This window comes from Nocardia aobensis NBRC 100429, from assembly GCF_000308375.1.
GTDB classification, from domain to species: domain Bacteria; phylum Actinomycetota; class Actinomycetes; order Mycobacteriales; family Mycobacteriaceae; genus Nocardia; species Nocardia aobensis.
In genome coordinates this window covers 57,672-114,330 of sequence record NZ_BAFQ01000066.1, presented here as the reverse complement: position 1 = coordinate 114,330, position 56,659 = coordinate 57,672, and the positions used below count along the sequence as shown (strand labels likewise).

52 protein-coding genes and 5 pseudogenes (1 of these 57 running past the window's edge) are annotated in these 56,659 nt (G+C 69.0%); 22 read left to right on the top strand and 35 right to left on the bottom strand.

The window, feature by feature from the left end:
- Positions 1–214: pseudogene (locus RJ03_RS09460) on the top strand (hypothetical protein); the annotation flags it as partial.
- Here the strand turns inward: RJ03_RS09460 and RJ03_RS09455 are convergent.
- On the bottom strand, positions 198–905 hold the full coding sequence (locus RJ03_RS09455) for a hypothetical protein (protein ID WP_036500254.1): 708 nt from the start codon (positions 903–905) through the stop codon (positions 198–200). The pseudogene RJ03_RS09460 and the gene RJ03_RS09455 overlap by 17 nt on opposite strands.
- A gap of 150 nt (positions 906–1,055) precedes the next feature.
- Complete coding sequence (locus RJ03_RS09450; protein WP_083870699.1) at positions 1,056–2,048, bottom strand: methylenetetrahydrofolate reductase; 993 nt, start codon at positions 2,046–2,048, stop codon at positions 1,056–1,058.
- 478 nt (positions 2,049–2,526) lie between these two features.
- Here RJ03_RS09450 and RJ03_RS09445 point away from each other — a divergent pair, with 478 nt between their 5' ends.
- The 6 genes and pseudogenes from RJ03_RS09445 (at position 2,527) to RJ03_RS09425 (ending at position 8,663) form a co-directional block, all read left to right on the top strand.
- On the top strand, positions 2,527–3,651 hold the full coding sequence (locus RJ03_RS09445; RefSeq protein WP_036500323.1) for a polyprenyl synthetase family protein: 1,125 nt from the start codon (positions 2,527–2,529) through the stop codon (positions 3,649–3,651).
- Positions 3,648–5,225 (top strand): phytoene desaturase family protein, encoded by a 1,578-nt coding sequence (gene crtI, locus RJ03_RS09440; protein WP_036500250.1) that lies wholly within the window; start codon positions 3,648–3,650, stop codon positions 5,223–5,225. Before RJ03_RS09445 ends, crtI begins: the two co-directional genes overlap by 4 nt.
- An 82-nt stretch (positions 5,226–5,307) precedes the next feature.
- A complete protein-coding gene (locus RJ03_RS09435; RefSeq protein ID WP_083870701.1) occupies positions 5,308–6,924 on the top strand; it encodes an alpha-(1->6)-mannopyranosyltransferase A in 1,617 nt (538 codons plus the stop codon).
- Positions 6,921–7,193 (top strand): annotated as a pseudogene (locus RJ03_RS37050) (squalene/phytoene synthase family protein); the annotation flags it as partial. The gene RJ03_RS09435 and the pseudogene RJ03_RS37050, both read left to right, overlap by 4 nt.
- 348 nt (positions 7,194–7,541) lie before the next feature.
- A pseudogene (locus tag RJ03_RS35875) lies at positions 7,542–8,270 on the top strand (phytoene/squalene synthase family protein); the annotation flags it as partial.
- Positions 8,271–8,390: 120 nt separating this feature from the next.
- Complete coding sequence (locus RJ03_RS09425; protein WP_036500248.1) at positions 8,391–8,663, top strand: hypothetical protein; 273 nt, start codon at positions 8,391–8,393, stop codon at positions 8,661–8,663.
- Between the two features lie 22 nt (positions 8,664–8,685).
- Here RJ03_RS09425 and RJ03_RS09420 read toward each other — a convergent pair whose 3' ends face one another.
- Positions 8,686–9,054, bottom strand: a complete 369-nt coding sequence (locus RJ03_RS09420; RefSeq protein ID WP_036500318.1) for an Rv2175c family DNA-binding protein — start codon at positions 9,052–9,054, stop codon at positions 8,686–8,688.
- A gap of 135 nt (positions 9,055–9,189) precedes the next feature.
- Between RJ03_RS09420 and pknB the strand changes: the two genes are divergently transcribed.
- A complete protein-coding gene (pknB, locus tag RJ03_RS09415; RefSeq protein ID WP_086007214.1) occupies positions 9,190–11,166 on the top strand; it encodes a Stk1 family PASTA domain-containing Ser/Thr kinase in 1,977 nt (658 codons plus the stop codon).
- 8 nt (positions 11,167–11,174) lie between these two features.
- Here pknB and RJ03_RS09410 read toward each other — a convergent pair whose 3' ends face one another.
- The 3 genes from RJ03_RS09410 to RJ03_RS09400 form a co-directional block, all read right to left on the bottom strand.
- Positions 11,175–11,489: a hypothetical protein gene (locus tag RJ03_RS09410; protein WP_143860046.1), complete on the bottom strand. Its 315-nt coding sequence runs from the start codon at positions 11,487–11,489 to the stop codon at positions 11,175–11,177.
- A 143-nt stretch (positions 11,490–11,632) separates the two neighbouring features.
- Positions 11,633–12,025, bottom strand: coding sequence for a hypothetical protein (locus RJ03_RS09405; protein ID WP_036500246.1), 393 nt, complete (start codon positions 12,023–12,025; stop codon positions 11,633–11,635).
- A 13-nt stretch (positions 12,026–12,038) separates the two neighbouring features.
- On the bottom strand, positions 12,039–13,424 hold the full coding sequence (locus RJ03_RS09400) for a class II 3-deoxy-7-phosphoheptulonate synthase (protein ID WP_036500245.1): 1,386 nt from the start codon (positions 13,422–13,424) through the stop codon (positions 12,039–12,041).
- A gap of 170 nt (positions 13,425–13,594) precedes the next feature.
- On the opposite strand from RJ03_RS09400, the gene RJ03_RS09395 reads away from it, so the two are divergent.
- On the top strand, positions 13,595–14,110 hold the full coding sequence (locus RJ03_RS09395; protein WP_036500243.1) for a polyadenylate-specific 3'-exoribonuclease AS: 516 nt from the start codon (positions 13,595–13,597) through the stop codon (positions 14,108–14,110).
- A 62-nt stretch (positions 14,111–14,172) separates the two neighbouring features.
- Here the strand turns inward: RJ03_RS09395 and RJ03_RS09390 are convergent, their stop codons facing one another.
- The 10 genes from RJ03_RS09390 to RJ03_RS09345 form a co-directional block, all read right to left on the bottom strand.
- Entirely contained in the window at positions 14,173–14,898 is a 726-nt protein-coding gene (locus tag RJ03_RS09390; RefSeq protein WP_030514742.1) for a lysophospholipid acyltransferase family protein, read from the bottom strand.
- 289 nt (positions 14,899–15,187) lie between these two features.
- Positions 15,188–16,249 carry an ROK family protein gene (locus RJ03_RS09385; protein WP_051024492.1) on the bottom strand — a complete coding sequence of 354 codons (1,062 nt, stop codon included), beginning with the start codon at positions 16,247–16,249 and terminating at the stop codon, positions 15,188–15,190.
- A complete protein-coding gene (locus RJ03_RS38295) occupies positions 16,246–16,899 on the bottom strand; it encodes a hypothetical protein (RefSeq protein WP_245552226.1) in 654 nt (217 codons plus the stop codon). Before RJ03_RS38295 ends, RJ03_RS09385 begins: the two co-directional genes overlap by 4 nt.
- Positions 16,896–18,146 (bottom strand): ArsA family ATPase, encoded by a 1,251-nt coding sequence (locus RJ03_RS09375; RefSeq protein WP_036500239.1) that lies wholly within the window; start codon positions 18,144–18,146, stop codon positions 16,896–16,898. The genes RJ03_RS38295 and RJ03_RS09375 overlap by 4 nt, the downstream gene beginning before the upstream one ends.
- A 47-nt stretch (positions 18,147–18,193) precedes the next feature.
- Positions 18,194–18,631: an SRPBCC family protein gene (locus RJ03_RS09370; RefSeq protein ID WP_036500238.1), complete on the bottom strand. Its 438-nt coding sequence runs from the start codon at positions 18,629–18,631 to the stop codon at positions 18,194–18,196.
- Positions 18,632–18,654: 23 nt separating this feature from the next.
- Positions 18,655–19,038, bottom strand: coding sequence for a hypothetical protein (locus tag RJ03_RS09365; protein WP_036500236.1), 384 nt, complete (start codon positions 19,036–19,038; stop codon positions 18,655–18,657).
- A gap of 124 nt (positions 19,039–19,162) precedes the next feature.
- Positions 19,163–20,335: a glycosyltransferase family 4 protein gene (locus RJ03_RS09360; protein WP_036500234.1), complete on the bottom strand. Its 1,173-nt coding sequence runs from the start codon at positions 20,333–20,335 to the stop codon at positions 19,163–19,165.
- Between the two features lie 95 nt (positions 20,336–20,430).
- On the bottom strand, positions 20,431–21,432 hold the full coding sequence (locus tag RJ03_RS09355) for a hypothetical protein (protein ID WP_036500232.1): 1,002 nt from the start codon (positions 21,430–21,432) through the stop codon (positions 20,431–20,433).
- Between the two features lie 53 nt (positions 21,433–21,485).
- A complete protein-coding gene (locus RJ03_RS09350; RefSeq protein WP_036500230.1) occupies positions 21,486–22,583 on the bottom strand; it encodes an NlpC/P60 family protein in 1,098 nt (365 codons plus the stop codon).
- Positions 22,584–22,757: 174 nt separating this feature from the next.
- Positions 22,758–23,348, bottom strand: coding sequence for a C40 family peptidase (locus RJ03_RS09345; protein WP_051024490.1), 591 nt, complete (start codon positions 23,346–23,348; stop codon positions 22,758–22,760).
- A 580-nt stretch (positions 23,349–23,928) separates the two neighbouring features.
- On the opposite strand from RJ03_RS09345, the pseudogene RJ03_RS09340 reads away from it, so the two are divergent.
- A pseudogene (locus RJ03_RS09340) lies at positions 23,929–25,735 on the top strand (DEDD exonuclease domain-containing protein).
- 48 nt (positions 25,736–25,783) lie between these two features.
- Here RJ03_RS09340 and RJ03_RS09335 read toward each other — a convergent pair.
- The 5 genes from RJ03_RS09335 to ctaE all read right to left on the bottom strand — a co-directional run bounded on the left by RJ03_RS09335 (position 25,784) and on the right by ctaE (position 30,569).
- Positions 25,784–26,059 carry an Lrp/AsnC family transcriptional regulator gene (locus RJ03_RS09335; protein WP_036500227.1) on the bottom strand — a complete coding sequence of 92 codons (276 nt, stop codon included), beginning with the start codon at positions 26,057–26,059 and terminating at the stop codon, positions 25,784–25,786.
- Between the two features lie 144 nt (positions 26,060–26,203).
- The gene (gene qcrB / locus RJ03_RS09330; protein WP_036500225.1) at positions 26,204–27,832 is read right to left on the bottom strand and encodes a cytochrome bc1 complex cytochrome b subunit; all 1,629 of its coding nucleotides are present in this window, start codon (positions 27,830–27,832) and stop codon (positions 26,204–26,206) included.
- Entirely contained in the window at positions 27,829–28,977 is a 1,149-nt protein-coding gene (gene qcrA, locus RJ03_RS09325) for a cytochrome bc1 complex Rieske iron-sulfur subunit (RefSeq protein WP_051024499.1), read from the bottom strand. Before qcrA ends, qcrB begins: the two co-directional genes overlap by 4 nt.
- A gap of 20 nt (positions 28,978–28,997) precedes the next feature.
- A complete protein-coding gene (gene qcrC, locus RJ03_RS09320; protein ID WP_083870697.1) occupies positions 28,998–29,876 on the bottom strand; it encodes a cytochrome bc1 complex diheme cytochrome c subunit in 879 nt (292 codons plus the stop codon).
- 81 nt (positions 29,877–29,957) lie between these two features.
- Positions 29,958–30,569, bottom strand: a complete 612-nt coding sequence (ctaE, locus tag RJ03_RS09315; RefSeq protein WP_062999114.1) for an aa3-type cytochrome oxidase subunit III — start codon at positions 30,567–30,569, stop codon at positions 29,958–29,960.
- A gap of 209 nt (positions 30,570–30,778) precedes the next feature.
- Between ctaE and RJ03_RS09310 the strand changes: the two genes are divergently transcribed.
- A complete protein-coding gene (locus RJ03_RS09310) occupies positions 30,779–31,246 on the top strand; it encodes a hypothetical protein (protein ID WP_036500212.1) in 468 nt (155 codons plus the stop codon).
- Positions 31,247–31,337: 91 nt separating this feature from the next.
- Positions 31,338–32,390, top strand: a complete 1,053-nt coding sequence (trpD, locus tag RJ03_RS09305; RefSeq protein ID WP_036500211.1) for an anthranilate phosphoribosyltransferase — start codon at positions 31,338–31,340, stop codon at positions 32,388–32,390.
- A 100-nt stretch (positions 32,391–32,490) separates the two neighbouring features.
- Here the strand turns inward: trpD and RJ03_RS09300 are convergent, their stop codons facing one another.
- Genes RJ03_RS09300 through RJ03_RS09280 form a run of 5 tightly spaced genes read right to left on the bottom strand, consistent with a single transcriptional unit; the run spans position 32,491 to position 37,578 of the window.
- On the bottom strand, positions 32,491–32,943 hold the full coding sequence (locus tag RJ03_RS09300) for a MaoC family dehydratase (RefSeq protein WP_036500209.1): 453 nt from the start codon (positions 32,941–32,943) through the stop codon (positions 32,491–32,493).
- Between the two features lie 40 nt (positions 32,944–32,983).
- Positions 32,984–34,468: a long-chain-fatty-acid--CoA ligase gene (locus RJ03_RS09295; protein ID WP_036500208.1), complete on the bottom strand. Its 1,485-nt coding sequence runs from the start codon at positions 34,466–34,468 to the stop codon at positions 32,984–32,986.
- Positions 34,465–35,622 (bottom strand): acyl-CoA dehydrogenase family protein, encoded by a 1,158-nt coding sequence (locus RJ03_RS09290; RefSeq protein ID WP_036500206.1) that lies wholly within the window; start codon positions 35,620–35,622, stop codon positions 34,465–34,467. The genes RJ03_RS09295 and RJ03_RS09290 overlap by 4 nt, the downstream gene beginning before the upstream one ends.
- Positions 35,623–35,642: 20 nt before the next feature.
- Positions 35,643–36,401, bottom strand: coding sequence for a 3-oxoacyl-ACP reductase FabG (fabG, locus tag RJ03_RS09285; RefSeq protein WP_036500203.1), 759 nt, complete (start codon positions 36,399–36,401; stop codon positions 35,643–35,645).
- 25 nt (positions 36,402–36,426) lie between these two features.
- Positions 36,427–37,578 carry an acyl-CoA dehydrogenase family protein gene (locus tag RJ03_RS09280; protein WP_036500200.1) on the bottom strand — a complete coding sequence of 384 codons (1,152 nt, stop codon included), beginning with the start codon at positions 37,576–37,578 and terminating at the stop codon, positions 36,427–36,429.
- Between the two features lie 141 nt (positions 37,579–37,719).
- Between RJ03_RS09280 and RJ03_RS09275 the strand changes: the two genes are divergently transcribed.
- On the top strand, positions 37,720–38,385 hold the full coding sequence (locus RJ03_RS09275; RefSeq protein WP_036500199.1) for a TetR/AcrR family transcriptional regulator: 666 nt from the start codon (positions 37,720–37,722) through the stop codon (positions 38,383–38,385).
- Between the two features lie 78 nt (positions 38,386–38,463).
- Here the strand turns inward: RJ03_RS09275 and RJ03_RS09270 are convergent, their stop codons facing one another.
- Genes RJ03_RS09270 through cysD form a run of 5 tightly spaced genes read right to left on the bottom strand, consistent with a single transcriptional unit; the run spans position 38,464 to position 44,476 of the window.
- The gene (locus RJ03_RS09270; protein WP_036500301.1) at positions 38,464–39,600 is read right to left on the bottom strand and encodes a sulfotransferase family protein; all 1,137 of its coding nucleotides are present in this window, start codon (positions 39,598–39,600) and stop codon (positions 38,464–38,466) included.
- A 13-nt stretch (positions 39,601–39,613) separates the two neighbouring features.
- Complete coding sequence (locus RJ03_RS09265; protein WP_036500197.1) at positions 39,614–40,405, bottom strand: SDR family oxidoreductase; 792 nt, start codon at positions 40,403–40,405, stop codon at positions 39,614–39,616.
- Positions 40,402–41,643 (bottom strand): hypothetical protein, encoded by a 1,242-nt coding sequence (locus RJ03_RS09260; protein WP_036500196.1) that lies wholly within the window; start codon positions 41,641–41,643, stop codon positions 40,402–40,404. The genes RJ03_RS09265 and RJ03_RS09260 overlap by 4 nt, the downstream gene beginning before the upstream one ends.
- 35 nt (positions 41,644–41,678) lie before the next feature.
- A complete protein-coding gene (cysC, locus tag RJ03_RS09255) occupies positions 41,679–43,571 on the bottom strand; it encodes an adenylyl-sulfate kinase (RefSeq protein ID WP_051024488.1) in 1,893 nt (630 codons plus the stop codon).
- A complete protein-coding gene (gene cysD / locus RJ03_RS09250) occupies positions 43,571–44,476 on the bottom strand; it encodes a sulfate adenylyltransferase subunit CysD (RefSeq protein WP_036500296.1) in 906 nt (301 codons plus the stop codon). The genes cysC and cysD overlap by 1 nt, the downstream gene beginning before the upstream one ends.
- Positions 44,477–45,018: 542 nt before the next feature.
- Here cysD and RJ03_RS09245 point away from each other — a divergent pair.
- From RJ03_RS09245 to RJ03_RS09235, 3 genes are all read left to right on the top strand, one after another.
- Complete coding sequence (locus RJ03_RS09245; RefSeq protein ID WP_036500194.1) at positions 45,019–45,903, top strand: IclR family transcriptional regulator; 885 nt, start codon at positions 45,019–45,021, stop codon at positions 45,901–45,903.
- Positions 45,904–46,510: 607 nt separating this feature from the next.
- The gene (locus tag RJ03_RS37045) at positions 46,511–46,987 is read left to right on the top strand and encodes a PASTA domain-containing protein (RefSeq protein WP_157163386.1); all 477 of its coding nucleotides are present in this window, start codon (positions 46,511–46,513) and stop codon (positions 46,985–46,987) included.
- Between the two features lie 28 nt (positions 46,988–47,015).
- A complete protein-coding gene (locus RJ03_RS09235) occupies positions 47,016–47,798 on the top strand; it encodes a phosphotransferase (protein WP_036500188.1) in 783 nt (260 codons plus the stop codon).
- Here RJ03_RS09235 and RJ03_RS09230 read toward each other — a convergent pair.
- Positions 47,780–48,547 carry an SDR family oxidoreductase gene (locus RJ03_RS09230; protein WP_036500187.1) on the bottom strand — a complete coding sequence of 256 codons (768 nt, stop codon included), beginning with the start codon at positions 48,545–48,547 and terminating at the stop codon, positions 47,780–47,782. The two genes, RJ03_RS09235 and RJ03_RS09230, sit on opposite strands and share 19 nt — an antisense overlap.
- A 374-nt stretch (positions 48,548–48,921) precedes the next feature.
- Here RJ03_RS09230 and RJ03_RS09225 point away from each other — a divergent pair, with 374 nt between their 5' ends.
- Together RJ03_RS09225 and RJ03_RS09220 are read left to right on the top strand one after the other, a co-directional pair.
- A complete protein-coding gene (locus tag RJ03_RS09225; RefSeq protein ID WP_051024487.1) occupies positions 48,922–49,833 on the top strand; it encodes a CPBP family intramembrane glutamic endopeptidase in 912 nt (303 codons plus the stop codon).
- A 28-nt stretch (positions 49,834–49,861) separates the two neighbouring features.
- Positions 49,862–51,145 carry an FAD-binding oxidoreductase gene (locus RJ03_RS09220; protein ID WP_036500186.1) on the top strand — a complete coding sequence of 428 codons (1,284 nt, stop codon included), beginning with the start codon at positions 49,862–49,864 and terminating at the stop codon, positions 51,143–51,145.
- A 132-nt stretch (positions 51,146–51,277) separates the two neighbouring features.
- Here the strand turns inward: RJ03_RS09220 and RJ03_RS09215 are convergent, their stop codons facing one another.
- Both RJ03_RS09215 and ctaC read right to left on the bottom strand, forming a co-directional pair.
- Positions 51,278–51,694 carry a cytochrome c oxidase subunit 4 gene (locus tag RJ03_RS09215; protein WP_036500184.1) on the bottom strand — a complete coding sequence of 139 codons (417 nt, stop codon included), beginning with the start codon at positions 51,692–51,694 and terminating at the stop codon, positions 51,278–51,280.
- Positions 51,695–51,712: 18 nt separating this feature from the next.
- Positions 51,713–52,711 carry an aa3-type cytochrome oxidase subunit II gene (ctaC, locus tag RJ03_RS09210; RefSeq protein WP_083870695.1) on the bottom strand — a complete coding sequence of 333 codons (999 nt, stop codon included), beginning with the start codon at positions 52,709–52,711 and terminating at the stop codon, positions 51,713–51,715.
- A 456-nt stretch (positions 52,712–53,167) separates the two neighbouring features.
- On the opposite strand from ctaC, the gene asnB reads away from it, so the two are divergent.
- The 3 genes from asnB to RJ03_RS09195 all read left to right on the top strand — a co-directional run bounded on the left by asnB (position 53,168) and on the right by RJ03_RS09195 (position 55,977).
- The gene (gene asnB, locus RJ03_RS09205; protein WP_036500183.1) at positions 53,168–55,093 is read left to right on the top strand and encodes an asparagine synthase (glutamine-hydrolyzing); all 1,926 of its coding nucleotides are present in this window, start codon (positions 53,168–53,170) and stop codon (positions 55,091–55,093) included.
- Positions 55,094–55,324: 231 nt separating this feature from the next.
- Complete coding sequence (locus tag RJ03_RS09200; RefSeq protein ID WP_036500181.1) at positions 55,325–55,654, top strand: hypothetical protein; 330 nt, start codon at positions 55,325–55,327, stop codon at positions 55,652–55,654.
- A 53-nt stretch (positions 55,655–55,707) separates the two neighbouring features.
- On the top strand, positions 55,708–55,977 hold the full coding sequence (locus tag RJ03_RS09195) for a DUF2277 family protein (RefSeq protein WP_036500179.1): 270 nt from the start codon (positions 55,708–55,710) through the stop codon (positions 55,975–55,977).
- A gap of 128 nt (positions 55,978–56,105) precedes the next feature.
- Here RJ03_RS09195 and RJ03_RS39025 read toward each other — a convergent pair.
- A pseudogene (locus RJ03_RS39025) lies at positions 56,106–56,303 on the bottom strand (hypothetical protein); the annotation flags it as partial.
- 120 nt (positions 56,304–56,423) lie between these two features.
- Here RJ03_RS39025 and RJ03_RS09185 point away from each other — a divergent pair.
- On the top strand, positions 56,424–56,659 hold the start of the coding sequence (locus RJ03_RS09185) for a purple acid phosphatase family protein (protein WP_083870694.1). 1,534 nt of this gene lie beyond the right edge of the window; only the first 236 of its 1,770 coding nucleotides appear in the window; its start codon is at positions 56,424–56,426; its stop codon lies beyond the right edge, outside the window.

The following is a 56,659-nucleotide window of genomic DNA, read 5'->3' as shown; positions in this document are numbered from 1 at the left end:
GCTGGCCCGCTCACTGGAATCCGGGACGGGCCCGCGCGGCGCCGATCTCGGTGCGGCGCTGGCACATCCGGTGTCGATCGGCGCGTATCTGCGGCTGTCGGGCCGGTCCTGGCTGCTGCATCGGCGCGGCGCGCTGAGCTGGAAGGGACGCCCGGTGCCGGACGGCCCGGGCCGCTCGCGGCCCGGGCCCGCCGAACTCAGGGCACCGAGGTAACGCCCACCGTCGGCAGGAACATACAGGTGTTGGCGCCGTTGCGGACCGTGCCGAACACCGCCGCCAGCACCGTTCCGGAGCCGGTGTCCACCGGTACCGCGCGCACCCCGCCGACCGGCAGCGACGCCAGGAAGAAGTTGCGGATCGCCTGTTCGAACGCCGGGCGCACCTCGGGCGGCAGATTCGGCGGCACCATCGAGCCGATGACCTGGGACAGCGGGCCCATGGCCGCGAATCCGCCGCGGCCGTTGGACACGTTCAACCAAGCCACCTGCATGCCGGTGGTGTCGGCCCCGTCGGGACCCATGCCGTAGGGGACGAAGGCGAACATCGTCTGGCCCGCCTTCACCGCGGACAGGTCCAGACCGGGTACCGGCACCGCCAGTTTGGGCCACGGCCCGGGCACCGCACCGGCCAGCGCCGGCACGAGCCCGAGAGTGCTGCCGTCCTGGCAGAACGCCGACCCGGACGGATACAGGAACGGCTGGATACCCAGCTGCTTCAGCGAGTCGACCGCCGTCTGATACGCGCTCAGCAAATCCGTCGCCGCCGCCGGGTTCTGGCCCAGGGCGGCGATGGTGGCGGCGGGGTCGGGCGGGGCGGCGGTCGCGGCGGCGGCGCCGGCGAAGGTCAGCGCACCGGTCACGGTGAGCGCTGCGGAAAGACGGACGAGACTGGTCACCACGGCCATCGGGGTTCTCCTGAGTTCGGCGGAACATCCGCACCAGGGTCGGTCCGCCGGGCCGCACAGCATGACTCGGGGACCTCCGCGTCGTCACGGTGCACGAGAGGGTACCGCCGGTGGAGGCGAATGCGTGGCAACACGCCCGCGAAACGCCGATCAGGCGCTGACGGCCGCCGGGGTCACCGTGTAGCCGAGGTTGGTGAGCACCTCGGTGGTCGCCTTGGCGAAGTTCAGGGTGATGAAATGCAGGCAGGGCGCGCCCTCGTCGATCAGTCGCTGCCCGATCTCCGTGGCGATCTCGATGCCCACCGCGCGCACCGCGTTGCGATTGGCCTCCGGGTCGTTACCGGCCGCCTGCTCGAGCCGCTGCATGACCCGCGCGGGCAGCGGCCGGCCCGACAGTTCCTCGGCGCGCTGCACCGTGCGCAGCGAGGTGATCGGCATCAGCTCGGGAATGATGGGCTTGGCGCCCTGTTCGGCGTCGTAGGCCGCGACCCGATCCCGCAGGCGCAGATAGTGTTCCACGTCGAAGAACATCTGCGTGATCGAATATTCCGCTCCCGCACGCAGTTTCGCGGTCAGATAGCGGGTGTCGTGGTCCAGGTCGGGCGATCGGTAGTGGCCCTGCGGAAACGACGCCACGCCCACGTGGAAGTCGCCGAGTTCGCAGACCATGCGCACCAGTTCCTCGGCGTATTCGACACCGTCGGGATGTTTGCGCCACTCCCCCAGCGGATCGCCCGGCGGGTCGCCGCGCAGTACCAGCATGTTGCGAATGCCGGCGTCGGCGTAGCTGCCGACGATGGATCGCAGTTCGGCGACGCTGTGCCCGACCGCGGTCAGATGCGCGACGGTGAGCAGTGTGGTTTCGCGGGCCAGCTGCCCGGTGATGCGCGCGGTGCGATCGCGGGTGGATCCGCCCGCACCGTAGGTCATCGACACGAACGCCGGATGCATCCGCTCGAATTCACGGGCGGCGCGCCACAGCCGCGCCTCGGCGGCGGCGTCGCGGGGCGGATTGAATTCCACCGAGAACGGAATGGTGCCGTCGGGGCGGCGGCCCAGCTGCCCCACCACGGAGGGAGTTCCGGACGGCGTCCGGGAAGGTCGGCCTGGGGTCGATCGTCCCCGTACGTTGTCGAAACTCACCGGTCCAGTGTAGTAGGACACCCTCGCTCGACGGGCCGCCCGGTCCGGATCCGTGCCGGTCCAGCCGCTGGTGCGCCTCGGGCCGGAGCTGTGCATCGCCCGTGCGGCCCACCGTCCGCCCAGCCGACTCCGGGACGGCGTCCCCACCCGCTTGCGATCTGTCGACCGGCCGCCCCCGAGCGCCACGGGACCGTCGCGCACGGACCGGCCGACCGGCCTCGATCTCCCCCGTCCGATGCGGTGCGGTGCCGGTCACGTGCCGGCTACGGCGCTGTCGGGCGGCGGAACCGACGCAGTAAGGTTCACGGTGGTCCGGCAGGCGCCGCGACGCGAACCCGTTCGCGATGCCCTGCCGGAGGGAATCGGCGGGACCGCCGCAGCCGTCGCCGGTGCAGACGCAGGTCTCGCCGGCCACATTCCCGGCACGCCGGATACGCCCCGGCGTGCCCGGTGTCGGCTCGCCGATACGACGAACTATCTGGAGGTTGCGTTGTCCGTTGGTCCGGCCAGCCCGGCACGTCCGGCGCCGAACGACTCCGCCGCGCTGGTGCGCGCGGTCGAACAGGCGCTGACCGGATTCTTCGCCGGCCGCCGCGAACTGGTCGCCGAACTGGGGCCGGTCGTCATCTCCGCCACGGCCGCCCTTGAGGACTTCGTGCTGCGCGGAGGCAAGCGGACCCGGCCGTCGTTCGCCTGGACCGGATGGCTCGGCGCGGGTGGCGATCCGACCGGCGACCAGGCCGAATCGGTCCTGACCGCATGCGCGGCGTTGGAACTGGTGCAGGCGTGCGCGCTGATCCACGACGACATCATCGACTCCTCCCGCACCCGGCGCGGCTTCCCGACCGTGCACGTGGACTTCGAACATCGCCACCGCGACCGCGCCTGGGGTGGCGATTCGGCGCATTTCGGCGTGAGCGTCGCGATCCTGATCGGCGATCTGGCGCTGACGTGGGCCGACGACATGGTCGCCGCGGCCGGGCTGGACGCGGCGGCCCGGGCCCGGTTCGCCCCGGTCTGGGCGGCGATGCGCACCGAGGTGATGGGCGGCCAGCTGCTCGACGTGCACGGTGAGGCCGGCGCCGACGATTCGGTGGCCGCCGCGCTGCGGATCAACCGGTACAAGACCGCCGCCTACACCGTGGAGCGGCCGCTGCACCTCGGCGCGGCACTGGCCGGGGCCGATCCGGAACTGATCGCCGCCTACCGCGAGTTCGGCACCGATATCGGCATCGCCTTCCAGCTGCGCGACGACCTGCTCGGCGTCTTCGGCGACCCGGCCGTCACCGGTAAACCCTCCGGTGACGACCTGCGCGAGGGCAAGCGCACGGTCCTGGTCGCGGAGGCGCTGCGCCGCGCCGACGCCACCGATCCCGCGGCCGCGCGGCTGCTGCGCTCCGCGCTGGGTACCGACCTCGCCCCCGAACAGGTCACCGAGTTGCGCGACCTCATCACCCGACTCGGCGCCGTCGACGATGTGGAGCGCCGCATCACCGAACTCACCGACCGCGGCCTCGGCGCGCTGGCGGCCAGTTCGGTCACGCCCGAGGCCGGCGATCGGCTGCGCGCGATGGCGCTGGCCGCGACCAGGCGGGTGGCATGAAAACCGTTGCCGGACAGTGTGATCGGATCGTCGTCGTGGGCGCCGGACTGTCCGGGCTGGCCGCGGCGCTCTATCTGACCGGAGCGGGACGCCGGGTCACCCTGCTCGAACGCGCCGATCATCCGGGTGGGCGGGTCGGCGTGTACCGCGGTCCGGATTACGAGATCGACTCCGGGGCAACGGTTCTCACCCTGCCCGGGCTGATCGACGAGACGCTGGCCGTGGTCGGCACCGATGCCGCGGCCCACGGACTGCGGATCCACCGCCTCGATCCCGCCTATCAGGCGCGCTTCGCCGACGACAGTGTGATCGGCGTGTACGCGGATCCGGAGCGGATGGCCGCCGAGGTGCGGCGCGCGTGCGGTGCCGCGCACGCGCAACGCTATCTGGACCTGCGGGACTGGCTGGCCCGGATCTACGCCGGCGCCTACGACCAGTTCATGGACACCAATTTCGATTCCCCGCTCGACATGGTCCGCATCCCCGAGAAGCGCGCGGCCCTGTGGGAACTGGTGCGCCTCGGCGCCTTCGGCCGGCTCGGCCCGCGCGTTCAGCGCATCCTGGGCGATCCGAAGTTGGCGCGGCTGTTCACCTTTCAGGCCCTCTACGCCGGGACCGCGCCCGCGCAGGCATTGGCCGTCTACGGCGCCATTCCGCACATGGACACATCGCTGGGCGTCTACTTCCCGGTCGGCGGCATGCGGGCGATCACCGCGACACTGGCGGCCGCGTTCACCGGCGCCGGCGGGCAGCTGGAACTGAACTGCGAGGTCAGCGGTATCGAGTATCACGCCGGACGCGCCCGGCGGGTCCGCACGACGGACGGGCGCGGCTTCGACTGCGACGCGGTGGTCCTGACCGCCGACCTCGGCTCGCTGAGCCGCTTCGGCATTCGCCGGCGCCGCCCGTTACGTGCGGCGCCTTCCGCCGTGGTTGCGCACGGCACCATCCCGGCCGAGGTGGCCGCGCGGTGGCCGCTACAGGCCCACCACACCATCGACTTCGGCCGCTCCTGGGACGAGACCTTCGCCGAGATCGCCGCGCGTCGCGGCCGCGGGCGGCTGATGAGCGATCCGTCGCTGCTGATCACCCGGCCCGCGCTCAGCGACGCCGGTCAGTTCGTCGAACGGCCCACCGGCCGCTACGAACCGCTGTCCGTGCTGGCCCCGTGCCCGAATCTCGATGCCGCGCCGCTGGATTGGCCGCGTCTGGGATCGGCGTACCTGGGAGAACTACTCGCCGTGCTGGAACAGCGCGGCTACCGGGGTATCGCCGAGCATTTCACAGTCGATCACCTCGACACGCCGCAAACGTGGTACGAGCAGGGCATGATCGCCGGAACGCCGTTCTCGGCGGCGCACTTGTTCCGCCAGACCGGACCGTTCCGCACCCGCAATCTCGCCCGCACCCCGGCCAACGTGGTGCTGGCCGGATGCGGCACCACACCGGGGGTCGGCGTGCCGACCGCGCTGCTGTCGGGAAAACTGGCCGCCGAACGCATTACCGGCGCCTTCCGGCACGCCGAGGGCGCCACGGCGCCGACCGGCGCGCCAGGGTTGCCGGCAAACCGTTAAACTGGCCCGCGAACTGACCACTCCCGCGGTTCCGCACCGCACGACATTCCCGGGGGGAAGACGACCCATGCCGACCCCCGATATGGACACTGCCCCGGTGACAGCGCCGGTGACCAGTACGGTTACCACGGTGCCGGTGACCGTCGTGCCGGTCCCCGAGCCGGCCGTGCACACCGTGCGCTGGTGGGTCCGCTGGGCCGGTGACTTCTTCCGCAGCCCCGAGGGACATGCCGCCCTGCTCGGCTTCTGGGGTGCGGTCCTGATCACCTTCGGTGGCCTGGGCGCCGGCGCGGTGCGCCGCAGCGATCCGCTGCTGGAGGCGGCACACCTTTCCTGGCTGCGATTCGGGCACGGCTACGCGCTGGCCACCATCGTGGTGTGGCTGGGTGTGCTGTCGATGATCATCGCCTGGGTCCGGTTGGGGCGCATCACCATCGGCACCGGCGCGCGCCGCGGTCCCGGCAGCACGGTGACGCTGAACGAACTGCGGGTGATCGTCGGCATCTGGATCCTGCCGCTGCTGTTCGCGGTGCCCATGTTCAGCCAGGACGTGTACTCGTATCTGGCGCAGGGCGCACTGCTGCGCGACGGTTTCGACCCCTACAAGGTCGGCCCGGTGGTCAATCCCGGTGTGCTGCTGGACAACGTGAGCCCGGTGTGGACCACCACCACCGCGCCCTACGGTCCGATCTTCCTGCTCATGGGGCAGGCCATCACCAGCATCACCGGTGACAACGTGGTGGCCGGCACCATCGCGATGCGCCTGGTCATGCTGCCGGGCCTGGCCCTGATGATGTGGGCCGTCCCGCATATGACCAAACACCTCGGTGGCAAGCCGACGGTGGCGCTGTGGCTGGCGGTGCTCAACCCGCTGGTGCTGATCCACCTGATCGGCGGCGTGCACAACGAGATGCTCATGGTCGGCCTGATGGCCGCCGGCATCGCCCTGGTGCTGGAGCGGCACCACGCGGCCGGCATCGTGGTGGTCGCGATCGGTGTCGCGATCAAGGCGACGGCCGGTGTCGCGCTGCCGTTCCTGGTGTGGATCTGGATGATTCACGAGCGCGAGCGGCGAGCCGCGGAGAACAAGGGACCGCTGCCGCATCCGATTCGCACCTTCGCCAAGATCGCCGGCCTCGGCGTGTCGGTGTTCGCGGTGGTCTTCGTGGCCGCCTCCGCGGCCGCGGGTGTCGGTATCGGCTGGCTGACCGCGCTCTCGGGATCGAAGAAGATCATCAACTGGCTCTCGCTGCCGACGGTCATGGCGCACATGGTCACCTGGGCGACGCCGCTGAATCTGGGTGAGGTGCTGGTGTGGACGCGGGGACTCTGCGCGCTCGCGCTGGTCGCGATCCTGGCGTGGACCTGGTGGCGCTACAAGAGTTCCGAACGCGATGCGGTGATGGGCATTCTCATCGCCTTCGTCGCGATCGTGATCCTCTCTCCAGCGGCGCTGCCCTGGTACTACTCGTGGCCGCTGGCACTGGCCGCCGGATTCGCCATGTCCACCACCACGTTGATGATCCTGGTCGGGTTGTGCACCTGGTTGATGCTGGTGTTCCAGCCGGGCGGATCGATCGGCCTGTACAACGTCTGGCACGTCGCGGCGGCCACCTTCGTCGCGGTCGTGGCGGCGCTGTCGCTACGCAAGGTGGATCCGCTGCGGCTGCGCGCCGATTCGGGCAGACCCAAGCAATGACCGGCCGCGGCGCCGACGCCGAACTGGCGGCCGCATACCGGCACTGCAGGGCCGTCGCTGCGGAACACGGCCGCACCTACTTCCTGGCCACCCGACTGCTGACACCACCGCAACGGGCCGCGGTGCACGCCCTCTACGCGTTCGCGCGGGTGGTCGACGACGTCGTGGATCACGCCGAAAGCCCCTGGGATGCGGCCGGTTTCGACGGAACTGGACTCGGCACCGCCGATCGCGCTGCGGCATTGCGGCTGGACCGGATCGAAACGCAACTCCATACCGCGCTGAAAGAGGCGGGCATCTTCGGAACGGACGAGCCCACCCACGGGTTCGACGCCCCCGCCCACGGGGGCGAGTCGGCCCTGGACACCGGCGGGGACGAGCCGAACACGGACTCGGATCGCTCGCATTCGAGCGCGGGCACGCGGCGGAGCCGTGAACGAGCCGAGGACGTCGTGCCGGTGGGCGTCGTCCACGCCTCCGCCACAGCGGACCGCGGCACCACGGCAGCACGCGTCGCAAGCACCACCGGGGCGGCCACGAGCAGTGTCGCGGCCGCCGGCCGGGCCGTGACCGGCACGACGGACGCCCAGTGCCGTCTTCCTGGGGGCACGGCGATCGACGGCCGGGTCCTCGCCGCACTCGTCGACACCATCGCCCGGTATCGCATTGCGCCCGATCACTTCCGGGTGTTCCTCGATGCGATGCGGATGGATGTGCCGGGGAGCGCGCTGTTCCGGAGTCGGTACGCGGATATGGGCGAACTGCGGGAGTACATGCGCGGTTCGGCGGCGGCGATCGGGCTGCAATTGCTGCCGGTCCTCGGCACGGTGGTACCGGTGGCCGAGGCCGAACCGGAGGCCGCGGCGCTGGGTGAGGCATTCCAGCTCACGAACTTTCTGCGTGATGTCGCCGAAGACCTCGACCGCGGGCGCATCTATCTACCGGGTGACGAACTCGCCGCCTTCGGGGTCGACGCGGATCTACTCGCCCACTGCCGGCGCACCGGCCGGACCGATCCGCGGGTCCGGCGCGCGCTGGCACATCTGATCGCGGTCAACCGCGCGGTCTATCGCACCGCCGCCCCGGGCATCGATCTGCTCCGGCCGCGGGTACGACCCGCCATTCGCACCGCGGCCGTGTTGTACGGCGAAATCCTCGACGAGATCGAACGGCACGACTACGCCGTATTCGACCGCCGCGCAACGGTTCCCACCTCGCGGCGGCTTCGGGTCGCGATCACCGAAGTGGGTGCCGGGTTGCGCCGGCCGAGGAATCCGGCGCCGTCTCTCCCCACCGCGACCCCCTGGGTTTTCCGCACAGCACAGCCGAACGTGCCACACGCCTGACACCGCGCTCAGCGCACCACCAGCCCTCGGTGAGATGGTCGGCGCGATCCACGAGCGCGCACCCCAGGCCAGGATCCTGCTGGTGCAATACCTGCCGGTGCTGGGCCAGGACGCGGACCTATGCCCCGCCATCGCACTCCACCCGTCCGCGGCGACCACCGCGCGGCACACCTACGACGGCCTCTCGCCGCGACCAGGGCCGCCACCACCGGCGTCACCGCGGTCGACCTGCCCGGCGCCGAGCCGCACACCGCCCGCGCGGCGGCGGCCTGGACGGACGGCTTCCACCGTCCGACCGCCGACGATCCGGCCCGGGTGATCAGCTCATATCACCCGAATTTCGCAGGCATGACCGCCACGGCCGACTACCTCACGCGGCAATCACCCCGCTGAAGGTCCGAACACTCCGCCCGGCTCAGAACGGTTCGGCGGCGGCCCGGCGAACGACCTCGCGGGCGAGCGGCCCGTGGATGGCGTCGATCGGACGGCCCGGCAGGGTGTCGTCCTCGGCGTACATCCACTCGAGGATTTCCTCGTTCGTATATTTCGCATCCCGCATCACCGTGATGAGGCCGGTCAGGGGTTTGACGACCGCGCCCGAGGAGTCGAAGAAGTCCTTCGGGATCCCGGCGATACCGCCGCGGCGGATCGCGAGCAATTGATGATCGCGCAGCATCTGATGCACTCTGGTCACCGCGATGCCGAGTTGTTCGGCCACATCCGGCAACGGAAGCAGGGTCACCGATTCGGGAACGACATCGTCGCTGCAGGGAAATGCACTCACCTGCACAACGGTAGTCCGTCGGCTCCGGGATACGGCGTACGCCCGCTTTCCGCGGGGGCGTGAGCACGTCATCGGCGACCGTGACGGCGCGCGCCTATACGATCGGGGGTGCCGTCACGGGGCGGCAACCGCTAGGTGAAATTCGGAGGACAGCAGTTGATCGGCCAGATGCTGGACGGGCGCTACCGCATCGACGCGCCGATTGCGCGCGGTGGGATGTCGATGGTGTTCCGGGGAGTCGACACCCGGCTGGACCGGCCCGTGGCGATCAAGGTGATGGACCCCAAGTTCGCCGGTGACCCGCAGTTTCTGACCCGCTTCGAATTCGAGGCCCGCTCGGTGGCCAAGTTGAAGCATCCCTCGCTGGTGGCGGTCTACGACCAGGGCATCGACGGGGAGTATCCGTTCCTCATCATGGAGCTCGTCGAGGGCGGCACCCTGCGCGAACTACTGCGCGAACGCGGGCCGATGCCGCCGCACGCGGTGCGTGCCGTCGCCGAACCGGTGCTGCGCGCGATCGGTGTGGCGCACGCCGCCGGACTCGTGCACCGCGACGTCAAACCGGAGAACGTGCTGATCTCCGATGCCGGTGAGGTGAAGATCGCCGACTTCGGCCTGGTGCGCGCGGTGGCCGGGTCGAATATGACCTCGGCCAGCGTCATCCTCGGCACCGCGGCGTATCTGTCACCGGAACAGGTCACCGCCGGTAATGCCGACGCCCGCAGCGATGTCTACTCCTTCGGCATCCTGATCTTCGAAATGCTCACCGGCCGTGCGCCGTTCACCGGTGACACCTCGCTGTCGATCGCGTATCAGCGGGTCGAGAAGGATGTGCCGAGCCCGAGCCGGTTCATCGAGGGCGTACCACCGGAATTCGACGAATTGGTCGCGCACGCCACCGCCCGCGAACCCGCGCACCGCTTCGCCGACGCCACCGACATGGCCACCGAACTGCATCGCATCGCCACCGCGCTGCACCTGCCCGACTACCGGGTTCCGGCGCCGCGGGAATCGGCGGAACACCTCTCCGCGCGATACCGCGTCGTCCAGACCCCCGCCGCCGGGCCCACCCACACCCCGCAGCCGGTCACCGAGGCGACGACCCGGCTGGCGGCCGAACCGTCCCACACCCGAGTGATGACCGCGGCCCATCCGATGCCCGATCCCGAACCCGAGCGCCCGCATCAGCCGCCGCCTCCGCCGCATCGGCCGGAATTCGTCCCCGACCGCGGCAGGTCCCGGCGCCGGGTGCTGATCTGGGCGGCCGTGGTGGTGGTCCTCGCGCTGCTGCTGGGTATCGGCGGCTGGTGGCTCGGCGTCGGCCGCTATTCGTCGGTGCCGGCGATCGCCGGGATGACCACCGAACAGGCGACCACGAAGCTGAAGGACGCCGGATTCGGGACGACCGTACGTGACAGGGCGTCCGACATCATTCCGGTCGGCGGGGTGGTCGGCACCGACCCTTCCGCCGGGGCGAAGGTGCTGAAGGGGTCGACGGTCGCCGTCCTGGTGTCCAGTGGCCAGCCGCACGTGCCGCAGTTTCAGCCCGGCCAGGACACGAAGACGGTGAACCAGCTCATCCGCGATGCCGGGCTCACCCCCGTCGACGGCGGCGAGAAACCCAGCACCGCACCGAAAGGGTCGGTGGCGCAACTGGATCCGGCACCCGGCACGGTCCTGCCGACCGGTGCGCAGGTGAAGGTCTATCGCAGTAAGGGTTCGCAGCCGGTGAAGCTGCCCGATGTGCGTGGCAAGACCGTCGAGGAGGCGAAGGCGACGCTGCAGAACGCCGGACTCACCGTCGGCGACACCCGCACCGACTTCGACGCGAAGATCAAGCCGGGGCAGGTCGCGGGCACCGATCCGTCCGCCGGCACCCAGGTGCTCTCCGGTGCGACGGTGACGCTGATCGTCTCCGACGCCATCCAGGTTCCCGATGTCATCGGCAAGAACGCCGCCGCGGCCCGCTCCGAACTCGAGGGAATGGGTCTCAAGGTCGTGCTGAACCAGGTGTTCAGCGGCGACCGCGGCACCGTCCGGGTGCAGTCACCGTTCGGTGGCGCGAATGTGGCGCCCGGATCGACGGTCACCCTGACCGTCCTGCCGTTCTGAACCGGGACTCAGCCGAGTACACCGCCCACATCCGCGCCGCCGAGCAGTTCGGCCTCGCTGATGCCCAGCCGCCGACCGGCCAGATCGAGCGCCTGCCGCAGCACCGCACTGGCGCTGGCGCCGACCACCTGGGACAGTTCGAGCCGGCCGTTGCCGCGCACCACCCGTACCCGGCAGCGCCACGCGATGCCGGCGCGGTCGACCTCGGGGCGTTCGATCACGATCGTGACCGGGACACCGTCGATCTCGAGCACATGTTCGGCGAGGGCGGCGATCGGCCTGCCCGCAGTTTGCAATCCCCTGGCTACCGATGCGCTCTGCATAGCGATCCTCTCAGCACATATCCCGCACAGCCTGTTGCCGCTGCAGTGTCACGCCTGGAAACCTAGTGCAGGTTCCGGCGTTCAGCAACCGGGCAGCTAACTTTTGCGGATGATGTCACGATCACGTGATTCCCGGACGGCGTTCAGCCGACCGTCAGCAACGGGTCACCGGTTTCCGGATCGTTGACCGCGACCACCGCGGCGGTGGTGAACACCTCCACCGGCACCCCGCCGATACTCGGGCTGATGTTGGTGGTGATCTGCGCGGCGGCCGCGGCGGGCGCATAGCCGTGAGCCACGTCGAACCCCCAGGAGATCTCGTAACCCCAGCAGATGTTGAAGATCAGCAGGCGACTGCCGTCGCGCAGCACGACCTCCGACGGGATCCCGTCGCGGTCGCGGTCGCGCAGCAACCGCAGGATGGTGCGATCGGCGTTGCCGATCCGCAGCGCGCTCTGCGCGCTGGCCGGACCTTCCCCACGCGGGCGGCCGTCACCGCGCGAGGGGCCCTCGTCATTGCGAAATACGACGTCCACTACGGCCGATCCGTCACCGCAGCATCTCGGCGACCAGGAATGCCAATTCCAAGGACTGCTGCGTATTGAGGCGCGGATCGCAGGCCGTCTCGTAGCGGTCCTCGAGATCCAGATCCGAGATGTCCTGCGCGCCACCGAGGCATTCGGTGACGTTCTCGCCGGTGAGCTCGATGTGCAGGCCGCCCGGATGCGTACCCAGGGCGTGATGAACCTCGAAGAAGCCCTGCACCTCGTCGACGATGCGATCGAAGTGGCGGGTCTTGTACCCGGTGGACGATTCGTGGGTGTTGCCGTGCATGGGATCGCACTGCCAGATCACCTGATGTCCGGTGGCCTGCACCTTCTCGATGATCGGCGGCAGCACGTCGCGGACCTTGGTGTTGCTCATCCGCGCGACGAGGGTGAGCCGGCCTGGCTCGTTGGTGGGGTCGAGCCGCTCGACGTATTCCACGGCCTGATCCGGCGTGGTGGTCGGGCCGATCTTGATGCCGATCGGATTGGCCAGCAGTTCGGCGAAGGCGATGTGGGCGCCGTCGAGCTGGCGGGTCCGCTCACCGATCCACAGGAAATGCGCGGACAGGTCGTAGAGCACCGGATCGCCCGCCGCGTTGTGGGACAGGCGCAGCATGGCCCGCTCGTAGTCGAGCACCAGCGCCTCGTGGCTGCAGTAGATCTTGGCCGACTGCAGGCTGGGGTCCTGCACCCGGCAGGCGTTCATGAACGCCAGGCCGCGGTCGATCTCGGAGGCCATCTGCTCGTAGCGGGCCCCGGCCGGCGACTGCGCGACGAAATCGCGGTTCCAGTCGTGCACCTTGTGCAGATCGGCCATCCCCGCGCCGGTGAGCGCGCGCACGAGGTTCATCGCGGCGCTGGCGTTGGCGTAGGCGCGCACCAGCCGCGAGGGGTCGTGTTCACGCTGCGCCGCATCGGCGACCAGCGCGTTGACCATGTCGCCGCGGTAGGACTTGAGGCCGAGCGCGTCGACATCGGCCGAACGGGGTTTGGCGTACTGGCCCGCGATCCGGGCCACCTTCACCACCGGCAGGCTCGCACCGTAGGTCAGCACCACCGCCATCTGCAGCAGGGTGCGAATGTTGCCGCGGATATGCGGTTCGGTGTTGTCGGCGAAGGTTTCCGCGCAGTCGCCGCCCTGCATCAGGAAGGCTTCGCCGCGGGCCACCTCGGCCAGATGCAGCCGCAACTCCTCGACCTCGGCGGGCACGCACAGCGGCGGCACGCTCTCGAGAACGGTGCGCATGGTGGCGGCCTGCTCGGGATCCCACGACGGCTGCTGCAGGGCGGGGCGGGCGAGGGCGGCGTCGAGTCGCCGACGGAGCTCGGCAGGCAGCGGTGGCAGTTCCGGCAAGCGATCGATCGGTACGTCGACGGTCCAGTTCACCAGATCAGAATACGGACCTTCCGCAATCTCGGGGTAACCCGGAGGTAGGGGGCGATGAATACGCCCGCGCGGGCGGGGCCGTAACCTCGAGCGCGGGGCCGGGTCGGGCGGTTCGGCCGAGATATCACCGCGAGCGCCGGTGTACGCCGAATCGGAAAGGGCACGACCGCGTGAAATATTTTTATGACTGCGAATTCATCGAGGACGGGGTGACGATCGATCTGATTTCGATCGGCGTGGTCTGCGAGGACGGTCGGGAATATTACGCGGTGTCAACGGAATTCGACCCCGAGCGGGCCGGGCAGTGGGTGCGGCGCAATGTATTGCCGAAACTCCCCTCCCCCTCCTCGCCCCTGTGGCGCAGCCGGCAGCGCATTCGCGACGACCTCTATCAATTCCTGGTGCCGCGTCCCACCGTGCGGCCGGAATTGTGGGCATGGGTGGGCGCCTACGACCATGTGGCGTTCTGCCAGCTGTGGGGTTCGATGGTCGATCTGCCGGCGGCCCTGCCGCGCTACACCAACGAGCTGCGCCAGCACTGGGATCACCACGGCCGGCCGGACCTGCCCCCGGTTCCGGCCGACGCGCACGACGCGCTGGCCGACGCCCGGCACAATCTCGCCAAGTACGAGGCCATCGAGGCGTTCCGCCGCAGCGGCGCGATCACCGGAATCGATCGGCGGTAGAGACGAAACTCGGCCCCCGGACAACCGTCCGGGGGCCGAGAACGTCGGTAGCGTGCCAGCGGTCAGCTCGCCAGGGTCTCCGGGATCCGCTCGGCCTCGGGCCGGCTGCCGGAGGGCACGCCCTTCTTCAGGCTGGCGGCGTAGACGTCGACGTACTCCTGACCCGACATCCGCATCAGCTCGTACATGATCTCGTCGGTGACGGCCCGCTCGACGAAGCGGTTACCGCCCATGCCCTCGTAGCGGGAGAAGTCGATCGGCGCACCGAATTTCACGGTGACGCGGCGGCGGCGCCACCGGAACGGGCCGGGAGGGCACACCTCGTCGGTCCCGATCAGTGCCACCGGGATCACCGGCACACCGGTCTCCAGGGCGAGGCGTGCCACACCGGTCTTGCCCTTGTACAGGCGGCCGTCGGGCGAGCGGGTGCCTTCCGGGTACAGGCCCACCATGCGGCCCTCGCTCAGCAGTTTGCGAGCGGTGTTGAGCGCGTCCTCGGCGGCGCTGGCGCCGCTGCGGTCGATCGGATACTGGCCGGTGCCGGAGAAGAAGAACTTCTGCAGCCGGCCCTTGAGTCCGGGCGTGGTGAAGTATTCGGCCTTGGCCAGATAGGTGATGCGACGCGGGCTCAGCAACGGGGTGAACAACCAGTCGGTGAACGACAGATGATTGCCGGCGAGGATGACTGCTCCGTCGGCGGGGATATTCTCCACGCCCTCGACCTTCGGCCGGTTGTAGATGTGCATGAAGGGCCCGACCAGCACGAATTTGAGCAGCCAGTAGAACATTGCGTCCTTTCCCCTGTGATTGTCGAACGGGACCGGCCTCGTCGCAGGCACCTCCGTCGGCACCGACTCTACCGTCGCCGACCTGCTGCGACCAACCCCACACGAGGTATTTCACATGTCGGCAATCACATCGGTGAAATCGGGTACACATTAGGTGCTTCCGCCGCGCGAAACCGACCGGGCGTCGAGCGAATCGGCGAGATGTGCGACGCCGCGGATCATTTGCTCCCGACCCGTATGCCTCGCCCGTCGAACGAGTACGACGAGAGTGGCCGATTCCCGTGGAGGACTATTCCCGGCCCGCCGTGGAGCGGGCTCGCCGCACGGCCGCCGAATCGGCGCCGCGGCCGGTTGCCGGCGCAAGCCCCTCGGCAGCCCCGGTCTCCAGGGCCGTGCGCGCGAGTTCGGCGGCGCCGATCATGCCCGCCGCCTCCCCCAGTTGCGTGGTGCGGATGCGGGCCAGCGGACGATGGCGGCCGCCGGTTATCGCGGCGGCGTAATGCTCGCGGGCGTCGTCGAGGAACAGCGGCGCCGAGGAGCTGACGCCGCCCGCGATGACGATCAGGTCCGGATCGAAGATATCGCTGACGAAGGCCAGTCCCAGCCCGAGCCAGCGGGCGAAATCGGCCATCACGTGCAACGCCACCGGATCACCGTCGTGGGCCGCGCCCGCGACCCGCCGCCCGGTCAGCGATCCCGGATCGCCGACCACCTCCCGCGCCAGGATCGTCGACGGCATCGGATCGGTGGCGAGCATCTCGATCGCGGTGTCGACCAGTGCCGTCCCGCTGCAGTACCGCTCCCAGCAGCCGCGTTTGCCGCACGGGCAGATCCGGCCGTGCGGCACCACCTGCAGATGCCCCAATTCCGGTGCGACACCGTAGCTTCCGCGATACAGCCGCCCCTCCACCAGCAGCGCCGCGCCGATTCCGGTGCCGATCGCGACCAGCACGCCGTTGTGCGCGCCGGCGGCCGCGCCGAACCGGTATTCGGCCCACATCGCGGCATTGGCATCGTGTTCGAGGATCACCGGCAACCCGAGCCGGCGTCCGAGCCGCCCGGCGACCGCGGTGTCCTCCCACGGCAGATGCGGCGCGAAGCGCACCGAGGACCGGGATTCGTCGACGAAGCCGGCGACCGCCAGCCCGACCGCCCCGATGTCGTGACGCGCGCACAGTTCCCGCACCGCGCGGTCGAGACCGTCCTCGAGCGCGTGCGCCGAATGCGGGGTCGGCGCCTGGACGGTGTCGAGCACCTCCCCGTCCCCGTCGACCACCGACGCCCGGATATTCGTCCCGCCGACATCGACGCCGACGGTGAGCGGAGCCTCTCGTCCGACCCGAGTGGTCATTTCTTGATCCGCACCGGGATGGGAACGTATCCGGGTCGCTCGACCGAATCCCGCCCCCGCCCAGCACGTTTGGTGGCACGCCGGCCACCCCGCCGCGCCTCGCTCCCCGGCTCGTCGCGCACCGCGTTCGCTCCCGGCCCATCGGCCGACTGCGCGGCGTCGTCCCGGGTAGGTCCGGGCGCGTTCCCATCCCGCCGGACGGCGCCGCTCGCGCGACGGTCGCCCGCGTCCGCACCACCATCGTGCGCGCTGCCGGCCGCACCGCCCGCGATCCACCCGTCGTGCTCGGTGCGCTCCGAACTGGGATCGGCACCGACTTCCGTTGCCGCGGAATCGACTTCGCCCGATGCGTTGTCGGCATCCGGAAGGTCGTCCGGGAGCAGCGGTTCGACCGGCACGCCGGCCAGCGCCTCGCGCAGCACCGTCACGATCGCCGTGCCGTGGTCGGCGATCGCGGCGACCACTTCGTGATGCTCACCGCGGACCAGTGCCGCGGTCGCGCAGAGCGGGCACCAGCTGCAGCTGTCCCATTCGCGGCCGTCGGCGGCCGCGCGACGCAGGGTGGGTTCGACGCGTTCGAGCAGGGTTTCGGCGAGGGCGCGCAGTTCCTGGGCGAATTCGCCGAAACTGTCGTCGTGGGCGTGGGTCATTGCGGCCATACCCCCGGGTCGGGCCGGAAACGCACGACGAGTTGCTCACCGTCGAGTTCGGCGCCGTCGACCGTGCACCGCCGCAATACCGGCGCCAGTCGTAGCCGCCGCCGGACCCCGTCCGCTCCCACGATCACATCGTCCTCCACTCGTCCCAGTCGCAGCGTGCCCGGGTCGACCACCGGCAGACGCATCCGCAGCGTGAATACCGATTCCAGCCCGGTGCCCGACTCCCACCGCACCTCCGGCTCCCCCGTCGCGCTACCGGGCTCCGGCGTCGTGTCGCTCAGCATAGGGTCTGGTTCGGCCGCCGGCGGGTTGCCACGAACGGGCAACGCCTGTGCCAGCGCCGACAACGCTCGCGGCCCGACCGGTTCGGGCCCGCTGTGATGGGCGATCACCACGGGCACATCGGGCATCCGGCGGCGCAGATCCGCGATCACGTCGAGTTGTTCGGCGCGACGCTGCAGATACCACTGCACCGCGGGGTGAGCGCCACCGTCGGCCGGCGGCACCGGCGGCAGCACTTTGTTCACCACCACCGCGTCCAGACGTATACCCAGAAGTGCCGCCGCCGAACGCACCCGCGCCGATTCCGCCAGCGCGACCCGTTCGGCGCCGGTGATGAGCCGGGCCCCGGTGCGCTGCGAATCGGCCAGCAGATCCCGAATCGCCGTGACCGCGGCCGCGATCCGCTCCACCGTCGCCGCCATCACCGCGCGCCGCATATCCGTACCGGTCGCGCTCATCACCCGGGCATGGGTGGGCCAGATTCGTTCGAGGTAGCCGAGCAGGGTGTCGGGTGCGGTGACGATGCGCAACATGTCCGCCGAGGGCGGGCAGTCCACGATGATCAGATCCCAGTCGTCCTCCCCCGCGAACTGCGCGATCTCGGTCAACGCCAGCAGTTCCTGCACACCCGGCAGTCCGGTGAGTTCGGCCGGATCGAGCGCGGCGAGGTCGATGCCGTGATCGTGGCCCGCGCCGGACAGCATCCGCGCCACGTCGCGGAACCGATCCTCCAGCAGCGCAAGCGAATCGATCTCGATGACGTCGAATCCGGGGGCGACCGTCACCACCCCGGCGACCGTGCCGGGATCGTGGGCGAAGCGGAAACCCAGTGCGTCACCGAGCGAATGGGCCTGGTCCACCGAGGCGACCAGCACGCGCTGTCCGGCCTGCACCGCGGCGATGGCCGCCGCGCAGGCGAGCGTGGTCTTACCGACTCCGCCCTTGCCGATGAACAGTTCGAGACGGGTCGTGCCGGCACCACGACCGCGCCGCGGAGGCCGGGTCAGCCTTCGACCCGTTTCTTGAGTTCCTTGAGGGCCGTATCGGTGATCACCTTCTCAGCCTTGCGTTTGAACATCCCGATCATCGGGATGGTGAGGTCCACGGTCAGCTCGTACACCACCTGGGTGGTGCCGTCGGGCTGGTCGATGAGCTCGTAGGTGCCGTCCTGCGCCTTCTGCAGTTCGCCGCTGACCAGCTTCCAGCTCACCGCCCGGCCGTCGGCCCGCCAGGTGTAGGACAGCACGTAGGTGTCCTTGACGACGCCGGCGTCCAGCACGAATTTCGCCGTGCGGGCGCGCCCGTCGGGGAAGGTCTCCAGTACGTCCACCGATCGTGCCGCCGACACCCATTCCGGATACGACTGCAGATCGGCGATGACGGCCATCACCCGATCCGAGGGGGCATCGATGGTGATCGACCTCTGGGTCCGGTCGGCCATGACTGACAGCGTTTCCTTTCGACCTAGCGTGACGGCGCCACACCGGCCGGACGGCCGGCCTCCAGCCGCGATTTCACCTCGAACGACATCTTCTTGCCGGCTACCCGCCGGGAACGGTTGGCGGCCATCAGGGTTCGGGGCGAGAGCGCGGCCGCGCCCGGCGGTTCGGCGTGCATGAAGTAGTGCAGGATCACCCCGTCCAGCGACGGCTCCAGCCAGACCTCCATGGTGCCGGTCAGCGGACCGCTGACCGACCAGCGAATTCCCTTGTCACCCCGGTCTTCTCGCACCTCGAGGGTGAGGTCGGGCCACCAGCGGTGCCAGCGTGACCGGTCGGCCAGGACCTCGGCGACCGCGGCGCCGGACGCGGCGACGAAGGTCTGGTCGGCCACCTGGATGCTGCTCACGGCTGGGGCTCGCTGCTGCGCTCGCTCATGAAACCCGAGCCTACTGGGTCGGAGCCCGGAGGCGGTAACGCAGTACCGGGCACGCGCGACCCGCTCGCCGCGCACGGCCGGGGCGCCGGTTCGCTCACCGGCCGACGCCGTCGGATCCCACCGCGCCGGAATGCGCGCCGGGATCGAGCAGCGTCCGCAGCCGGCCGCCCAGGACATCCCAGCGCCACTGGTCGGCGACCCATTCGCGACCGGCGGCGCCCATCCGCGCCGCGGCATCGCGGTCGGAGAGGATGCCGACGACGGCGTCGGCCACGGCTCGCTCGTCGCGCCCGTCGACCACCGTCCCGGTGCGGCCCTCGAGCACGGTTTCCGGTGCGCCACCGGAATTTCCGGCCACGACGGGCACACCCGTCGCCGACGCCTCCAGATAGACGATGCCGAGTCCTTCGACGTCCAGTCCGGCGCCGCGGGTGCGCGAGGGCATCGCGAAGACGTCGGCGAGGGTGTGGTGGGCGGCCAGTTCGGCGGCGGGGACGCGACCGGTGAACACCACGTCCGCGTCCAGGTCCAGCGAGCGCGCCAGCGCCCGCAACTTGTCCTCGTACGGGCCGCCACCAGCGATGACCAGCACCGCGCCGTCGATGCGGCGGCGAATCTCGCGCATCGCCAGGATCAGCATGTCCTGGCCCTTGCGCGGGACCAGCCTCGACAGGCACAACACCGTCGGCCGCTCACCCAGGCCGTACCGGGCGCGCAGTTCCGCGCGCGCGGCGGGATCGGGGCGGAAGACGGTGCTGTCCACACCCGGCGGCAGATATTCCAGGGCCGCTTGGGCGCCGAATGCCGCGGCGAAGCGCCGGCGGGTGTATTTGCTGACGTAGGTGACGACATCGGTGTGGTCGCCGATCACCCGCAGCACCTGCCGGGCGCCGGGCAGCATGGACCAGCCGACCTCGTGTCCGTGGGTGCTGGCCACGATCCGGTCCGCACCGAGGCGGCGCAGCGCCGGCGACATCAGGGCCAGCGGCGCTGCGGCACCGAACCAGACGGTGTCGCATCGGTGCTCACGCAGCAGTTTCCCGGCGCGACGCAGCACCAGCGGCGTCGGCAGCATCAACGTGGTCGGATGGCGCACGACCTCGAACGGCTGCTGGGCATCGAACCGCTGATGGGAGTCGCCGCGCCAACGGGGCGCGTAGACGACCAGATCCTCCGGCGGCATCCGCAGCGCGAGCGAATGAACATACGACTGGATGCCGCCCGGCCGGGGCGGAAAGTCGTTGGTGATCAACAGCGTGCGGCCCATGGGGGCGAGTCTATGGGTGCCCCCGCCGCGGCCGGTTCCACGGGTGCAGCCGCCGCACGGGCGCTCTCGCGTGGCCGCCGCGGCCGAGCGGGTCCTCAGGCCGCGACGCGGGCCTTGATCCAGTCACGCCAGGCGGCGACGAATTCGGTGTGACCGAGACCCAGGGTTTCGCGCAGGCCTCGGTCCAGCGCGGCCTGGTCCTGCAGACCGGTGGCCATCCGGCGGTAGAGCGCGACGAGTTTCGGCTCTCCGAATCGGTCGGCGACGAATGCGTTGGCCGACCATGCCTGTTCGTAGGCGAGGGCGGCGTCGCTGCCCGGGCTCGGCGCGAAGGCGGTGTCACCGGGCAGATCCGCGGGCAGGTCGCCGGAGCGGGCGCGGGTGGTGACGGTCGGCGCCACCTGGGCGAAGCGCTGCTGGTCCCCGCGGTGGCCGCAGTATTCGGCGAACCCTTCCAGCACCCACTGCGGGGAGCCGTCGACGGTCCGGGCGCGGGCGGCGATGTGGGTGAGTTCGTGGCGCAGGGTTTCGCGCAAGCCGTCCGGACCGAGCCGGCGCCCGGCATCGGGTGCGAAGACGATCCGCTGACCGGCGGGCTGGGTGCCGGGCACGAACGGATCCGACACCGAGGCCGCGGCGACCTCGCCGGACACCGGACCGGTGGCATTGGTCAGCGCCGCGAATTCGGAACTGCTCGAGGCGACGGTCACCACGGCTTCGTGGGCCCACTCGGTACCCCACACCTCGGAGACGGCCGTGACCGCCGGGCCGACCTCGCGGGCGAGCTGATCGACGTCGCCGCGCTGGTACGGATGTCCCAGCACCACCGACAGCTTGCCGTCGTCACCCGAAACCTGTTGCGCCACAACGGGTCCGTACGAGCTCATGACCCGGCGCAACTCGGGCAGCTGGGGATCGGCGTGCGCCGGTGCGGTATCGGACTCCGCGGCGGCGGGCACGGTGTGCAGGCCGGTCTTCGGCAGCAGCAGCAAGGCACCGCCGGCCGCGGTCAGCGCCACCACCACGGCGAGGGTGGCGACGAACTCGAAGCGCCCACGATGGGCCAGCCATGTCCGGACCCGCAACAATCCGCTCATACGACACGATCCTCACGTCGGTGTGATGACTCGCCGCCAGATTCTCGCAGTGTTTACGGCATTCCGATCCAGTATCGGCGCGCGGAATGGAAAGGCGTATTACCCATCGGCGCCACCGCGACGGGCACACCGAAGGTGGAGGCGTGCAGGATCATGCCATTCCCGGCGTAGATGCCGACGTGGGAGGCGTCGGAATAGAAGAACACCACGTCGCCGGGCTGCAACGAGTCGCGCGACACCGGCGTGCCGACCGTGGCCTGCGCCTGGCTGGTACGCGGCAGATCGATGCCCACGTGATGGAAGGCCCACTGCACCAGGCCGGAGCAGTCGAACTGATCGGGGCCGGTCGCACCCCAGACGTACGGGTCGCCGACACGGGTCAATCCCGCGGCCAGCGCACTGGTTCCGCTACCGGGAACCAGGCCGCGCAGCAGGGTGTCGCGGTCGAAGCCGGGCGGGAACAGCGATCCGGCGAGGCTGGATTTCTCCCCGGCCGAGAGCGCCCCCCAGGCCTGAATGACCTGGGCCATCGCACCCTGCAGATCGGCGCGCTTGTGTTCGAGGTCCGCACGCACCTGATCGGCCTTCTGCGCGGCGGCCTGCGCGGCGTCGGAGGCGGATTTGGCGGCGGTTTCGGCGGCAGTGGCCGAATCGGTGGCCTTGGAGAACTGCGCCAGTTGATCGGCGGTCTGCGTGGACAGCACGTCCAGCGTCGACATCTGGTCGAGCAACTGCTGCGGGGAATCGGAGACCAGCACCGAGAACAGCCGGTTGGTCCGGGCGCCCTGATAAGCGGCGATCGCGGTCCGGTCCACGGCCGGTTGATATTTGCGCACCTCGGCCTTGGCGGCGTCGAGGGCCTGGGTCGCGGTCGTGAGTGTGGCGTCGGCGTCGCGGGCCACGCCCTGTTTGGCTTCGAGATCGCCTTGCGCGGCCAGCGCCTGCTGATTGAGCTGTTCGGACTGATGCGACAACTCGATGAGCCGCTGCACCGCGTCACCGGCCGTGGCCGGTTGCTCCGCGGGCGCCGGATCGGCCGTCGCCAGGCCGCCGGATGACGCTCCGAACACGAGCGCACCCACCGCCAGTGAGCCGCCGACCAGGCGTCTGGTTCTGTTGTTGCGTTGCGCGTTGCCCTTGTGCGCTGTCACGGCCTGCCGTGCCCCGTTCTCTCGTCCCGAGCTGGAAACCACGAAGGTCTCGATAAGGTTACGGAACGGCGACCGTCCATGTCCAGCAGGGCACGAAACGATCACGCCGTATACCCCGAATGCCCGGATCGGCGGTCCGAACTGTGCGGAATGCGCCGATCCGGGCGGCGCGAATCAGTAGCGGCGAGCGCCCGCGACCGGCATCGAGGAGATCGCGGCGACCTTCACCGGCTCACCGGCGGTCGAGGCGTGCACCACGTTGCCGTCGCCGACGTAGAGCGCGGAGTGGCTGCCGCCGTAGAAGGACACCACGTCACCGGGCTGCAGCGCGTCGAGCGAGACGGGCGCGCCTTCCTCGAGCTGTTCGTAGCTGGTGCGCGGCACCTCCCGACCGGCCTGACCGTAGGCCCACTTCACCAGGCCCGAGCAGTCGAAGGCGTTCGGGCCGGCGGCGCCGTACGAGTAGGGGGCGCCGACCTTGGACAGGGCGGCGTCGGCCGCGCGCTGGCCGACGGTCTGCTGCGGCGCGAACGGCGCGGGAACGCCGGGGATCTGGATGCCCGGGATCTGGATGCCCGGCGGGACGGCGCCGAGGACCTGATCGGGAACATCGACGGTGCCGACGCCCGGTACGGTGACCGGCGCGGCCGCGGCGGTGGTCGCCGGGAGCAGCAGAACGCTGAGGGTGGCTGCGCCAACGGCTCCGGCCGCAACGGCCCGGCGGGCGGTACGAGGCAGCCCCTGAACCTGTCGCTTGATCGCCATGATGCGGTACTCCTCATCTGCCCCACGACGCCGCACCCGGTGGTGCGTCGGACTCCGTGAGGTCTCGAAAAGGTTACGAGGCAATAACGGTGCGTTGTAAAGCCCTGACGCTCCGAGGTGGGTTCAGGTAGAAGCTCCCGCTCGACGACATGCGAGATAGCTCACAGTAATCACGAAACGATAACGACGACGGGCGCGAGTGGCGTTTACCCAGGTGCACTCCCCCTCGCATACAAGCGCGCCGAACCGAGGCTCGAGACGCGCCGCGAGCGGCAAACCGCAAGTAGCCCAGAGCATGCCCAGCGGAAACCAACCGAACAGTCCGCAGGTTTTGCGGTACACGCCGAGTAGTCGAATCCGGCCTCGCTGACAGCCCCGAAGACACCGACCGCCCGCCGTTATTCATAGCCATACCGAATTACCGTGACGCTGGTCACTTTTCGGCATACTCGTGCAGAGCGAACCTCGCACATCGCAAACCTCGCGCCGTCTCGACCGCCGGCGGGCATCCAGACCGATCCTGTCGGACCCTGCGCCTACGCTGCTCGCCGTGCCCTCCCCCGTTCCGCGACCGGCCCAGCTGGCCCTCGAACTCCCCGGTCACGGCGGTGATGAGCCCGAACTCGCACTACGAGAGGTCACCTTCGTCGTGGTGGACCTCGAGACCACCGGAACCCGGCCCGAGGGGGACGCCATCACCGAGATCGGCGCGGTGAAGGTACGCGGCGGCGAAGTACTCGGCGAATTCGCGACGCTGGTCGACCCCGGCTGCGCCATTCCTCCGCAGATCGTGCGGGTCACCGGCATCACCACCGCGATGGTGTCGGCGGCGCCGCGGATCGACGCGGTGCTGCCCGGATTTCTCGAATTCGCTTCCGGCGCTGTGCTCGTCGCCCACAACGCCCGCTTCGACATGTCGTTCCTGAAGGCGGCCGCCCAGCGCTGCGACACCGCGTGGCCGGCCTTCCAGGTGCTGTGCACGGTCCAACTGGCGCGGCGCATCCTCGACCGCGACGAGGCGCCGACGGTGCGGCTCTCGGCGCTGGCTCAGCTGCTCGGCGCCTCCACCCGGCCCACGCACCGCGCCCTCGACGATGCCCGCGCCACCGTGGACGTGCTGCACGCACTGTTCGAGCGAGTCGGCAATCTCGGCGTCCAGACCCTGCCCGAATTGATCGACTATCTGCCCGAGGTCACGCGCCGGCAGCGCTCCAAACGCATCCTCGCCGCCGATCTGCCCGCCGCCCCCGGGGTGTATCTGTTCCGCGGCCCCTCGGAGGAGGTCCTCTATATCGGGACGGCGGTGAATCTGCGCCGGCGCGTGCGCAATTACTTCACCGGCTCCGAAACCCGCACGCGGATGCGGGAAATGGTCATGCTCGCCACCCGCGTCGACCACGTCCGCTGCGCGCACGGCCTGGAAGCCGGAGTCCGCGAGCTGCGGCTGCTGGTGGCGCACACCCCGCCCTACAACCGGCGCTCGAAATTCCCCAAGCGCGCGTGGTGGCTGACCGTGACCGACGAGCCGTTCCCCCGGTTCGCGGTCAGCCGGACTCCGACCGCAGATGCCCTGGGGCCCTTCGGTTCCCGCACCGATGCCACCGAGGTCGCCGCGACCCTCGCGGAATACAGCGGCCTGCGCACCTGCACGACGCGCATCCCCCGCGGCGGTGTGCACGGCGGCGACTGTCCGCCCGCGGCCGTGGGCGGGTGCCCGGCGGCGATCTTCGGCGAACGCGTACCGGCCGCACAGTATGCATCCGCCCCGCGGGCGGTGCGGGATCTGTTCACCGGCCGCGACGACGCACCCTTGCGTGCCATCGCCGCCCGCATCGACGAGTACGTGGCCGCGGAGCATTTCGAGGCCGCCGCCCGGCTGCGCGATCGCACCTGCGCCGTGGTTCGGGCGCTGCGGCGCACGCAGCGCCTGGCCGCCCTCGCCCGGATCGCCGAGCTGATCGCGGCCCGGCCCGACGGCAGCGGCGGCTGGGAATTCGCGGTGATCCGCTTCGGCCGCCTCGCCGCCGCCGGAACCGCCGCGCGCGGTATTCCACCGATGCCGGTGGTCGACAGTCTGGTCGCCGCCGCCGAGACGGTCCGCCCTGCCACAGTCATATCGGGCGCTTCCCCGCAGCCGCGCATCCCCGCCCGGGACGGACGATCTGCACGACCCCGACCATCCGCCGTTACGCGGCGCCCCGCCGGAGGAGACGGGCGTGATCGCCCGCTGGCTCGACCAGCCCGGAACCCGCATCGTCCGCACCAGCGAGGGCTACCGGGAACCACGGCTGGGCGCGGGCCCCTGGCTCGCCTGGGTCGAACGTGCCGAGGCGGCCACCCGGGTGGAATCGGCTGCGAGCGAATACCTCACGCGTACCAGCGCGTAGTGGGCCGCGGCCGACGCCACGGACGACCGCACGAAACCGGTGCGGCATTCACTCCCCCAGCGAAAACCCAGCCTCCACATCCGCACTCGAATACGACTTGAAGGCGATGTGGGTCGTCGTGCGCAGAACTCCGGCCGTCTTGTTCACCCGCCCGGTCACCACCTCGGCGATCTGTTCGTGATCGCGCACTCGCACCACCGCGATCAGGTCGACGTCTCCCGCGCACGAGTAGACCTCGGCGACGCCGTCGAGATCGGCCAGTGCCTGCGCGGTTTCGGGAATCCGGGCCGCCTCGGCGTGGATCAGAACGATCGCGGTAATCATGAGCGCGAGTCTAATTGCGCGCCCGCCACGCACCCGCAGCGCGGCCGTACCGGCGCCGGGATGCGAGCGACTGCCCCGTGCCCGGCCGCAGACGCGACGAAGCCCCGAGCCGATTGATCGACTCGGGGCTCCGCTGCTGCGAACTCAGTGGCTGTGCTTGCCGCCGCTGCCGCTGGTCTGGTCCTGGTAGGTGGCCAGGACCTCCAGCTGCTTGTGCTCGGCCTCGTGCTCGCTCGCGGTGAGCGCCTCGGCCTCGGCCGGCGGATCGGCCCGCAGGAACGAGCCCGAACCCGGCTTGCCGGCCCAGCCCAGCTTGTTCATCTTCTTCGGCACCGGCGCGCCCTGGTATTCCAGCGGAATCGGGTGGCCGTGCGAGTCGACCGGGCCCAGCGGCTGGTGCACCTCGATGTACTCACCGTGCGGCAGGCGCTTGATCACACCGGTCTCGATACCGTGCTCGAGGACCGTGCGGTCGGCGCGCTGCAGGCCCAGGCACAACCGGTACGCCAGGAAGTAGGCGATCGGCGGCGCGACGAGCAGGGCGATACGGAAGAACCAGGTGGTCGCGTTCAGCGACACATCGAACTTCAGCGCGATGATGTCGTTGACACAGGCCAGGGTCAGCACCAGGTAGAAGGCGATGGCCATGGCGCCGATCGCGGTACGCACCGGCACGTCGCGCGGACGCTGCAGGATGTTGTGGTTCACCGTGTCGCCGGTGAGGCGCTTCTCGATCCACGGGTAGGCGATCAGCACCGCGAACACCAGACCCATGATCAGCGCGACCCAGAACGGAGCCGGAACGGTGTAGCGGCCCAGATACAGCTCCCACGGCGGCATCAGACGGGCCATACCGTCGGTCCACATCATGTAGAAGTCGGGCTGCGAACCGGCCGACACCTGTGACGGGTTGTAGGGACCCAGGTTCCAGATCGGGTTGATCTGCAGCACGCCACCCATGACGGCGAGCACGCCCAGGGTGAACATGAAGAACGCGCCCTGGTCGGCGGCGAACACCGGCACGATGCGAGCACCGACCACGTTGTTCTCGGTGCGGCCCGGTCCGGGGAACTGGGTGTGCTTCTGGTACCAGACGATCGCCACGTGCGCCGCGATCAGCGCCAGCATGATGCCCGGGAAGAGCAGCACGTGCGCGATGTAGAGGCGCGGGATGATGATCGTGCCCGGGAAGTCACCGCCGAAGATCAGCCAGTGCATCCAGGTGCCGACCAGCGGAATACCCATGGTGATACCACCGAAGGCGGCCCGCAGACCGGTACCCGACAGCAGGTCGTCGGGCAGCGAGTAACCGAAGAAGCCCTCGAACATCGCCAGGATCAGCAGCAGCGAGCCGATCACCCAGTTCGCCTCACGCGGCTTGCGGAACGCGCCGGTGAAGAAGATGCGGAACAGGTGGATGATGATCGAGCACGCGAACAGCAGCGCCGCCCAGTGGTGCACCTGGCGGACGAACAGGCCGCCGCGCACCTCGAAGGAGATGTTCAGCGCCGTCTCGTACGCCCGCGACATGGTGACGCCGCGCAGCGGCTGGTAGGCGCCGTGGTAGACGACTTCACTCATCGACGGATCGAAGAACAGCGTCAGGTAGATACCCGACAGGATCAGGATGATGAAGGCGTAGAGCGCGATCTCACCCAGCAGGAACGACCAGTGGGTCGGGAAGACCTTGTTGATCGACCGTTTCACGAACGCCGCGGCACGATACCGCTCGTCCATCTCGTTGGCCTGTGCGACCACTTTGCTCGGACTCATGAACGACGCTCCCAGAAGGCCGGACCGAGCGGCTCGATGAAGTCGCCGTTGGCGACCAGGTAGCCGTCGGTGTTGACGGTGATGGGCAGCTGCGGCAGCGCGCGGGCGGCGGGACCGAAGATCGGCTTACCCCACTCGGTCGCCGAGAACTGCGACTGATGGCACGGGCACAGGATCCGGTTGGTCTGCTGCTCGAACAGCGACGTCGGGCAGCCCAGGTGAGTGCAGATCTTCGAGTACGCCCAGTAGTCACCGAAGTTGAAGCTCTCCTGGCCCCTGCGCTTGATCGCCTTCTGCCCGTCCTCCGGGCGCAGGCGGATCAACATGACCGCGTTGCGGATGCCACGCAGCGACTGGAGGGTCTCCTCCTCGTTGCCGCGCCATTCCTCTTTCCATGGGAACACGGTCTCCATGGCGCCGCCGTCGAGGTCCTCCGGCCGCACCAGCACGATGTCCTCGGGCCGGCCGGTGTCCTTGCGCAGGTAGATGGTCTGGCCCGGGAAGTCCGGAGTCCAGCCCGACACCCACAGCGGGGACTTCATGCCCTTGGCCCACGGGTTCTTGATCATGCCGCCGACGAACAGGAACAGTGCGCCGATACCCAGCACACCCACGCCCAGTCCGGCGGTACGGGTCATCATCTTGCGACGACCCAGCGTCGAGGTCTCCAGCGCGTCCGACAGCTGCGCGCCCAGCGTGCGGCGGTCGACCTCGTCGGAGGGACCGTCGTGGCGGGTCTGGATGGAGATCTCGTTCGGGATGAATTTCTTGCGGATGATGACCGCGGCGACGCCGATGGCCAGCACCGCGATACCCAGCAGCAGGCCGTAGAGCGGCGTGGCCAGCGAGTACAGGCCGTTGCCGTCCTCGTTGCGGCCCTTGTACTCCCAGGGCCAGAACAGAAAGACGCCGATCAGCCCGGCCGCCGCGAGGGCGGAGATGGCGAACCAGAACGTCACGTGCCGCTCGGCCCGCTTCTCCGCGCGTGTGCCCGGAACCGGCCAGCGCGGAGCGCGGTAGACGACGTCGACGCCGTCGCGCGCGGTACCGAGTTCGACCAGCTCGGCGGTCGACATCGCGTCGAGCTGCTCCTCGGTGGGGTTCAGGTTCACGCCCTTACCGCCGCCATCCTCAGGCCGGCTCATCTCGTTTCGCTCCTGTTCGCTCATGATCGCGATCCGATCCACATCGCGGCGCCGACCAGCACGATGATGCCGGCGACCCAGATGGCGATGGCCTCGGTCGCGGGACCGAAACCGCCCAGGCCGTATCCGGCCTCCGGCGTGGTCTCGGTGCGGTCCTTCACATAGGCCACGATGTCACGCTTCTCCTCCGGAGACAGCTGCCGGTCGGAGAATTTCGGCATGTTCTGCGGGCCGGTGAGCATCGCGGTGTAGATCTGCTGCGCGTTGGCCGGTTCCAGCGGCGGCGCGAACTTGCCGGAGGACAGCGCACCGCCCTTACCGGTGAAGTTGTGGCAGGACGCGCAGTTGAGGCGGAACAACTCGCCACCGCGGCCCAGGTCGGCCCCCTTGATCAGGGAATCCTGCGCGATCTCGCCGTTCGGGTCGCGGACCACGGTCGGGCCGCCGCCGTTGGCCGCCACGTACGCGCCCAGCGCGTCGGTCTGGCGGGCGTCGAACTTCGGGGGCTTGCGCTGGATCTGCGCGCCGTTGCCCGCGGCGGGCATGCGACCGGTGGACACCTGGAAGTAGACCGCAGCCTCGCCGACACCGATCAGGCTGGGGCCGCGGTCCTGCACACCCTGCAGGTTGGCGCCGTGACAGGTGATGCAGGAGGTCTCGTAGATCTGCTTACCCTCGCGAATCAGCGCCGACTGATCCTCGTTGGCCGTCGCGACCTGTGCGTGCGGGGTGAGCGCCGATGCCGCGAAGCCGGCTCCGACGAGGCCCATCAGAAGAACCAGACCGCCGGCGAGCTTGCGGCGCATCCGGCGCTGCTTGCGGGTCTTGATGGCCTGGTTGTTCTCAGCGCTGCCGATCCCGCTCGTGGGATCTGGCGCTGACGGGGGAGATGAACTCATCTGTGTCCCTTTGGAGTAGACGGAACCGACTTGTGCAAAGTGTGTATTTGTCGCGGACCGCGCGTGACGGCCGCCGTCCGGCTAGCGGACGAAGTAGATCGTGGCGAACAACCCGATCCAGACGATGTCGACGAAGTGCCAGTAGTAGGAGACGACGATGGCCGCAGTGGCCTGGGCCGGCGTGAACTTACTGACCTTGGTGCGAATCAGCAGGAAGATGAACGCGATGAGACCGCCGATGACGTGCAGACCGTGGAAGCCGGTGGTGATGAAGAACACCGAGCCGTAGATGCTGCTCGAGATGGTGGTGCCCTCTTGGTACAGCGCGTGGTACTCGGTGCCCTGACCGGCCACGAAGAACGCGCCCATGAAGAAGGTGACCAGGTACCAGCGGCGCAGGCCGAAGACATCGCCGCGCTCGGCCGAGAACACACCCATCTGGCAGGTGAACGAGGAGGCGATCAGCACGGCCGTGACCGGCACGGCGAGCTTGAGGTTCAGCTCGGTCGGTTCCGGCGGCCAGTTGCCATGAGCCTGGGCACGAGCGACGAAGTACATGGCGAAGAGGCCGGCGAAGAACATCAGCTCGCTCGACAGCCAGATGATGGTTCCGACGCTGACCATGTTGGGCCGGTTCAGCGAATGCACACGCTGAGTAATGGCCGATCCTGGGGTCCCTACTGCGGTCGTCACGCCGGTAAGTATGACTCGTCGTAGTACGACAGGCGTAGCCGGGTGCGAATTCGGGGTGTCGGCCTCGGAATCGGCAGCGCGCGTGCGGGTCTGGGGGCCGGTGCGGCGTGTCCGGTGAATTCCCGGGTCGAGCACCGATGTCACCATGGTGACCAGCGGATATCGCGGGTATGCGATGCTGCGTCCGGGCGCGGAAGAAGGCGGGTGGAATGGGAATTCGATCGGTGTGGCAGCGGCTGTCGGGCCGGGGCGCGGCGACGGAATTGGATCCGGCACGAACGGATCTGGTGGTCGTTGTGTCCAGTTTCGACGATGCCGAAGCCTGCTCGAGCGCGCTGGACCGCGCGACCGCCTGGCGCGCCGACGAGCAGGCCCTGCTTCGTCATCATCTGCGCATCCCGGCCGCGGCCCGGGACGAGGTCGTGGACATCGCCGCCCAGGACGGCTACTCCCCCGCCGCACCGTCGGCGGCCGATGCCGAGACCGATGTCCCGCCGGACGATGCGGCCGACGGTCATATCGAATTGGTATTACAGCGGGTGCAGATCCTGGATGCGCTGCACTGTGCACAGGAACGTTCGCGGATGGCGGGATTGGCCCAGCGGCACGAGGGCACCGCGACGGGCTGGGATGCGCTTCAGCCGAGCGGATACAAAGAAATTGCCTCCGCCGATTAGGCTGCTAGCCGGGCGGCCACCGGCGATCCACGGCCTGCCCCCGCCCGCGCGGACGGCCGATGCGGGTGTCCGATCGCGAACGGGAGATGTGATGAGCGCGCGCAGCTGGCCCGAGATTCTCGGTGCCCTGACCGACGGGGTCGATCTGACCGCGGAGGAGGCGGCGTGGGCGATCGACGAGATCTTCTCCGACAACGCCACTCAGGCGCAGATCGCGGCCTTCGGCGTGGCCATCAAGATGAAAGGCCCCACCGCGATCGAGCTGTCCGGCCTCGCGACCGGCATGTTGAGCCATGCCCGGCGGGTCTCGCTCGATCTGGGCGCGGTCGACATCGTCGGCACCGGCGGCGACCGGTCCGGCACGGTCAATATCTCCACCATGTCCTCGATCGTGGTGTCCGCGGCGGGCATTCCGGTGGTGAAGCACGGTAACCGGGCGGCCTCGTCGAAGAGCGGCGGCGCGGACGTACTCGAGGCGCTGGGAGTGCGGATCGCGTTGAGCCCGGAGTCGGTGGCTCGGTGTGTGCGCGAGGTGGGCATCGGTTTCTGCTTCGCCCCGCTGTTTCATCCGGCGCTGCGGTTCGCCGGTCCGGCGCGCAAGGAGATCGGCATTCCGACGGTCTTCAACGTGCTGGGCCCGCTGACCAATCCGGCGCAGCCGAGCGCGGGCCTGATCGGCTGTGCGTTCGCCGAGCTCGTCCCGGTGATCGCCGGGGCGTTCGCCGAACGCGGCGCGAACGCCCTGGTGGTGCGCGGTAACGACGGCCTCGACGAGATCACCACCGCCGACACCACCGACGTGTGGGTCGTCGCCGCGGGTGAGAAGTACGAGACCGTCATCGACCCGACGCGCCTGGGCATCCCGCGCGTGGATCCGGCGGCGCTGCGCGGCGGCGACGCGACGGTGAACGCCGCGATCGCCCGCGACATGTTCGACGGCGCCCCGGGGCCGGTCCGCGACGCGGTCCTGCTCAATTCGGCCGCCGCGATCGTCGCCTTCGAGCTGACCCCCGAGACCGCCCGCACCGATATCCACGAGCTGCTGCGTCCCGCCCTGGAGCGGGCGGCCGCCTCGGTCGATTCGGGCGCCGCCACTCAACTCCTGGACCGCTGGGTGAAAATGAGCAACGAACTCGGCGAGTAAGAGCCGCACGCGACAATCCGGCCCGGCCTCACAGTGTTGCCCGGCCGACGTTGACGCCGCGACGGGAGCGGACCGAATTCCGCCCCGCCGCGGCCCACGCTCACCTCAGGTAGCGCACGATGCTTTCCGCGACGCACGCGGGCTTGTCCGCACCGTCCAGTTCGATGGTGACCGTCCGCACCGCCTGGATGCCGCCGGGGATCTCGGAGACCGAGTCCAGGTGGACGCGGGCACGGATGCGGCCGCCGGACGGGACCGGCGTGATGAAGCGAACCTTGTTGAGCCCGTAGTTGATTCCCATCGTGATGCCGCCCACCGTGGTCGCCTGGTTGGTCAGCGGCACCAGCAGCGACAGCGTGAGGAATCCGTGGGCGATGGTGTGCCCGTAGGGGCCCTGCGCGGCCTTCTCGGCGTCGACGTGGATCCACTGGTGGTCGCCGGTGGCGTCGGCGAAGGTATCGATGCGGTCCTGGTCGACCTGCAACCAGTCGCTGACACCGAGTTCGGTGCCCACGGCCGCGGCGAGGGCGTCCAGGTCTGCGAAATCGGTCATATCTCGTCCCTTTCGTGCTGCCGGGGCGTAAGCCGCCGGGTCACATGAAACGTTGTTTCAGTTCGCGTTTGAGGACCTTGTGCGTGGGCCCCAGCGGTAGCTCGGAGACGAACTCCACCCGCCGCGGATATTTGTACCGTGCCACATGCTCGCGGCCGTAGGCGATGACCTCTTCGGCGCTGATCTCACCGGCGGGCACGACGACCGCCACGATCTCCTCGCCGTAGTTCTCGTCCGGCACCCCGATCACCGCCACCTGCGCGATCGTCGGATGCCGCAGCAGCGCCTCCTCCACTTCGGTGGGGTAGACGTTGAATCCGCCGCGGATGATCATCTCCTTGATCCGGTCGACGATCCGCAGATAACCCTGCTCGTCGCGCACGCCGAGGTCGCCGGTGCGGAACCAGCCGTCGACCACGGCCCGCGCGCTCGCCTCCGGATTGCCGGTGTAGCCGCTGAACACGTTGTGCCCGCGCACCACCACCTCACCGACGCTGCCGGCCGGCAGCAATTCGATGCGGTCGCTGACGCCGGGATCGGCGATCTCCACGTCCACGCCCCAGACCGGATGCCCGACGGTGCCGGGCCGCGGTCCGAAGACCGGCTGATTCACCGCGGCCGTCGGTGAGGTCTCCGACAGCCCGTACCCCTCGAGGATCTGCGCGTCGAACACCTCCTCGAACCGTTCCAGCACCGGCAGCGGCAATGTCGCGCCACCGGAGATACACAGCCGCAGTGCGGGTAGTTCGTCGGCGTCGGCGGCCGCCTCGATCAGTCCGTGATACATCGTCGGGACACCGTGGAAGGTGTTCACCCGTTCGGTCACCATCAGCCGAATCGCCTCGGGCGCGGTGAATCTCGGCATCAGCACGAGCGTGGCACCGGCCCGCCAGGTGGAGTTCATCGAGACCGTCTGCCCGAACACGTGGAACAGCGGCAGTGCACCGAGGGCGATGTCGTCGCGGTGCACATCGTTGGCATCGAAGCTGTTCACGGTGGCGCACATGACCATATTGAGATGGCTCAGCTCCGCACCCTTGGGCCGGCCGGTGGTCCCGCTGGTGTAGAACACCACCGCCGTATCCAGTGGGGAACGCGGCACGAACAGCGCAATGGCCTCGCCCACAAGGCTTTCCGGGCGCAGGCAGGCGATTCCGACCCGCCGGGCCGCTTCCGCGCCGACCGATTCCACCTGCGGATGGCAGATCAGCAGCGTCGCCCCGCTGTCACGCAGAACGAATTCGGCCTCGTCGGCGGTGAGCAGCAGATGCACCGGCACCACCGTCGCCCCGGCCGCGAGGATCGCGTAGTAGGCGCGGGGAAATTCGGCCGTATTCGGGCACATGAGCGCGACCCGGTCCCCCGGCCGGATGCCGCGCTCGATCAGCGCGCCGGCCTGTTCCCTTGCCGCACGCCACAATTCGGCGAAGGTGAATCGCCGGTCGCCCTCGACGAGCGCGATGTGATCGGGGCGGCGTCGCGCCGGTTCGGCGAGGATGCTCGCCAGCGACAGCGTCGCGTTCACAGCCCCATATCCTTGGCGATGATCATCTTCATGACCTCGTTCGTCCCGCCGTAGATGCGATTGACCCGGTTGTCGGCATACAGCCGGGCGATCGGATATTCGTTGATGAATCCGTAGCCGCCGTGCAGCTGCAGACAGCGGTCGATGACCCGCGCGGCGACCTCGGTGCAGAACAGTTTCGCCGAGGCGGCGTCGGCGGCGCTCAGTTCACCGGCGTCGAGGGCGTCGAGGGCCCGATCCACCACGGCCTCGGCCGCGTCGACCTCGGCCTTGCAGGCGGCGAGTTCGAATTTGGTGTTCTGGAACGAGGCGACGGGTTTGCCGAAGACGTTGCGCTGCTGGGTGTATTCCTGCGCGAACCGCACCGCGGCCGCGGCCTGGGCATAGGCGCCGGCGGCGATGGAGAACCGCTCCTGGGGCAGATTCTGGCCGAGATAGGAGAAGCCTTTGTTCTCCTCGCCCAGCAGATCCTCGACGGGCACCCGGACGTCGGTGAAGTTCAACTCGGCGGTATCGGAGCTTCGCAGGCCCAGTTTGTCGAGTTTGCGGCCGATCGTGTAGCCCGGCGAGGTGGTGTCGACCACGAGCAGGGAGATGCCGAAGCGGCGGTCGTCCTCCCGGGGCGGGGCGGTGCGGGCGCAGACGATCACCCGGTCGGCGTTGACACCGCCGGTGATGAACGTCTTGGCGCCGTTGAGCACATAGTGCGTGCCGTCCTCGGAAAGTTTGGCGGTGGTGCGCATTCCGGCCAGATCCGAGCCGGTGCCGGGTTCGGTCATGGCGATGGCGAACATGATCTCACCGGCGGCGAATCCGGGCAGCCAGCGCTTTTTCTGCTCCTCGGTCGCGAGCTTCTTCAGATACGGCAGGCACAGCCCGACGTGCACACTGGAGCCGCCGAACGACACACCCGCCCGTGCCGTTTCCTCCATGAGGATCGCCTGGAACCGGAACGACTCGATGCCGGCGCCGCCGTATTCCTCGGGCACCTCGATACCGAAGACGCCCAATTCGGCCAGCTTGTAATAGAACTCGCGGGGCACGATGCCCGCCTCCAACCACGTGTCGTAGACCGGAGCCACTTCGGTCTCGACGAATTTGCGGATGGTGCCACGGAAGGCGTCGTGGTCTGCGGTGAAGCCTGTTCTGCGCATGATGTTCTCCTGGACGGGTTTCAGAGCCGACGGCCGCCGTCGACGTAAATGGTCTGGCCGGTGATGAAGGACGCCTCGTCGGAGGCGAGGAAGGCCACGGTGTTGGCGATGTCCTCGGGGCGGCCGACCCGGCGCACCGGCGTGATCTCGGCCGATTTCGCCTGCCACTCTTCGACACTCACGCCGACGCGGGCCGCGGTGGCGGCGGTCATCTCGGTGACGATGAAGCCGGGGGCCACCGCGTTGACGGTGATGCCGTAGGGGCCCAGTTCGATCGCCAGGGTGCGGGTGAGTCCCTGAATGCCCATCTTGGCGGCCGAGTAGTTGGCCTGCCCGCGGTTGCCGAGCGCCGAGACGCTGGAGGTGTTGACGATCTTGCCGTACCGGCGGGCGACCATATGCCGTTGTGCCGCACGCGAACACAGGAACGCACCGCGCAGGTGGACCGACATCACGGTGTCCCAGTCGTCGGCCGACATCTTGAACAGCAGATTGTCGCGCAGCACGCCGGCGTTGTTGACCAGGATGTCGAGCGACCCCAGTTCCGCGGCGACACGATCGAAGGCGGAGTCGACGCTCGCCTCGTCGGTGACATCGCAGGCCAGCGGGACGGCCACGCCGCCGGACGCGACGATCTCGTCCGCGGTTGTCTTGCAGGCGTTCTCGTCGAGGTCGGCGATGGCGACGGCCGCCCCGTCGGCGGCCAGCCGGGCCGCGGTGGCCGCGCCGATGCCCCGGGCGGCCCCGGTCACCACGGCCACTCTGCGCTGATCTGTCATCGAATTCTCTCCTCGCAATCGGTTGTCACACGAAGGCGTTCACGCCGGTGAGGGCGCGGCCGATGAGTAGTTTCTGGATCTGGCTGGTGCCTTCGTAGAGGGTGAGCACCCGCGCATCGCGGAGATACTTCGACACCGGGTACTCGTCGATGTACCCGTAGCCGCCGAAGACCTGGATGGCGTTGTTCGCCGCCTTCACCGCGGCCTCGCTGGCGAACAGCTTCGCCACCGACGCCTCGGTGCCGAACGGCCGGCCGCGCTCGACCAGGTCGGCGACCCGCCAGGCCAGCAGCCGCGCGGCCTCCACGTCCACGGCGATATCGGCGATCAACTCCTGGACCAGCTGGTAGGAGGCGATCGGTTTGCCGAACTGTTCGCGTTCTCCGGCGTAGCGCACGGCGGCCTCGAGACAGGCGCGGGCCACACCGACGCATCCGGCGGCCACGCCCATGCGCCCCTTGTCGAGGGCGGCCATCGCGATCCGGAAGCCTTGCCCCTCGCCGCCGAGTCGCGCCGAGTCCGGCACCCGCACTCCGTCGAGCACGATTTCCGCGGTGGCCTGGCCACGCAGGCCGAGCTTGCCCTTGATCTCGGTGCGGCCGAAACCCGATGCGTCCGTGGGCACGAGGAAGGCGGTGACCCCCTTGGGCCCCGGTTGGCCGGTGCGGGCGAAGATCAGCGCGATATCGGCCCAGGTGCCGTTGGTGATGAACATCTTGGTGCCGGTGAGCACCCAGTCCTCGCCGTCGCGGACCGCGCGGGTGGTCAGATTCGCCGCGTCGGATCCGGTGCCCGGTTCGGTGAGGCCGAAGCAGCCCAGTGACTCCCCCGCGCACAGGCGCGGCAGCCAGTCCTGTTTCTGCTGTTCGCTGCCGTAGGTCTCGAGCGATTTGCCGACCAGGCCGAGCGAGACCGAGACGATGCCGCGCACCGAGCTGTCGCCGCGGCCGAGTTCTTCGAGCAGCAGGCAGTACGACAGCGCGTCGCCGCCCGAACCGCCGTGTTCCTCCGGGATCTCGATGCCGAGAAAGCCCATGTCACCGAGCTTGCGCACGATCGCGGTATCCACCGATTCGGCGCGGTCCCAGGCCGCGGCATAGGGCACGACCTCCTTCTCGACCCACGCGCGGGCGACCTCGCGCAGCTCGCGGTGGGCATCGCCGAGTTCCAGATCCATGACGGGAAAACTCCTAACCGAACGTTGTTAGGTATCTACCGCCACGATAAACTAACACTGTTCGGATGTTCAAGGCCCCGGTCCCGGACGGTGTAGGTTGACTCGGCACGGATCGGTGTCGCGGCGAAGGAGGTGGCGAGGATGCCCCGGCCACGGGTACCGCTACTGAGTCGCGAACGCATCCGCGAGACGGCACTGGAATTGATCGACCGCGACGGACTACCCGAGCTCTCGATGCGGAAACTGGCCGCCGAACTGGGCGTTCAGGCGGCCTCGCTGTACGGCCACTATCCCACCAAGGACGATCTGCTCGACGATATCGCCGCCGGCATCATGTCCCATGTGGACGCCTCGGCCTTCGAGACCGCCGACTGGCGCACCGGCCTCGTCTCGTGGGCGCGTTCCTACCGCGCGGCCCTGGTCCGCCACCCCAACTTCGTCCCCTACCTGGCCTCCGGCCCCGGTAAGCGGGAGGAGAATCTGCGCGCGGCAGACGCCGTGCACGGCGGCCTGGTCGGCGCCGGGTGGCCACCCCGCCAGGCCACCATGATCGGGGCGGCTACCCGGTATGTGGTGATGGGCTCGACCATCGGCTCGTTCTCCCGCGGCTTCGTCGACGACGTCCAGGTCTATCGCGACCGTTACCCGCACCTGGAACAGGCGCACCTGCTGCGCGCCAAGGCCGACGAAATCGACTCGGAGAGTTTCGAATTGGCGCTGGAATCGTTTGTGACCGGGCTGGAGATCCGCTTCGCCGCCATCCAGCAGCGCCGCGCCCGGCGGCGCGAGAAATCCACCGAGGGCTGACACGGCTCAGACGGCAGAAAACGCCGCGGGCCGGCTCGGACAGTGATTCCGAGCCGGCCCGCGGCGGGTACAGCGATCTCAGAGATCGGCGAAGACCGACCTGACCTCGTCCTCGGTCAGCCCGTAGTCGGCCAGCGAATACTTGTGGGCGGGTTTGCGATCGCCCGATTTGCTCTCCTCGTCGAGGGCCTGCATGGCATTGCGGGCGGGTTCGGTGTAATCCAGCCCGAAGGTCGAGTAGATCTTCTCGACCGTGCCGAACGGGTCCGCCCGCAGATCCTCGAATTGCACGTCGAGGAACTGGCCGGGGTTGTAACGCTTACGCGCGGAATTGAATTCGCGCAGGCCTCGTGACCACAACTCCAGCTGGGTGCGGCCGATCGTCTCGCCGGTGAAGGTGTTCGACCAGCCCTTGGTGGCCTGTTCGGACAGGCTGCACGAGGAACCGACGATGGTCACCGGGTCGCGGTGGGTCTGGATGATCAGCGCGTCGGGGTAGACCTCCATCAGCGCGTCCAGTGCGAACAGGTGGCTGGGGTTCTTCAGCACCCAGCCCCTGGAATCACCGAGGCCGATCAACTGCAGATTGCGCTTGTGCCGCTCATAGGCGTTGGTCCAGTCCTGCTTCTGCAACCACTGCGAGTAGGTCGGCAGGTAGGCCAGCGATTCGTAGGCGATGGACTTCACCGTCTGGCGCAGCAGCTGCCAGCATTCCTCCACCTCGGCGGCACTCATGTAGTGCAGGCCCATGAATTCCGGATTGTCGATGTGATGCTGCGCGAAACCGGCGTCGATCTGCTGGAACACCGGATTGTCGGCCCAGGTCTCACGCGGCGGGCGCGGCTGCGGCAATTCGGCCAGCCACATCTCCAGCGCCTGATGCTGCGGGTCGGCGGCCAGCAGCCGGTGCAACGCGGTGGTGCCGGTGCGGGGCAGGCCGGTGACGAAGATCGGCCGCTGGATCGCGGTTTCGGCGTACCCGGGGTTCGCGTTCCAGGACGCCTCGCTCAGCGCCCGCGCGACCAGTGCGCCGCGCAGGAAATAGCGGTTCATCTTGGAACCGAGTTCGGTGAGGTCGGCGTCGCGCCGATACGAGTCGAGCAGCACACCGAGCGCCTCGGTGTAGTCGTCGGGGCCGAAATCGGTGAGGCCGCACGCCTTGGTAGCGGATGCGTGCAGATCCTCGACGGTGCCGACGTTGGTACGAGCGGTCATGAAATTCTGTTCCTCACACGTGGTATTCGCCACAGTTGACGTCCAGGGTCTGGCCGGTGATGGCACTGGCCCAGTCAGACGCGAGAAACACCACGGCTTTGGCGATCTCGTCCGGTTCCGGCAGTCGCTTCAGATCCGACCGGGAGGCGGTCTGCTCGTACACCTGGTCGACGGTGATGCCGTATTTCTTGGCGACCTCACCGAAATACCACTTCAGCTGATCGGCCCAGATGTAGCCGGGCGCCACACTGTTGACCCGAATCCCCTTGGCGCCCAGTTCGGTTGCCAGCGTCTGCGACATCGCCAGCAGCGCCGATTTGGCGACCTTGTAGCTGCCGTAGCGCGGTTCGGAGTGCCGCAGCACCGACGAATTGATCATCACCACCGCGCCGCGGGTCTTGGCGAGTTCGTCGGTGAAGGCCTGGGTCGCGCGCAGCGTGCCCAGTACGGTCAGCTCGAGACTGTCGCTGATCTGCTGAAAGTCCGTGCGCGCCAGCGATTTCATCGACGGCATCGCGAATGCGTTGTTGACCAGCGCGTCGACCTGGCCGAAGGTCTCGACCGTGCGCTCGACCAGATTCGCCACCGCGGCATCGTCGGTGATGTCGGTCGGCACGACCAGGCTCGTCCCGCCCGCGCCGTCGATCTCGTCGGCCACCTCCCGCAGCCGCGATTCGGTGCGTGCGGCCAGCACCACCTTGGCGCCGGCCGCGGCCGCCTGCACGCACAGGGCGCGGCCCAGCCCGGGGCCGACGCCGCTGATCACGACCACCTTGTCGGCCAGCAGGCCACCTGCGGCGCTCATCCGAGCATCCGATCGGCGAAACCGCGCTGGCGGTCGGCGATGCGGGTCCGCCAGCCCTGCTCATCGATGCGGTTGAGGTCGTAGTGCGGCAGCTGCGCCGCCACCTCGTCGAACGGCACCAGCGCGAACTGCGGTCCGTCCGCCGGGGTCATCTCACGAGCGACGCGCTGCCAGCGGAACTGCAGGATGCCGCGGCGGCGTCCGGTGGTCTCGATCCAATTGGCGATGCCCGGATTGCGCGCCGAGACCACCATGCGGATCATCCCGTCCGGATCGACCTGGGCCTGTGCGCTGTTGAGGCTGGTCTGGTGGTTGACGTAGTCGAGGGAGATGTACCACCGGCTGCCGAGCTGGAATCCCTGATACGGCGCATCGGATTTCGGCACCGTGATCACCAGTGCCTGGTCGTCGTCGAGATCGAAGTGGCCGACCGAGGAGTACTGCGTGCTGAGCCCGCCCGGGGTCAGCCGCGGTTCGGTGAGGGTGTTCACCGGCAGGTCGAGATAGAACCACTTGGGGAAGTTGAACCAGGTGTGGATGCGCTGCACCAGCGCCCGCGCCGCGGCACGATACCGCTTGCGCAACTGTTCGACACCGGGTTCGGGCGCCGCGGTACCGACGGTGTCGAGGCGCTCGATGCGGATACTGCCCTTCGTCTCCGCGTTCCAGTCGCCGTAGACCTCGCGCACCGCCAGCATCGAGGCGCCCTCACCGAGAACGAAATAGTTCGGCCCGGCATCGGCTTTCGGCGGCCCGAAGCGGAGCTGATAGCTGCCGTCCGCGGCGATCTGCAGGCGGCGGTCGTCGAAGGCGTCGTCGCCGTTGGGCACGTCGGTGGCGGTGTAGTCGCCGCGCAGCACCTGGAAGCTGAGGTCGACGGTGCTGCCGCGGACACCGGTGAGCAGATATTCCGCGCCCGGCTCGACATTGGCGTGGTAGTAGAGCGTATCCGGGTTGTCCAGACCCATTTTCGCGTGCGGGCCGGTGGAGCTCACGAAGTACGGGTGGCTGCTGCCGTGCGTACCCGAGAGCTGCAGGCAGGCGGCGATACTGCCGGCGAGGTAGTCGTAGCCCTCGGCGAGATCCTTCTCGTCGTGGATGAAATCCGCTGCCGCGATCAGCTTCTCGGCCTCGGCGATCGCCGCGGTGAACGGTTCGGTCAGGGGAGCGCCGCCGCCCGGAAGTCCATTTCCGGTGGCGGTATCGGTTCCCGGTGACGATCCTGTCGATGTACTCATGTCGTCCTAGCGTGTTGTGCGGGCGGTACTGCGGTTCACAGTCTCAGTTCGCGGCGGATCAGCGCGGCGATTTCGGCGGGTGAGCCGTGGTCGGGGGTGATCACGAGCTGGGCGTGTTCGGGACGTTCGTAGGGTGAGTCGATCCCGGTGAACTCCGGCAGCCGGCCCGCGCGGGCCTTGGCGTACAAGCCCTTCGGATCGCGGCGCTCACACACCTCCAGCGGTGTGTCGACGAAGATCTCGTGGAAGTCCAGGCCGCTCGCGGCGTGCACCCCGCGCGCCTGTTCGCGCTGGTCGGCGAACGGGCTGATCACCGAGACGATGGCGATCAGACCGGCGTCGGCGAACAGCGAGGCGACCTGGGCCACCCGGCGGATGTTCTCGCGCCGGTCGTCGTCGGTGAAACCGAGGTCGGCGTTGAGCCCGTGCCGCAGATTGTCGCCGTCGAGCCGGTAGGCCGGGCGGCCGGCGGCCACCAGCTGGCGCTCCAATTCCACGGCGATAGTGGACTTTCCGGAGCCGGACAGACCGGTCAGCCACACCGTCGCACCGGCGTGCGGGCGCTCGCCGCGTCCCACCGACGAGCTGTGCCAGACGACGTCCGCACGCACCACCGCGGGTGCGGCCGAGACGTCGGGCACGGACTCCGGTCCGGTGTCGCGGGCCAGGATCATCCCGGCAGCCACGGTCTGGTCGGTGTCCTCGTCGACGAGGATGAAACTGCCGGTGCGGCGATTGTCGCGGTAGCTGTCGACCATCAGCGGACGCTGGCTGCGCAGGGTGAGGCGGCCGATGTCGTTGAGCGCCAGGGCTTCCGCGTCGGCGACCCGGTGCAGGGTGTTGACGTCGAGCCGGTAGTCGAGTTCGTGGACCTGGACGCGGGTGGTCTGGGCGGCGGTGCGGATCGTGTAGCGAGCACCGGGCCGCAGTTCGGTGGTCTCGGAGAACCAGCACACCATGGCGTCGACCTCACCGGCGATATGCGGCCGGTTTCCGGGACGGGCCAGCATATCTCCGCGCCCGACGTCGACCTCGTCGTCGAGTTCCACCGAGACCGCCATCCCGGTGAACCCCTCGTCCACCTTCACCCCGCCCGGCCCCCAGATCCGCGCGACCCGCGACGAGCGCCCGGACGGCAGCACGACCACCTCGTCGCCGGGTTTGAAGATGCCGCCCGCGATGGTTCCGGCATAGGTGCGATGCCCGGCCCCGCCGGCGGCGGCGTCGGCGGCGTGCGGGCGAATCACGTACTGCACCGGCAGCCGCGCGTCGATCAGATTGCGGTCCGAGGCGATATGCACCTGTTCGAGGTGGCTCAGCAGCGGCGGGCCGGCGAACCACGGCGTATGCGCGGAATCGGTGACCACGTTGTCGCCGTGCAGCGCCGAGACCGGCACGAAACTCAGGTCGCCGACGGTCAGCTTCGCCGCGAAATCGGCGAATTCCTCGCGGATCTCCTCGAACCGCGCGGCCGACCAGTCCACCAGATCCATCTTGTTCACACACACCACCAGGTGCGGCACCCCGAGCAGCGAGGCCAGGAACGCATGCCGGCGGGTCTGCTCGACCACGCCCTTGCGCGCGTCGACCAGAATCAACGCCAGATCGGCCGTGGAGGCGCCGGTCACCATATTGCGCGTGTACTGCACGTGGCCCGGGGTGTCGGCGATGATGAACTTGCGGCGCGGCGTGGTGAAGTAGCGGTAGGCCACGTCGATGGTGATGCCCTGCTCCCGCTCGGCGCGCAGGCCGTCGGTCACCAGCGCCAGATCCGTTGCGGCATCGCCACGTTGGGCGCTGGCCCGTTCGATGGCGGCCAGCTGATCGGAGAACAGGTTCTTGGAGTCGTAGAGCAGGCGGCCGATGAGGGTGGACTTGCCGTCGTCGACGCTGCCGGCCGTCGCGAGACGTAACAGATTGCGGCTCATCAGAAGTAGCCCTCCCGCTTGCGGTCTTCCATCCCGGATTCGGAGATGCGGTCGTCGGCGCGGGTGGCGCCGCGTTCGGTGAGCCGGGTGATCGCGGTTTCGGCGATCACGGCCGCCGGATCGGCGGCCTCGCTCTCGATACATCCGGTGCAGGTGGCATCGCCGACGGTGCGGAACCGGACCGTCGTCTCGAACACCTTCTCGTCCGCGCCCGGAGTCAGGAAGGGATTGGCAGCCAGCAGCATTCCGTCACGCCGGAAGACCGGGCGGCGGTGCGCGTAGTACAGCGGGGGCAGTTCCACCGCCTCGCGGTCGATGTACTCCCAGATGTCGAGTTCGGTCCAGTTCGACAGCGGGAACACCCGGATGTGCTGTCCCGCACGGTGTTTGCCGTTGTAGAGGTTCCACACCTCCGGGCGCTGCGCCCGCGGCTCCCAGGCACCGAATTCGTCGCGGAAACTGAACACCCGCTCCTTGGCGCGCGCCTTCTCCTCGTCGCGCCGCGCCCCGCCGAACACGGCGTCGAAGCGATGTTCGGCGATCGCACGCAGCAATGTGGTGGTCTGCAACCGATTCCGGCTCTCCCCCGGGCGTTCGATCACCCGCCCGGCGTCGATATCGTCCTGCACCCGCGCCACCAGCAGCCGCGCACCGAGCCTGGCCGCCGTGCGATCGCGGAAGTCGATCACCTCGTCGAAGTTGTGCCCGGTGTCGACGTGCAGCAGCGCGAACGGCAGCGCCGCCGGCCAGAACGCCTTCCGCGCCAACTCCAGCATCACCGCCGAGTCCTTACCGCCGGAGAACAACAGCACCGGCCGTTCGAAGGTGGCCGCCACCTCCCGGAAGATGTGCACCGATTCGGCCTCGAGGGCCGACAGATGCGACAGCTCGTATCCCGTCCGCATCACATTCGCCTTGTCCGCATCGCTCGCACCGCTTCCCCGAATCCGAAATCTCGACCACTTCCGGGTTGCGATGTCGAATATTCGACGCTATTGTTCGATATTGTGACACCGACGATAAGCGGATGCGGGTGCGTCGGTCAAGGGGCTGTCGCCCCCGCGCGGATTTCGCCGCCCACCCGGCCGCCCTACCGGCGCGGCGTCGCTGCGTCGACCGGCCGCGGGAGCGGATGGTGAGCCCCTGCGCTCCACGGCACCGGTGATCTCGGACTTCGGCGTGGCCATTGCACGCCGCGGCGAGCACCGTGCCGAGATGGCCCCCACCCCAGAGCGCGGAGCCAACAGGAAGGTCGCCGTATCCGGAAGCTCCGACATTCGCTACCCGCCCGCCGCGCCCCGATGTCGACCGGACCGAACGCAGCCACCGCACTCGAAGGAGCGCGGCTGCGGCGACCGGTACGGTGAGCGGCGGTGTGGCCCGTCACCGTCGAGTGCGGCGCGATCACCGGCCGCATGGATCGACCTATCGACCAGGAAAGGGCGCCATGTCCGAGGGCACCGACATCGCTACTCCCGCCGCCTCCGCGGGATCACCACCCACGCATCGGGTGGTGCGGGTGATCGAACTGCTGTCGCGCCGTCCCGCCGAGCACTTGTCGCTGGCGCGGATCGTGCGCGAGACCGGACTCTCCCGGGCGACGGCACATGCGGTGCTGACCCAGCTCACGGCCGACGGCTGGACCGTGCGCGATCTCGACGGCAACTATGGCCTGGGGATGGGGCTGCTCGCCGTCGCACGCCGTGCGGAGGCGGCGTTCCCGCTGCGCCGGCTGGCCGCCGATCTCCTGCGGGAATTCGTTGCCGAACAGGGCTTTCCGGTCTTCCTGGCCGAGCGCGACGACGGGTCGATCATCATCACCGAGGTCGCCGGGACTCCCTCGGTGCCGTGGATCCGGCAGGGCCGCCGCCTGCCCCTCGCACCGCCGGTCGCGCGCGAATTCATCGCCTGGGCACCCGCTTCCGAACGCACCACCTGGATCGACCACGCCGACCCCGCCCATCGCGAACGCCTGCTCGCGGTACTCGACGCCGTCCGCGCCCGCGGCTACTCCGTCGAACGCCTCGCCGACGAATCCGCGCCCATCCTCGAAGCCCTTGCCGCCCTGCGCAACTCACCGGTCACCGACCCGCTCCGCAACCGCCTGGGCAGCATGATCACCGACCTGATCACCATCGACTACCTCCCCGACGAACTCGGCGCCGAGAACGCCGTAGTCACCGTCGCCGCCCCCATCTTCGCCGGCGACCGCGTCATCGCCGCCGTAGTCGCCTGCCCCGACACCCGCCTCTCCGCCCAGCACCTCACCAACCTCGGCGCCGCCATCACGGCCACCGCAGAAAAGATCACCCGAATCGCCACCGGCGCCTGATCGGCGGCTTGCCGGTGTCCGAGCACAGAAACGCCCAGCGACCCCAACCGTCGTCCGCCACCGACGGTCCACACCAGCTCCTCAACCCACGGCGTCCTCGCCATCCCGTGCCCCGGCGGACGTTCAGCATTGCGCGACAATGACATCGGCCCGCCACGAACCCGAGCGCGTCCTTGACCGAGCGTCGCCGATACCGCAGCCGTCGGTCGGCCGGCACCTTACCGACCTCGGCGACGAGATCACGGCAACCGTTGGTCGGATCCGCGAACCACCATCAGCACTCGATCGACCGGCTCGGCGTGCCCGAGCACAGAAATGCCAGGCGACCCGGGAATGCAACCGCGTAGTCGGCTCGCCATTGCGGTCCATACCACGTCGTCGGTCGGTGACGGTGTCACCGTACCGGCCTCCGCTGGCGTCCAGCGTTGTGCGACAACGACATCGGAGCGGCGCTCGTCTATGTCGCCGGTCGTTGGTTGTGCGATCTGTCGCCGATGCCCGGGCTGCGGAATGCCGTGGAGGGAGGACTCGCCTGGTCCCCGCCGGGCGCCATCATGCCACAACCGGGCCACACGCGCATCGACACGGCAGCAACTACGGTCGGGATGTGCCGACCTCAACCTTCCCACGCCTTTCCCTCCACATCCGCCGCGCCGTTCTCCCCCTGTCGATTTCGATCGCCGCACTCGCAGCGACCGCCACATTGTCCGGCTGCGGGTCCGAAACCACCACGCCCGCAACGACTACCACCGTCGCGGGCACGTCGGCCGCCACTGCGCACGCGTCCGGCGACGCGACCAGCACGCCGAAGGCGGCGAACCCCACCCAGCCCTTCGGCGCGAGCACATCCCCATCACCCGGCACGGTCACCGTTCCCGATGTCCGCGGCGATCGCCCGGCCCTCGCCGACCAACTCCTCACCGCCGCCGGCCTGCATGCGCACATCACCGGCGGCACCGGCCGCGGGCCGGGCGGCGGGCAGTGCGTCATCACCAATCAGAACCCTGACGCGGAGACCTCGGTACCCACCGGCACCACGATCGAGCTCACCACCGGCGAGGTCGGCGGGCAGAGTCCCTGCTGAACCGCGGCCGTCGCGTTACGGTCGCGCCATGGAGTTTTCCGGAGGCTGGGATACCGTGGCGACCTTGGTCGACGGTCGCTGGGTCGAGCGGCGGCCGCGTCGCCCGGAGGTCGCCGCGCAACTGCTGCGCGAAACGCGGCTGCTGCCGTGGCTGGCGGCACAGCTGCCGTTGCAGGTGCCGGTCCCTCGGGTGGCCGGAGAGGACCCGCTCGTCGTACGCCATGCGTTGATTCCGGGGTGCGCAATCGAAACACCCTGTGCCGAACAGGGTTTGCTGATCGGCCGATTCCTGCGCGCCCTGCACGACTGCCCCGCGACGACGGCGATCGAGCACGGATTGGCACCGGCAGAGCAGGCCCGGCACGCCTGGAACGAGACCTTCGAACAGTTTCGCGCCGACGTCGCCCCGCTGCTACCGAGCGCTCATCGTCCCGCGGCGCTGGCCCTGCTCGACGCGGCCCGCGAACTTCCCGCCGATACCGTCGTACACGGCGATATCGGTCCCGAGCACATCCTGGTCGAGGCCGGCCGCATCACCGGCATGATCGATTTCGGCGATGCGCACCTCGGCGATCCGGCCATCGACCTGGCGTGGGCGCTGTACGGCGCGCCACCCGAATTCTCGAACGCCGTAACCGCCGCGTACGGGGTGACGGGCGAACTCCGCAGCCGGGCGTCGGTGTGGCATCGGCTCGGGCCGTGGCACGAGGTGACCCACGGCCTCGAGACCGGCTCGGCCGCGCATATCCGCAGCGGGCTGGCCGGCGTGCTCGAGCGCCTGTCCCCGGCGGATCAACCACGCAGCCGGTAGCTGGGGCCCGGGTTCGCCGCGACGTAGTCGGCCCACGTGCGGGTGCCGTCGGCGTGCTCGGGACAGGTGTTGTCGCCGGCACGGAAGCTCTGCGCGATCTCGCCGGGGAGCGGGAGCGGCACCGTCCGCCGAGGGCGCCCGTAATGCTGCTGCCACGTCTTCACCAACTCGCCCAGCGTGGATACCTGCGGTCCACCGAAATCTGCCGCACGGCTGCGGGGTTCGCCTTCGACGAGGTCGGCCAGGCGGGTGGCCACATCTTCGGTGGCGACCGGCTGGAAACGGAAATCCAAGGGCAGCGGGGCGATCGGAAGCTTCTGCACCCCGGCGAGCACCGCGGCGATCAGGTCGTGGAATTGGGTGGCGCGCTGAATCGTATGCGGCACACCGCTGTCGGCGATCAGGTGTTCGCAGGCGAGTTTCTTGCGGTAGTAGCCGAAGGGGATGCGGTCGATGCCGACGATCGACACGTAGATCAGATGCCGCGCTCCCCCGGCGGCCGCGAGCAGATTCCGCGTCTGCTCGATATCCGGTTTGCCGAACCGCCGGAAGTCCGAGGCCGCGTGCACGATCGACTCCGCACCCTCGGCAGCGTCGCGCACACCGGCCCCCGTCGCCAGATCCCCCACGTGCGTTCCCGCACCCGGGCGTCGCGAGAGCACCCGCACGTCGTGCCCGCGTTCGCGCAGCCGATCCACGATGTGCCGCCCGAGCGCGCCTGTCCCACCGGTCACCAGCACTGTGCTCATGCCTCCACCCAACCCCGCCCCCGCGGTCCGGGCAAGCACCCGGCAGCCGATGTCACATCCGGATCAGCACGGTAAGCGTCGGCAAGTCGGGTGCTGGGTGAACTAGCAAGTCGGGTGCTGGGTGAACTAATCGTGCAAACCTCGCCGAATCCGGCGGTTTTCCGCATTTCCAGTGGCGGTTTGCACGAAAAGTTCACGGTGCGTCCCAACTCCCCTCGCCCGGCACGCCCGCACATCGGCGGACGCACCATCCGAACCACACTGCGCGGGAACCGATCCCACATCCCCCGCGTCGAAGTATCCGGGGGCGCCGAGTGCCGGAGAGGTGACGGCCGATCCCGATCGGCATCGGATTCAGTCGCAAGGACGGACTTATGATTGCTCGGCGTTCGGATATCGCCACCTACATCGTGGTGGCGTACGCACTCGCGTGGGTGCTCGCGTCGATTCCCTGGATCGACGGAAAAGGGCTGGAATCGGTCCCCTGGCTGCACGAGGGGGCGGCCCTGATGATGTTCGCGCCGACAGTGGCCGTTCTGGTCGCGCGGTCGAGGATGGGGCAGCCCGTCCTCGCGCGCCCCGCGGCACCGGGCGTCCCGGCGGCTCCCGGCTTCGCCGCCGACGTCGGCCTCGGCCTCGGTCCGGCACCTGCGCGCACCGCCCGGTTGATCGTCGCCGCCTGGCTCGGTACGCAGATGGTCTTGTGGATCGCCTACGAGATCAGCGCGGCGCTCGGCTGGTTCCATTTCGATCTGGACAAGCTCGACACCTCGATGGTGGTCGCGTTGCTGCTCGAGACGCTGACGACGGTCGTCATCTCGACACTGCCGAACGCGCTCGGCGAAGAAATCGGCTGGCGCGGATGGCTACTGCCGCAATTGATCTCCCGCTACGGCACGCTCGTGGCGCTGATCGCGACCGGTGTCGTCTGGGCCCTCTGGCACGCCCCGCTGACACTGCTCGGTTACGGCTTCACCGATATCGGCGCCTGGTCGGCGGCGGCCTACATCCCGTTCTGCATCTGCTTCGGCGCCGTCCTCGGCTGGCTGCGCCTGCGGTCGGCCAGCGTGTGGCCCGCGGCGATCGCGCACGCGTCGTGGAACGGCGGAGCGATGATCTTCGGCGCCCTGCAGTCGGCCGACTCGAGCGAGCACGCGCACACGCTGCTGGGCGGTTCCGGCATCCCGGGGTGGATCCTGTGGGCGGCCGTGGCGACCGCACTGTTCGCCTTCGCGCCGATTGCGAAAACCCCCGCACCTGCACCGCGAACTTCGGTGCAGACGTAGCGCCGCTACTGTGGTTAGCTTTGAGGCCATGAGTACCACGCTCGCTGCTCTTCCGGAGGAATACCTGCCCCGCGACACCGCGGATGTCGTTCGCACAGTGCGAGATTCACGACCGCAACCGCTGACCGTGCGCGGCGGCGACCACAGCAGCGAGCAGCTCGACGACGAACCGGCCCCGCCCGACCGTCGCATCGTGATGTCGCTGCGGCGGATGAACCGCGTGCAGGCGGTGGACGCCGACGCGCGACTGGTGCGGGTGCAGGCCGGCGCACGCCTGTCCGATATCGATCGCACCCTGGCCGCGCACGGCCTGGGGCTGCCGATCGTCGGCGACCACCGCGAGATCACCGCCGGCGGTTTCGCGGCCGTCGGCGGGCTCAGCGCGGCCTCACACCGCTACGGCATGTTCAGCGACAACGTGGTCGCCCTCGAATACGTGGACCCCGAGGGTCGATTCGGCACCTGCGGGCGCACCCATCACGCCGACCGCTTCCGGCGCATCCTCGGCGGAGCCGGGCGCACCGGCATCATCACGGCGCTGACGCTGCAAGCCATCGAGGTCGACAAGGACCACACCTGGCTGACGTCCGACGCGCACCGATTCCTCGACTTCGACACGTTCGTCGAACACTCGCACGCCGAGATCACCCGCCCCGGCGACGCCCTGCTGCAGGTCGGCCGCTGGGTCGACACCGCGCCGCTGCGGGTGTCGCGACCGGTCGGCACCGGCAACATCCAGCTCGGCACGGTCCGCTTCGGCCAGTGGTCGAGTCTGCATCCCACCACCGCCACCCCCTCACTGCGGGCCCGCCGTGAACTGGGTGCGCGGGCGCGAAAGTCGTTGGGCGCCATCGCCTCCGCCGCGGGCGGCCGCGCCGGTATGCCGGTGCGCAACGCCGCCGCCGGCGCGCTGATGTTCGCGCCGAAGGTGCTGACGCTGCGCGACGCCGAATATCTCGCCGACACGGTGATCAGCTCCTCCGAGCGCGGCCCCGCCTACCGGGTGGCGGTCTTCGCGCCCATGAGCAGCTACAGCACCGTCTTCCACCGGCTGCACGACCTGTTCGCCGACCACCGCGAACGCAGCGGCGCCATCACGGTCATCTCCGCCATGACCTACGGCGTGCGCTCCCCGGATCTGCACGAATCCGCGGGCGAGGACCACGGCTTCATCACCTTCACCTGCCGCCTGCGCCCCACCGGCACCTACTCCGGCCGCTCCGGCGCACCGGAACTGATGCGTGAGATCACCTCCGGCATCGACGACATCTGCCGCTCCGAACGCGCCCGCCGCTATCACACCCCCGACTGAACCCTGTGCGTAGACCGAACGCCCCGGCAGACATGTCGGGGCGTTCGGCTTTTCCGGCAGTATCTCGAACGGCCCCCGCAACGACGAAGCGCCCCGGCCGAAGCCGGGGCGCTCGCGACTGCCGTCAGATGCTCAGTGCTTCTCGGGTCCCACGTGGTACTCGAACACCAGGCCGGCGACCGAGGCCAGGACACAGAGCACGCCCAGGCCGATCAGCCAGTACTGGAAGAACGCGAAGCCGAGCGCGGTGACCGAGGCGGAACCGGCCAGCAGGATGGGCCAGAAGCTGCCGGGCGAGAAGAAGCCCAGGTCGCCGGCGCCGTCGATGATCTCGGCCTCTTCGTAGTCCTCGGGGCGCAGATCCAGGCGGCGGGCCACGAAGCGGAAGTAGGTGCCGACGATCAGCGTCAGTCCGGCGGTCAGCACGATGGCGGTGGTACCCGCCCACTCGACGCCGGTGCGGGACTGGCCGGTGAAGAATCCGTAGACAACCGCCACGATGATGAAGAACACCGTGAGCAGCTCGAAGATGCGTGCTTCGACCTTCATGTCAGTTCAGTACCCTTCTTACTTGCTCTCGGCCTGGCTGGCTTCACGCGCGGTGCGACGGGTGTCGAACGGATGCGTGGTCGTCGCGACCGGCGACTCGCCGATGCTCGACAGGGCCTCGGCATTGGTCTTACCCGCTTCGCGGGCGGCGATGTACTTGTCGAACTTGTCCGGCGTCACGGCACGCACTTCGAAGTTCATCATCGAGTGGAAAGTACCGCACATCTCCGCGCAGCGGCCGACGAAGGCACCCTCGTGCTCGATCTTGGTGATCTGGAAGGTGTTGTCGGAGTGGTTTTCCTTCGGGTTCGGCATCACGTCGCGCTTGAACAGGAACTCCGGCACCCAGAAGGAGTGGATGACGTCGGCGGAGGCCAGCTGGAATTCCACGACCTTGTTGGTCGGCAGCACCAGCACCGGGATCTCGTTGGACGAGCCGACGGTCTCCACCTTGTCGTAGTGCAGGTAGGAGATGTCGTTGGCGGGCAGGCCGTGCAGCGGACCCGGCTGCGGGTGGCCGTCGGCGGTGCGCTCCTTGTACTCGCTCTGAATCTGCTCGTTCATCGCCTGACGGGTCTGGTCGACACCGTCGTGGACCTGGCCGTTCTGGCCGACGACCTTCTGGTAGCCGAACTTCCAGTTCCACTGGAACGCGGTCACGTCGACGACCACATCGGGGTTCGAGGTCTTCTCGTGCACGTAGTTCTGCACGACCACGGTGAAGTAGAACAGCACCGCGATGATCACGAACGGAATCGCGGTGTAGGTCAGCTCCAGCGGCACGTTGTAGCCGGTCTGCCGCGGGAACTCCGGGGAGTTCTTCTTCTTGCGGTGGAAGGCCACGGTCCAGAAGGTCAGGCCCCAGACCAGCACACCCATCGCCAGGGCGGCGACGACCGACCACGTCCACAGTTCCCGCATCCGGGTCGCCTGCGGGGTCACACCCGAGGGCCAGCCGAACCGAAGCACGGGATTGTCGATCGAGCAGCCCGAGACGAGCATCACGGTGATCCCCATGGACACCGCCAGCCCGGCCCGCCGAAGGATGCGGCCCCGCCGTACCCGGGCGGGTCGTGCCCCTATCGCTTCGCTCGCCTTGTGCGCCACGCTCAACGCCTTCCTGGTCGTCCATCCGACACGGCGCCACCCGGATGCCGGGCGGCGCGTTTTCAGCACGTTCGGGAGCCTTCCGCGAGCCGCACCGAACGCGCGGCCGACCACGAGAGTTCCCGAGTACTACGCAGCGTAGACCAAACCGCCTCCCGCGTTGTGCCCGGGTCGCTTTCGACACACCGGCCACCGGGTGCGATCCCCGGCCGTACCTCCGCGCCGCTCACGCGCCCGTACGCGAAATCCCTGGCGAGCGCGACCGCCGCCCAGCGAGGCGACGAGCAGGCCCGCGGTGCGGCATACTCGGGGACTGGTTTCGAATGTTCTCCGCGTACCCGATCCGGAAACGAGGTTCTCGACGCAGTGTGTGGACTGCTGGGATTTCTGACCGCCGATGTGGCCACCGACTCCGTCGTACAGCAGGTGTACGACGCCTTGCAGTGCGGGCGCCATCGCGGCCCGGACGAGCGCGGCACCTGGCACGACGAACACATCATCCTGGGCTTCAACCGCCTGTCGATCATCGACATCGAGCATTCGCATCAGCCGCTGCGCTGGGGTCCGCCGGAGAATACGCAGCGTTATGCGCTGGCGTTCAACGGTGAGATCTACAACTACCTGGAGTTGCGCGCGCAGCTGAGCGAGGAGTTCGGGGCGCGGTTCGCCACCGAGGGGGATGGTGAGGCGATCGTCGCGGCCTATCACCACTGGGGCACCGCGGCATTCTCCAAGCTGCGCGGCATGTTCGCCTTCGCCATCTGGGACACCGAGACCCAGGAGCTGGTACTGGCCCGCGACCCGTTCGGTATCAAGCCGCTGTTCCTGGCTACCGGCCCGGGCGGCACCGCCTATGCCAGCGAGAAGAAGAGCCTGCTGGAACTGCTGCCGGCCCTGAATCTCTCGGACGCACTGGATCCGCGCGCGCTCGAGCACTACACGGTGCTGCAGTACGTGCCGGAGCCGGAATCGCTGCACGCGAACATCCGCCGCCTGGAATCGGGCTGCTACGCCACCCTGCGCCCCGGCGCCGCGCCGGAAGTCACCCGTTACTTCGAGCCGAACTTCCGGGTGCGCCCGTTCGCGGCCGGCTCGGAGGAGGCCCGCTACCGCGAGATCGCGTCGGTGCTCGAGGATTCGGTCGCCAAGCACATGCGCGCGGACGTCACCGTCGGCGCCTTCCTGTCCGGCGGCATCGACTCCACCGCCATCGCGGCGCTGGCGATCCGGCACAACCCGAATCTGCTCACCTTCACCTCGGCGTTCGAGCGGGAGGGGTATTCGGAGGCCGATGTGGCGGCCGAGACCGCGGAGGCGATCGGCGCGAAGCATTTCATCCGCACCGTCAGCCCCGAGGAATTCGCCGGCGCGATCCCCGAGATCGTCTGGTACCTCGACGATCCGGTGGCCGATCCGGCGCTGGTGCCGCTGTATTTCGTGGCCCAGGAGGCCCGCAAGCACGTCAAGGTGGTGCTCTCCGGCGAGGGTTCCGACGAGCTGTTCGGCGGCTATACGATCTATCGGGAACCGTTGTCGCTCAAGCCTTTCGAGTACCTGCCGAAGGGCGTGCGGCGGCTGGCCGGCAAGCTCTCGGACCGGATTCCGGACGGGACGCGCGGCAAGAGCCTGCTGCACCGCGGTTCGCTGCCGCTCGAGCAGCGCTACTACGGCAATGCCCGCAGCTTCAACGACGCCCAGTTGCGTTCGGTGCTGCGCGAATTCCGCCCGGAGTGGACGCATCAGGATGTGACGGCCCCGATCTACGCGCGCTCGCGCGGCTGGGATCCGGTGGCGCGCATGCAGCATCTGGACCTGTTCACCTGGTTGCGCGGCGACATCCTGGTCAAGGCCGACAAGATGACCATGGCCAATTCGCTCGAGTTGCGGGTCCCGTTCCTGGATCCCGAGGTGTTCGCGGTCGCCGAGCAGATCCCGTATCAGCAGAAGATCACCAAGGAGACCACCAAGTACGCGCTGCGCCGCGCGCTCGAGACGATCGTCCCGCCGCATGTGCTGCACCGGCCGAAACTGGGCTTCCCGGTGCCGCTGCGGCACTGGCTGCGCGGACCGGAACTCTTCGACTGGGCCGCCACCCAGATCGCGGAATCGCAGACCGACCATCTGCTGGACAAGTCCGCGATCAAGGCCATGCTCGAGGCGCACCGGGCCGGCAACGGCGACCACAGCCGTCGCCTGTGGACGCTGCTGGTGTTCATGATCTGGCACGGCATCTTCGTCGAAGACCGCATCAAGCCCGATATCCAGGAGCCGACCTACCCCGTGCGGCTCTAGCCGGCGGATACCAGCGACGCGGGCGTCGTACCGCGGCCGATCACGGCCGGCGGTGCGGCGCCCGTCCCGTGTGCGGCGCCCCCCTTCGAAGGCCCACTCGTAGTCATGTCATCTTTTCGACGCTCTTGAACGTACCGTTAAACAGCGGTACATTAAATGACGTCAAGCTAGTCGCGCGGCCCGATCGGGCCGCGGACGGATACGACCGAGACACGTACCGAAGGAATTCCGATGGTTCGAAACGACCTGCCCTCGAAGCTCCGCACCCGCATGTCACGCACCGTGATCACGGTCGCCATCGCGGCGGCGCCGATCGTGGCGGCCGCCACCCCCGCTCTCGCCGAACCGGCGGCGGCCCCAGCCCCGGCCCCGGCCCAGGAAATCCATGGCTGGGGCCACCACGGCTGGGGGCATCACGGTGGTTGGGGAATGCCGGGCTGGGGCCTGCCGCGCGGAGGCTACGGCGGCTTCTATCCGGGATGGAACAGCCCGTGGTCGGGTGGCTACGGATACGGGTACGGCTACGGTTACTCGCCGTTCTCGACCGGCAGCGCCTCCTGAGCCGAGATCACATCGGCTCGATCGCACCCGGCACACGGCCTAACCTCGTAGCTATGTGCCGAAATATCACCGCCCTGCGCGGCCTCGAACCGGAAGCCACGGCCGAGGAGATCGAGGCGGCCGCGCTGCAGTACGTCCGCAAGGTGGGTGGCCTGAGCAGTATCTCCGCGGCCACCCGCCCCGCGATCGACGAGGCCGTCGCCGAGATCGCCGCGGCCACCACCCGCCTGCTGGCGGCCCTGCCCGACCGCAAGGTGCCGCCGAAGTCGGTCCCGCCGCTGCGGCGACCGGAGGTGCAGGCGCGCATCGCCGCCCGCGCCTGAGCCCGGAGCGGACCTAACCCTTCGCCACCACGCGGACCGTCGACAGGGTGGGGTCGGTGGCATCGGGTGGAAAACGTCGACTCGTACGCATCGACCGCATCGGCCATCAATTCCTGCGCCTCACCCAGCACCCCGTACCGCAGCAGACGATCGTCGAGCCCGTTGAGCGCGACCACGTCCGCGGCGAACGCATCCGGCCCGAGGACGTCCAGTACCCGGGAATCGACTCCCCGTCCCTGCTTGTGAGCCGGTGGACTGAACGGCACGAAGCCCCGCCGCCGGAAATCGCGCAGCGCGTCGAGCACCGGGGCCCTGTCGTGATCCATAGTGCTCGGCTAACCACCGATCCGGACGCCAAGTCCTCGAGCCGTCGTCCCGGCTCGTGATTCACCCGGAGTTCGCCGTGGCGTCGGGTTTTCTGAACCCGCGCACGGTTGGCTGGAGGTATGGACGAGCGGGATGCGTCGGAGCCGGTATCGGAGCAGGCGGGTAGCGCCGGGGCGGGGGCCGGTCCTGGTTCGACGCCGGGCACCGGTACCCACGGAGATGTCACCGCCGGGCCGCACGCCGCTGCACGAGCAGGCGGACCGGAGGGAGGCGGCGCGCGCCCCGACCGATCGCGCGGGGTGAGCCGGCGATGGCTGTTCGGCGCGTCGGGGGCGGCGGCGCTCGCCGGGCTGGC

What these genes read in the sequence shown, in the direction of transcription:
- RJ03_RS09455 (WP_036500254.1), bottom strand. Translation starts at nt 905, where the DNA reads ATGGCCGTGGTGACCAGTCTCGTCCGTCTTTCCGCAGCGCTCACCGTG.
- crtI (WP_036500250.1), top strand. Translation starts at nt 3,648, where the DNA reads ATGAAAACCGTTGCCGGACAGTGTGATCGGATCGTCGTCGTGGGCGCC.
- RJ03_RS09435 (WP_083870701.1), top strand. Translation starts at nt 5,308, where the DNA reads ATGGACACTGCCCCGGTGACAGCGCCGGTGACCAGTACGGTTACCACG.
- RJ03_RS09425 (WP_036500248.1), top strand. Translation starts at nt 8,391, where the DNA reads ATGCCCCGCCATCGCACTCCACCCGTCCGCGGCGACCACCGCGCGGCA.
- RJ03_RS09410 (WP_143860046.1), bottom strand. Translation starts at nt 11,489, where the DNA reads ATGCAGAGCGCATCGGTAGCCAGGGGATTGCAAACTGCGGGCAGGCCG.
- RJ03_RS09390 (WP_030514742.1), bottom strand. Translation starts at nt 14,898, where the DNA reads ATGTTCTACTGGCTGCTCAAATTCGTGCTGGTCGGGCCCTTCATGCAC.
- RJ03_RS09385 (WP_051024492.1), bottom strand. Translation starts at nt 16,249, where the DNA reads ATGACCACTCGGGTCGGACGAGAGGCTCCGCTCACCGTCGGCGTCGAT.
- RJ03_RS38295 (WP_245552226.1), bottom strand. Translation starts at nt 16,899, where the DNA reads ATGACCCACGCCCACGACGACAGTTTCGGCGAATTCGCCCAGGAACTG.
- RJ03_RS09370 (WP_036500238.1), bottom strand. Translation starts at nt 18,631, where the DNA reads ATGGCCGACCGGACCCAGAGGTCGATCACCATCGATGCCCCCTCGGAT.
- RJ03_RS09360 (WP_036500234.1), bottom strand. Translation starts at nt 20,335, where the DNA reads ATGGGCCGCACGCTGTTGATCACCAACGACTTTCCGCCCCGGCCGGGC.
- RJ03_RS09355 (WP_036500232.1), bottom strand. Translation starts at nt 21,432, where the DNA reads ATGAGCGGATTGTTGCGGGTCCGGACATGGCTGGCCCATCGTGGGCGC.
- RJ03_RS09345 (WP_051024490.1), bottom strand. Translation starts at nt 23,348, where the DNA reads ATGGCGATCAAGCGACAGGTTCAGGGGCTGCCTCGTACCGCCCGCCGG.
- RJ03_RS09335 (WP_036500227.1), bottom strand. Translation starts at nt 26,059, where the DNA reads ATGATTACCGCGATCGTTCTGATCCACGCCGAGGCGGCCCGGATTCCC.
- qcrB (WP_036500225.1), bottom strand. Translation starts at nt 27,832, where the DNA reads ATGAGTCCGAGCAAAGTGGTCGCACAGGCCAACGAGATGGACGAGCGG.
- qcrA (WP_051024499.1), bottom strand. Translation starts at nt 28,977, where the DNA reads ATGAGCCGGCCTGAGGATGGCGGCGGTAAGGGCGTGAACCTGAACCCC.
- qcrC (WP_083870697.1), bottom strand. Translation starts at nt 29,876, where the DNA reads ATGAGTTCATCTCCCCCGTCAGCGCCAGATCCCACGAGCGGGATCGGC.
- RJ03_RS09310 (WP_036500212.1), top strand. Translation starts at nt 30,779, where the DNA reads ATGGGAATTCGATCGGTGTGGCAGCGGCTGTCGGGCCGGGGCGCGGCG.
- trpD (WP_036500211.1), top strand. Translation starts at nt 31,338, where the DNA reads ATGAGCGCGCGCAGCTGGCCCGAGATTCTCGGTGCCCTGACCGACGGG.
- RJ03_RS09300 (WP_036500209.1), bottom strand. Translation starts at nt 32,943, where the DNA reads ATGACCGATTTCGCAGACCTGGACGCCCTCGCCGCGGCCGTGGGCACC.
- RJ03_RS09290 (WP_036500206.1), bottom strand. Translation starts at nt 35,622, where the DNA reads ATGCGCAGAACAGGCTTCACCGCAGACCACGACGCCTTCCGTGGCACC.
- fabG (WP_036500203.1), bottom strand. Translation starts at nt 36,401, where the DNA reads ATGACAGATCAGCGCAGAGTGGCCGTGGTGACCGGGGCCGCCCGGGGC.
- RJ03_RS09280 (WP_036500200.1), bottom strand. Translation starts at nt 37,578, where the DNA reads ATGGATCTGGAACTCGGCGATGCCCACCGCGAGCTGCGCGAGGTCGCC.
- RJ03_RS09275 (WP_036500199.1), top strand. Translation starts at nt 37,720, where the DNA reads ATGCCCCGGCCACGGGTACCGCTACTGAGTCGCGAACGCATCCGCGAG.
- RJ03_RS09270 (WP_036500301.1), bottom strand. Translation starts at nt 39,600, where the DNA reads ATGACCGCTCGTACCAACGTCGGCACCGTCGAGGATCTGCACGCATCC.
- RJ03_RS09265 (WP_036500197.1), bottom strand. Translation starts at nt 40,405, where the DNA reads ATGAGCGCCGCAGGTGGCCTGCTGGCCGACAAGGTGGTCGTGATCAGC.
- RJ03_RS09260 (WP_036500196.1), bottom strand. Translation starts at nt 41,643, where the DNA reads ATGAGTACATCGACAGGATCGTCACCGGGAACCGATACCGCCACCGGA.
- cysC (WP_051024488.1), bottom strand. Translation starts at nt 43,571, where the DNA reads ATGAGCCGCAATCTGTTACGTCTCGCGACGGCCGGCAGCGTCGACGAC.
- cysD (WP_036500296.1), bottom strand. Translation starts at nt 44,476, where the DNA reads ATGCGGACGGGATACGAGCTGTCGCATCTGTCGGCCCTCGAGGCCGAA.
- RJ03_RS09245 (WP_036500194.1), top strand. Translation starts at nt 45,019, where the DNA reads ATGTCCGAGGGCACCGACATCGCTACTCCCGCCGCCTCCGCGGGATCA.
- RJ03_RS09235 (WP_036500188.1), top strand. Translation starts at nt 47,016, where the DNA reads ATGGAGTTTTCCGGAGGCTGGGATACCGTGGCGACCTTGGTCGACGGT.
- RJ03_RS09230 (WP_036500187.1), bottom strand. Translation starts at nt 48,547, where the DNA reads ATGAGCACAGTGCTGGTGACCGGTGGGACAGGCGCGCTCGGGCGGCAC.
- RJ03_RS09225 (WP_051024487.1), top strand. Translation starts at nt 48,922, where the DNA reads ATGATTGCTCGGCGTTCGGATATCGCCACCTACATCGTGGTGGCGTAC.
- RJ03_RS09220 (WP_036500186.1), top strand. Translation starts at nt 49,862, where the DNA reads ATGAGTACCACGCTCGCTGCTCTTCCGGAGGAATACCTGCCCCGCGAC.
- RJ03_RS09215 (WP_036500184.1), bottom strand. Translation starts at nt 51,694, where the DNA reads ATGAAGGTCGAAGCACGCATCTTCGAGCTGCTCACGGTGTTCTTCATC.
- ctaC (WP_083870695.1), bottom strand. Translation starts at nt 52,711, where the DNA reads ATGGGGATCACCGTGATGCTCGTCTCGGGCTGCTCGATCGACAATCCC.
- RJ03_RS09200 (WP_036500181.1), top strand. Translation starts at nt 55,325, where the DNA reads ATGGTTCGAAACGACCTGCCCTCGAAGCTCCGCACCCGCATGTCACGC.
- RJ03_RS09195 (WP_036500179.1), top strand. Translation starts at nt 55,708, where the DNA reads ATGTGCCGAAATATCACCGCCCTGCGCGGCCTCGAACCGGAAGCCACG.